The organism is Pseudomonas sp. PA1(2017), assembly GCF_001945375.1.
GTDB lineage: Bacteria > Pseudomonadota > Gammaproteobacteria > Pseudomonadales > Pseudomonadaceae > Aquipseudomonas.
On record NZ_MSXU01000009.1, the window covers coordinates 56,155 to 102,954 of the forward strand.

The following is a 46,800-nucleotide window of genomic DNA, read 5'->3' on the forward strand; positions in this document are numbered from 1 at the left end:
GACGCTGGCAGCCAGGTGCTCACCACGGGCGCTGAACTCCAGGGCATGGCCGCTCAGGCGGCCACTGCCCCCCGAGTTGTGTTCGTCGTGGCTGATCACGCCGACGTCATAGGCCAAGGCCGCGCCGTCGGCTCGGCACGTTTGCCCAGCAACTGCTGCAATTCCTGCAGGCGCTGTTGCTGCTCGTCGAGCAGGCGCTCCTGACGGTCGCGTATCAGATCCTGGGTCAGCGGCGTCTGGCGGTTCGCGGGCAGATCGATGGGGGGCGTTTGAGCAAGTGCAGTGAACGGCACTGCAATGAGCAACAGCGGGAAACACGAGCGCATGAAAATCCGTACCTGGAAAAGTGAATCATCCCTTAGCGGCGATTAAACACTTTGCCATCCGGATCTGTCCCGCCGAGAGACGAGATTCTCATTTCACTATATTGCGATGTATCTACGACCAAGGGACGTGACAAACCGCTCAATTTAGCCGGACTGCCTTTAGCCCAAGATGCCTAAATGTCAAGCACTCAACTCCTTATCCAGCACTTCCTCGATCTCGCTCTTGATCTTGCCGCTCATCACCGACAGCAGCAGGCCGAGGTTGAGTTGCAGCTGCACGCGGTTTTCGCTGACGGCGAGCCAGCCGTCGGCGCCGCTGCGTTTGAATTCCAGGGTGTCGCCCTTCCACTGGTAGCGCACGTCGTACTCGCGGGCCAGGCGTTCGGCGAGCTTTTCAGCCTTGCCACGGGCGGCCTCGATGCCCAGATTGTGGGGGCGGTCGACGGTGATTCTGGCCATCATGGCTCTCCTGACTGAAACGCGGGCGGGGCAATATACAAGATGCGCCCACAGGCCCACTACCACGCGTGCAGCCGGCGCCCGGCTTTTGGGTTTAGAATGCCCCACTCGGCGTTGTGCAAGCGGTTGAACAGGCCGTGAAGCGGCCTGCCGTGCAGTACTCGATGGAAACGCTTATTTACCTCGGTAAACTCGCCTTTTCGCTTGTCTGACTCAGTGGCATGCTGCGATGAGATGAGCCCGGCGCTGTCTCATGATCACGGTCACGCCATGCTGGGCTCCAAGCCCGCACACTGAGCAGACGCCAACGCCTCCCGGACTTCAGGAAAAGGGCCACATGAACGATCCGCGCAAGAACGACAGCAGCGAACCCACCACCCACTTCGGTTTCCAGGACGTTCCGGAAAGCCGCAAGGCGGAAAAGGTCGCCGAGGTGTTCCATTCGGTGGCCGCCAAGTACGACCTGATGAACGACCTGCTCTCCGGCGGCATGCATCGCCTGTGGAAGCGCTTCACCATCGAGCTGTCCGGCGTGCGCAGCGGCAACCGGGTGCTCGACATCGCTGGCGGCACCGGTGACCTGGCCCGCCAGTTCTCGCGCATCGTCGGCGAGACCGGCGAAGTGGTGCTGGCCGACATCAACGCTTCGATGCTCAAGGTTGGCCGCGACCGCCTGCTCGACCGCGGCGTGTCCGGCAACATTTCCTTCGTGCAGGCCGATGCCGAGAAGCTGCCTTTCCCGGACAATCATTTCGACTGTGTGACCATTGCCTTCGGCCTGCGCAACGTCACCCACAAGGACGCGGCCATCGCCTCCATGCTGCGCGTGCTCAAGCCGGGCGGCCGCCTGCTGGTGCTGGAGTTCTCCAAGCCCAAGAGCAGCCTGCTGTCCAAAGTCTACGACACCTATTCGTTCAACTTCATGCCGCTGGTGGGCAAGCTGGTCACCAACGACGCCGACAGCTACCGCTACCTGGCCGAGTCGATCCGCATGCACCCGGACCAGGACACCCTCAAGGCGATGATGCTGGACGCCGGTTTCGACCGCGTGACCTACCACAACATGACCGGCGGCATCGTCGCCCTGCACCGCGGTATCAAGCCCTGATGCTCACCCAGGCCCTGCTGGCGGCCGTCGAGCGCGGCCTCAACCGTGTGCTCGAGCTGGACAGCACCGCTCTGCCTCGCCTGGCCAAGCTCAATGGCCGGGTGATCGCGGTGCAGGCCCAGTCGCCGTCACTGCAGATGTTCATTCTCGCCGACGGCCAGGGGCTGCGCCTGGCCGGGCAATGGGCCGGCGCGGTCGACTGCACCCTGCGTGCCCCCGCCAGCGCCCTGCTGCGCCTGGCCCTGGCCCGGGACAAGCAGGCGGTGCTGCACGAGCCCGAGGTCGAACTCGATGGCGACAGCGGCGCGCTGATGGAGCTGGCCGGTGTGCTGCAGGATCTGGATCTGGACTGGGAGTACGAGCTGTCGCGCTGGCTCGGCCCGCTGCCCACGGCGCTGCTGGCTGGCCACCTGCGCAGCCGCGCCGGCTGGACGCGGGAGAACCTGCACAGCCTGCAACTCAGCCTGGCCGACTACCTCAGCGAAGAATCGCGCACCCTGGTCGGCCGACGCGAGGCCGACGCGCGTTTTGCCGAACTCGATGACCTGAAACTTTCCCTTGACCGTCTCGACGCGCGCATCGAGCGCCTCGCCCAACGCCATAAGCCCATCGCATGAAGCTGCTTGCCGTTCGTCGTCTGTTGCGCATCCTCTACGTGGTCATCCGCTACCGCCTCGATGACCTGCTGTTCGCCCTGCCGCTGCCGTTCTGGCTGCGCGCGCCGCGCTTCCTGCTGCCATGGCGCTGGGTGCCGCGCGGCAAGTCGTCGCGCAGCCGCGGCGAAAGCCTGCGCCTGGCGCTGGAGGAGCTGGGGCCGATCTTCATCAAGTTCGGTCAGTTGCTGTCCACCCGCCGCGATCTGCTGCCGCCGGATATCGCCGACGAACTGGCGCACCTGCAGGACCGCGTACCGCCGTTCGACCCGGCCAAGTCCCTGGCGCTGATCGAAGAGCAGCTCGGCGTGCCGGTGAGCGTGGCCTTCGCCCGTTTCGACACCGCGCCACTGGCCTCGGCCTCGGTGGCCCAGGTGCACGCCGCACAGCTGAAAAGCGGCGAGGAAGTGGTGGTCAAGGTGGTGCGCCCCGGCCTCAAGCCGGTGATCAAAGCCGACATGGCCTGGCTGTTCCTACTCGCCAAAATCGCCGAACGCGCCTCGGCCGAAGCCCGCCGCCTGCACCCGGTGGATGTGGTCAGCGACTACGAGAAGACCATCTACGACGAGCTCGACCTGCTGCGTGAGGCCGCCAACGCCAGCCAGCTGCGGCGCAATTTCGAGGACTCCGGCCTGCTCTACGTGCCGCAGGTGTACTGGGACTGGTGCCGCCCCAAGGTGCTGGTGATGGAGCGCATCTACGGCATTCCGGTCAACGACATGGTAACCCTGGCCGACCAGCGCACCGACATGAAACTGCTGGCCGAGCGCGGCGTGGAGATCTTCTTCACCCAGGTGTTCACCCACAGCTTCTTTCACGCCGACATGCACCCGGGCAACATCTTCGTCAGCACCCGCACGCCGTGGAACCCGCAGTACATCGCCATCGACTGCGGCATCATCGGCAGCCTCACCCCCGAGGACCAGGACTACCTCGCGCGTAACCTGGTGGCCTTCTTCAAACGTGACTACCGCAAAGTGGCGCAACTGCACATCGATTCGGGCTGGGTGCCCCAGGAGACCCAGGTCAACGACTTCGAGGCGGCGATCCGTACCGTCTGCGAGCCGATCTTCGAACGCCCCCTCAAGGACATCTCCTTCGGCCTGCTGCTGATGCGCCTGTTCCAGACCGCACGACGCTTCAACATGGAGATCCAGCCGCAACTGGTGCTGCTGCAGAAGACCCTGCTGAACATCGAGGGTCTGGGCCGCCAGCTGTACCCCGACCTGGACCTGTGGACCACTGCCCAGCCATTCCTGGAGCGCTGGATGCGCGAGCGCGTCAGCCCACGCAACGTCATGCACAACCTGCAGAGCCAGGTCGAGCAATTGCCGCACCTGGCCAACATGACCCGCAGCCTGCTCGAGCGCATGGCCCAGCCCCACGCCAACGACCCGCCACCGCCATGGCGCGAGCGTGATGGTTGGGCGGTGCGGCTGATCGGCGCCGCGCTGATCGGCGGCGGTGTGGTGACGGCCCTCGGCCTGGGCAACCTGAGCGAACCCGCCACGGCCTGGCCGGCCTGGCTGATGGGCGCCAGCGGTCTGTACCTGGTCCTGCGCCGATAGCCAGCCCGCGTCCCGGCTGGCACACTTGGCTTCGATTGAAGATGGAAATGCAATGAACGACTGGCTAGATGCAATCAAGTGGGACGACAACGGCCTGATCCCGGCCATCGCGCAGGACTACCAGACCGGGCGCATCCTGATGATGGCCTGGATGAACCGCGAAGCCCTGGCGTTGACCGCCAGCGAGCAGCGCGCCATTTATTGGTCACGTTCGCGCGGCAAGCTGTGGCGCAAGGGCGAGGAGTCCGGCCATGTGCAGAAACTCCACGAGCTGCGCCTGGACTGCGACGCCGACGTGATCGTGCTGATGGTCGAGCAGTTGGGCGGCATCGCCTGCCACACCGGCCGCGAGAGCTGCTTCTATCGGGTGTTCGAAAACGGTGCCTGGAAAACCGTCGATGCGGTGCTGAAAGATCCGCACACCATCTATTCGCCGGAGCACCGCCATGACTGATACCCTCAAGCGCCTGGCCGAGGTGCTGGAGTCGCGCAAGGGCGCGGCACCGGACAGCTCGTACGTGGCCAGCCTGTACCACAAGGGCCTGAACAAGATTCTGGAGAAGGTCGGCGAAGAATCGGTGGAAACCATTCTTGCCGCCAAGGACGCCGCCAGCAGCGGCGACTGCAGCGACCTGATCTACGAAACCGCCGACCTGTGGTTCCACAGCCTGGTCATGCTGGCCGCGCTGGATCAGCACCCGCAAGCGGTGCTGGACGAACTGGATCGCCGTTTCGGCCTGTCGGGGCACGCGGAAAAAGCCGCGCGCAGCGACAGCGACACTCAATAAAGACGCTGACGAGGACTACGAAACATGGGCATTTTCGACTGGAAACACTGGGTCGTCATTCTGATCGTCGTGGTGCTGGTGTTCGGTACCAAGAAACTCAAGAACCTGGGTTCCGACCTCGGTGAAACCATCAAGGGTTTCCGCAAGGCGATGAACGAGGAAGACGGCAAGCCGGCCGAGCCGCACGCGCAACAGCCGCAGCAACCGCAACAGCCTTACCAGCAACAAGCACCGCTGAGCCAGCCGCACACCGTTGAAGGCCAGGCCAGCAAGGTCGAAGAACCGCTGCGCAAAGACTGAGGCAAAGCATGTTCGGTATCAGTTTCAGCGAGCTGCTGCTGGTCGGGCTGATCGCCCTGCTGGTGCTCGGCCCCGAGCGCCTGCCAGGTGCGGCGCGCACCGCCGGATTGTGGATCGGGCGCATCAAGCGCAGCTTCAACGCGATCAAGTCGGAAGTCGAGCGTGAGATCGGCGCTGACGAAATACGCCGGCAACTGCATAACGAACGCATCCTCGAACTGGAGCGCGAGATGCAGGCGGTCAAGAACGACATCCTGCCGCCGGCGCCCCAGGCCAGCGTGCCGCCGCCTGCCATGCAACCGAGCACCGCTGCCGAGCCCGCTGCGCAAGCGCCGGTGGAGCCCGCTCCAGCGCCTGCAACACCGCCCTCCACGGCGCCCGTCGCCAGCCAGGACAAGACGCCGCAACCATGAGTCGACTGCCCGACAACGACCAGGAAATGCCGCTGGTTTCCCACCTCGCCGAATTGCGCACCCGTCTGCTGCGCTGCGTGGCGGCGATCTTTCTGATCTTCGCCTGCCTGTTCTACTTCGCGCAGAAGATCTACACCCTGGTCTCGGCGCCGCTGCGCCAGTACCTGCCCGAAGGCGCAACGATGATCGCCACCGACGTGGCCTCGCCGTTCCTCACGCCCTTCAAGCTGACCATGATCGTCGCGGTATTCCTGGCCATGCCGGTGATCCTGCACCAGGTCTGGGGCTTCATCGCCCCGGGGCTGTACAAGCACGAAAAGCGCATTGCCATTCCGCTGCTGATCTCCAGCATCATCCTGTTCTACGCCGGCATGGCCTTCGCCTACTTCCTGGTATTCCCGATCATCTTCCACTTCTTCGCCAGCGTGACGCCCGAAGGCGTGTCGATGATGACCGACATCGCCAGCTACCTCGACTTCGTGATGACGCTGTTCTTCGCCTTCGGCGTGGCGTTCGAGATCCCGGTCGCGGTGGTGCTGCTGATCTGGATCGGCATCGTCGACGTCGAATACCTGCGCAAGATCCGCCCTTACGTGATCATCGGCTGCTTCGTGGTCGGCATGATCCTCACCCCGCCGGACATCTTCTCGCAGACCCTGCTCGCCGTCCCGATGTGGCTGCTGTTCGAACTGGGCATCCTGGCCGGCAGCCTGATCCGCACGCGCCGCGGCCAGCCGGATGAGGAAGACGAAAACGCACCGACCGACCAGCCGCCCAGCGTCCAGCCATGAATCTGCTGCTGCTCGAGGACGGTGACTTCATCGCCGCCGACCGGGTGCGCCTGAGCGGTCGCCGCCTCACCCATCTCAATGAAGTACACCGTGCCGAGAACGGCGCCACCTTGCGTGTCGGCCGCCTTGGCGGGCAGATGGGTCGTGGCCAGCTGTTGCAGCTCGATGGGGCGAGCGCGGAACTCCAGGTCGCCTTCGACCAGCCGCCACCGGCCAAATTGCCGATCACCCTGCTGCTCGCCCTGCCGCGCCCGAAGATGCTCAAGCGCGTGCTGCAGAGCGTCAGCTCCATGGGCGTGCCGCGGCTGGTGCTGCTCAACAGCTACCGGGTGGAGAAAAGCTTCTGGCAGACGCCCTTTCTGGAGCCGGAAGCGATTCGCGAGCAGTTGATCCTGGGCCTGGAGCAGGCCCGGGATACCGTACTGCCCGAGGTGATCATCGAGAAGCGCTTCAAGCCCTTCGTCGAGGATCGTCTGCCCCAGCTGGCCGCCGGTACGCTAGGCCTGACCGGGCACCCCGGCGACTACCCGGCCTGCCCCCGCGCCGTCGAGCAAGCGGTAACCCTGGCCATCGGCCCGGAAGGCGGTTGGATTCCCTACGAAGTGGACAAGCTGGCCGAGGCCGGCCTCAAGCCAGTGCAGCTGGGTGAGCGGATCTTGCGGGTGGAAACGGCTGTTACCGCGCTATTGGCCAGGTTGTTCTGAGCGGTGCACGAGGGCGGCTTAGTGGCGGTAGCGGCCGTTATCCGATCCATTGTGGGAGCCGCGACCTCGCGGCGAATCGCTCAGGCACCGCCGAAATAGGCAGTCAGGCTGCAATCGTTTCGCCCCGAGGTCGGGGCTCCCACAGGTTGGTTTGAGTGTCTGCTTCTGCCTTACCAAGGCCATCGCGTAGCAGCAGGACATCCGGTAACGCCTTGCCCTGAGCAACGATTTGGCGCCAGCATGCGGTCTGCCTATGATGAATACCTCGTGCCCTCAAGGAGCTGTCATGCGCCGTCTGCTCACCGGCATCACCGTCATCCTGCTGTTGCTGCTCAACACGCTGATTCTCATCGGGCCGATGATGTTCATCGCCCTCGGCAAGTTCGTGCTGCCCGGCCAGGCGCTGAAGGCGGCCTGTTCGCGCCAGGTGATGCATATCGCCGAAGCCTGGGCCGAGAACTGCAAGCGCATCTTCGCGGCGCTCACGCCGACCCAGTGGGATATCCGCGGCAACGCCGAGCTGCGCCAGGACACGTCCTACCTGGTCATCAGCAACCACCAGTCGTGGGTCGACATTCCCGCGCTGGTGCAGGCCTTCAACCGCAAGACGCCCTACTTCAAATTCTTCCTCAAACAGCAGCTGATCTGGGTGCCCTTTCTCGGCCTGGCGTTCTGGGCGCTGGATTACCCCTTCATGAAGCGCTACAGCAAGGCCAAGCTGGAGAAGTACCCGCAGCTCAAGGGCCAGGACCTGGAAATCACCCGCCGCGCTTGCGAGAAATTCCGGGATCTGCCGGTTACCGTGGTCAATTACCTGGAAGGCACGCGCTTCACGCCCGCCAAGCAGGCCCAGCAGGGCTCGCCCTATCAGCACCTGCTCAAGCCCAAAGCCGGCGGGGTGGCCTTCGTACTCGCGGCCCTGGGCGAGCAGCTCGACGCCATTCTGGATGTCACCATCATTTATGCCGAGGACACCCCGCCCGGTTTCTGGAAGCTGATCAGCGGCCAGGTGCCAAAGGTCATCATGGATATCCGCACCCGGCCGCTGGAGCCGGCGCTGTGGCAGGGTGACTACCAGAACGATGCGGATTTCCGCCTGTACGTACAGGACTGGGTCAGCGGCCTTTGGGAAGAGAAGGATGCGCTGATCACCCAGCTGAAGCAGGAAGCCAAGGGCTGAGCCTGCCCCAGCCAAACGACTTCATCAGTCCGGCAGGATCATATGGCCGGCCTCGTCCAGCGGCGCGAAGGGATTGTGCGCCAGCTCCCAAAGGTGGCCGTCCGGATCGGCGAAGTACCCTGAATAGCCACCCCAGAACACCTTCTCCGGCGCCTTGACCTGCTGCGCTCCCGAGGCGACAGCGAGCGCCATGGCCGCGTCCACGGCCTCGGGGCTTTCCAGATTGTGCGCCAGGGTGATGCCGGAAAAGCCTGCAGGGCCGGCTTCGGGCAAATTGGCGTCCATGGCCAGCTCATCGCGTGAGAACAGCCCCAGGGCAAGGCCCTTGAGCTTGATGAAGACGATCTGCTCCTGGGACGCGGACGAGCGCGTCCAGCCCAGGCGTTCATAGAAGGCGGCGCTGGCCTGTACATCGGCCACGCCCAGGGTGATCAGGGAAATCCGCCGGTCAAAGCTCATGAGGTGCTCCTGCAGGTCGAGCCTGACAGGGTAGCAGCCGTGCTGACCACAGGAATGAAAAAGGAAGGTAAAGAAAAAGCGGAGCCTTGTGGCTCCGCTTTTCTGCTTCAGGCTGCGCTGAAGGTCTTGTGCGGGTCGATGACGAATTTCTTCGGCACGCCGGCATCGAACTCGCCGTAACCGCGCGGAGCGTCGTCCAGGCTGATCACCTGCACGCCAACCACTTCGGCGATGTTGATGCGATCCCACATGATGGCCTGCATCAGGGCGCGGTTGTACTTCATCACCGGGGTCTGCCCGGTATGGAAGCTATGCGACTTGGCCCAGCCAAGGCCGAAGCGGATGCTCAGGCTGCCGATCTTCGCAGCGGCGTCCACCGCGCCCGGATCTTCGGTGACGTAGAGGCCGGGAATGCCGATCTTGCCGGCGACCCGAACCACGCCCATCAACGAGTTGAGCACCGTGGCCGGCGCCTCGTGCTGGGCACCGGCATGGCCATGGCCGCGGGCCTCGAAGCCCACCGCATCGACCGCGCAATCCACTTCCGGCTCACCGAGCAGGTCAGCGATCTGCTCATGCAGCGGGGTGTCCTTGGACAGGTCGGCGATTTCGAAACCCTGGGCCTTGGCGTGCGCCAGGCGCACCGGGTTGACGTCACCGACGATCACCACCGCCGCGCCCAACAGACGCGCCGAGGCCGCTGCAGCCAGGCCGACCGGTCCGGCACCGGCGATGTACACCGTGCTACCCGGGCCAACGCCAGCGGTCACGGCGCCGTGGTAACCGGTCGGCAGGATGTCGGAGAGGCAGGTCAGATCGCGGATCTTCTCCATCGCCTTGTCGCGATTCGGCAGCTTGAGCAGGTTGAAGTCGGCATACGGCACCAGCACGTACTCGGCCTGGCCGCCAGTCCAGTCGCCCATGTCCACGTAACCGTAAGCGCCGCCGGCACGCGCCGGGTTGACGGTCAGGCACACGCCGGTGTGTTGTTCCTTGCAGGAACGGCAGCGGCCGCAGGCGACGTTGAACGGTACCGAGACCAGATCACCGATCTTCAGGTTCTCGACGTCGCTGCCCTTCTCGATCACTTCACCGGTGATCTCGTGACCGAGCACCAGGCCGACCTGGGCGGTGGTACGGCCGCGCACCATGTGCTGGTCGGAGCCGCAGATGTTGGTGGAAACGACCTTCAGAATGACGCCGTGCTCGATCTTGCGACCGCGCGGATCCTGCATCTTCGGATAGTCGATCTTCTGGACTTCGACCTTGCCTGTGCCGAGATAGACGACACCGCGATTACCAGACATATGAATCTCCTTTCTTCTTGTGGATGCAAGGCGCGAGGTCTTGCGATGGAGTATTGAAGCGTCTGTCTCGGCACCCGCCGGTAAGGGCAGGACGGCTACCGAGCTGTCGTGCTGACGGTGAGGGCAGCGCGAATGGTCTAGCCAGACTAGCTAGCGTATGGCGCAGCCGCGGATGCAAAACCGACAGCCGCCGTTCTCTGCGCGGCACCGCCTCAGGTTAGAGGACTACGGTCCGATTGGCGTTGAGAAACACCCGGCGCTCGAGGAAGTAACCGACCGCGCGGGCCAGGGTCAGGCATTCGATATCGCGGCCTTTTGCCACCAGATCCTCGGGGTAATGCGCATGATCGACGCTTTCCACTCCCTGGGTGATGATCGGCCCTTCATCCAGGTCGTTGTTGATGAAGTGCGCTGTGGCGCCGACCAGTTTCACGCCCTTCTGGTACGCCTGGTGATACGGCTTGGCGCCCTTGAAGCCGGGTAGCAGCGAGTGATGGATGTTGATCGCCCGGCCGTCGAGCTTGCGGCACAGGTCGGCGGACAGCACCTGCATGTAGCGGGCAAGCACCACCAGCTCGGCGCCGGTGTCCTCGACCACCTGCATCACCCGGCGCTCCTGGGCGGGCTTGTCGTTGGGGTCGAGCGGAAAGTGGTGGTACGGGATGCCGTGCCAGTCGGCGAGCGGCTTGAGATCCGGGTGGTTGGAGACGATGGCGGTGATGTCCATCGGCAACTGGCCGGTGCGCTGGCGGTAGAGCAGGTCATTGAGGCAGTGATCGGCCTTGGACACCATGATCACCACCTTGGCGCGGTAGCCCGGCGGCGTCAGCTCGGTGCGCATGTCGAACGGCGCAGTGCGCTCGTTGAGGCCGGCGAGGAAGGTCGCCTCGTCGAAATCGGCCTGGGTGCGGAATTCGACACGGATGAAGAAGCGACTGGCCAGGCGATCATCGAAGCTGTGGTGCTCGGTGACGTAGCAGCCCTGCTCGAACAGGTAGCGGGTCACCACATCCACGGTGCCCAGCACGCTGGGGCAGTGGGCGGTGAGAATCCAGGTGTCGGGGGTACGGCTCATGAAAGCGATTCCTTATGGTGATCGCTCCCATGCGCTGACCGGCAGTGCACGATCTGGAGCGTCGTTGGCTGCACCTGTGCGCAGCCTTTGGGAGTGGTGAAGCTAAAGCAGGAGCGACGGTCTGTGGGAACGGGCGGGGACGCCTAGTCCATGCCCGTGACTTTTCGCGGGCATGGACTAGGCGTCCCCGCCCTCCCCACAGTAAATCACCAATGCCCGCCTCTGCTTGAACATACCGCTTAGCGAAACGAAAACTCAGTCACGTAGGGTCGATGACGCTTCACCTACGCGGCCCGCCCCATCCACCGTTGCGATCCCAAGGTGGACGAAAAAAGCGTCGTCCACCCTACGGTTCCAATGTCCTCAAGCCTCCACAGCCAACCCGTACTCGGCGCTGGCATCCTGCAGCCACAGCCAGAAGTAGTCGGAGAAGCTGCGACGAATCAGCAGTTCCCAGGTGTCTTCGCCGGTGTGGCGAATCACCAGCTGGGATTTGGCGAACACCGTGCCCACGGCCTTGCCCACCGGGAAGTTGTTCGGGTGCACGTCGTAGCTGCTGGACTTCATCAGCAGTTCGCGCACCTTCGGCCCGGACAGCTCCAGCAAGGTTTGCCCACCGCTGACGTTGACCACCGAGATGTGCTGGCCGTCGAGGGCCTCGCGCAGCTTGCGCTCGACCTCGAGCTCGCTGCCGCCAGGCACGATCAGCAGCCATTCATCCGGGCCCAGCCATTGCAGCGAGGTATCGCCGCTGGCTACCAGCATCAGGGCGCCCGGCAGCTCCAGGCCCAGGGCCTTGTGCACGCCGCCGGCGAAGTTGGCGTCGTCGGCATCGCCACGCAGCACCAGGTGGCCCAGCAGTTTCTTCTCGCGCAGCGTCACCCCAGCGCCGGTGCGGCCCTTGCCGGCCAGCTCGTGCAAGCCGGCGTGGTGCAGCGGCGATTGCCCGGCGATGTCGGCGGGGCGTTGCTCGTAAACATTGACGTTAGACATTCTGGCGGTCCCCTTTCGGGTCATAGAACACGGGGCTGACGATTTCGGCTTCGATCACGCTGCCATCGACCAGCGGTGCGAACACGCGCTCGCCGATGCGCTTGAGGCCGCCCCTGACCAGGGCCATGGCGAAGGAATGGCCCATCGCGGCGCTCATGTAGCTGGACGTGACGTGACCGACCATGGTCATCGGAATCGACTGCTTGGGATCGAACACCAGCTGGGCGCCTTCCGGCAGCACCTTGTTCGGATCCACCGGCTTGAGGCCGATCAGCTGCTTGCGGTTTTCCTTCAGGCAGTCCTCGCGGTTCATGCCGCGCCAGCCGATCCAGGAGAACGGCTTGGTGCGACCGACGCACCAGCCCATGCCCAGGTCGTCCGGGGTGACCGAACCGTCGGTGTCCTGGCCGACGATGATGAAGCCCTTCTCGGCGCGCAACACGTGCATGGTCTCGGTGCCGTAAGGCGTCAGGCCGTGCTTCTTGCCGGCCTCGGCGATCTGCTCGAGAACGCCCAGAGCGTAATCGGCCTGCACGTTGACTTCGTAGCTCAGCTCACCGGTGAAGGAAATGCGGAACACGCGAGCCGGTACGCCAGCGACCTTGCCTTCCTTCCAGGTCATGAACGGGAAGGCGTCCTTGTCCAGATCGATGTCGGTGACTTCGGCCAAGAGCTTGCGGCTGTTGGGGCCGGACAGGGTCAGGGTCGCCCAGTGGTCGGTGACCGAGGTGAAGTACACCTTCAGCTCCGGCCATTCGGTCTGATGATAGATTTCCAGCCACTCCATCACGCGGGCAGCGCCGCCGGTGGTGGTGGTCATGACGAAATGGTTGTCGGCCAGACAGGCGGTGACGCCGTCGTCGAATACCATTCCGTCTTCCTTGCACATCAGGCCGTAGCGGGCCTTGCCCACGTCCAGCTTGGTCCAGGCGTTGGTGTACACGCGGTTGAGGAATTCGCGGGCATCCGGGCCCTGGATATCGATCTTGCCCAGGGTCGAGGCATCGAGAATGCCCACCGCATTGCGCACGGCCAGGCATTCACGGGCTACGGCGGCATGCATGTCTTCACCGTTCTTCGGGAAGTACCAGGGGCGTTTCCACTGGCCGACGTCCTCGAACTCGGCGCCCTGCTGCAGGTGCCACTTCTGCAGAGCGGTGTAACGTTTGGGCTCGAACAGCTCGCCGCAATGACGGCCGGCGATGGCGCCGAAGGTCACCGGGGTGTAATTCGGGCGGAACATGGTGGTGCCCATTTCACCGATGCCGATGCCCAGCGAACGGGCGGCGATGGCCAGGCCGTTGATGTTGCCCAGCTTGCCCTGGTCGGTGCCGAAACCCAGCGCGGTGTAGCGTTTGACGTGCTCGACCGACTCGAAGCCCTCGCGGGTGGCCAGCTCGATGCCGGCGGCGGTGACGTCGTTCTGCTGGTCGACGAATTGTTTAGGCGCACGCGCGGTGTTCTTGTCGTGCGGCACCTGGAACAGCGCGATGGTGGCTTCCTCGATACGCTTCTCGGCCTTTGGCAGGGTACCGGTAACGGGCTGGAAGCCCACTTCCGCGGCGGCCTTGGCACCGGCTTCGAAACCGTCGGCCAGGCTGTCGCCCATGCCGAACACGCCATTCACGGCACCGGCGCAATGACGCTTCTGGAAGCCCTCACCCGGTACGAAAGCGAGGATGTCTTCACGCCAGACCGGACGGCCACCCAGGTGCGACGCCAGGTGCACGACCGGGCTGTAGCCGCCGGAACTGGTGATCAGGTCGCAATCGAGGGTCTCGCCGGGGCTGGTGACCTTGTGCCTGGCGGCGTCGATGGCGCAGATGCGCGCACCAGTGACGCGCTTGCTGCCGCGCGCTTCGACCACGGCGCTGCCGGTGAGTACCCGCACGCCACGCCGGCGCGCTTCCTCGACCCAGCTGCCGCGCGGGTTGCTGCGCGCGTCGGCCACGGCCACCACCTGGCGACCGGCGTCGAGCCAGTCGAGCACCACGCGGTAGGCGTAATCGTTGTTGGTCGACAGCACCAGTTTCTGGCCGGGCGCCACGCCGTAGCGGCGCACGTAGGTCGACACGGCGTCGGCCAGCATGTTGCCGGGCACGTCGTTGTTGCCATACACCAACGGGCGCTCGTGGGCGCCGGTGGCCAGCACCACGCGACCGGCACGCACCCGGTGCAGGCGCTGACGCGGCTGGCCCATGGGGGCGACTTCAACGAGATGGTCGGTGAGGCGCTGGTGAATGGTCAGGAAGTTGTGGTCGTGGTAGCCGTTGACCGTTGAACGCGGCAGCAGGGTCACTTCCGGCATGGCCTGCAGTTCGGCGATGGCCTTGGCGGCCCACTCGGCAGCGGGCTTGTCGTCGAGCATCTCGCGGGTGGAGAGCAGGCTGCCGCCGAGCTCTTCCTGCTCGTCGGCCAGGATCACCCGCGCACCGCTACGGCCGGCAGCCAGGGCTGCGGCCAGGCCGGCGGGGCCGGAACCGACCACCAGCACGTCGCAGTGCTGGTTCATGTAGTCGTAGATGTCGGGGTCGTTTTCTTTCGGCGAACGACCGAGACCGGCGGCCTTGCGAATGTACTTCTCGTAGGTCAGCCACAGGTTCTGCGGGTACATGAAGGTCTTGTAGTAGAAACCGGGCGGCATCATGCCACCGCCGACCTTGCCGAGGATGCCCATCAGGTCAGTATTGACGCTCGGCCAGCCGTTGGTGCTGGTAGCGCTCAGGTTGGCGTACAGCGCCTGCTGGGTGGCACGCACGTTGGGGATCTGCGCCGCCTCGGTGGAGCCGATCTGCAGCACGGCATTGGGCTCTTCGGCACCGGCAGCGACGATGCCGCGCGGGCGCGAGTACTTGAAGCTGCGGCCGACGACGTCGACGCCATTGGCAAGCAGCGCAGCGGCCAGGGTGTCGCCGGCGTAACCCTGGTAGGTCTGGCCGTTGAAGTTGAAGGTCAGCGGCTGGCTACGGTCGATGCGGCCACCCTGGGAAAGACGATTGACCTGGCTCATGCCGTTACTCCTTGGTCAGCGGCCTTTTTCGCGGCGATGCCAGCCTCAGTCACGCTGGGGCGCTCGCCGATCTTGTAGGTCTCGAGAATCTCGTAGCTCACCGTGTGACGGGTGACGTTGAAGTACTGGCGGCAGCCCGCTGCGTGAATCCACAGCTCGTGGTGGATGCCGCGCGGGTTGTCGCGGAAGAACAGGTACTCGCCCCACTCCGCGTCGGTGCAGGCGTTCGGGTTCAGTGGACGGGCGATGTGCGCCTGGCCACCAGCGTGGAATTCTTCTTCGGAACGCAGTTCGCCACAGTGAGGGCAGAAGATGTGCAACATGCTCGGTACCTCCAGAAAACCATCGTCCCCCTCTCGCCGAGAGAGGGCGCCAATATCAGTGGGCCACGCCGGCTGCGCCGTGCTCGTCGATCAGCGCCCCATTGTGGAAGCGCTCGATGGAGAAGGCCTTGGCCAGCGGATGCATCTCGCCCTTGGCCAGGCTGGCCGCGAACACGTTGCCCGAGCCCGGTGTGGCCTTGAAGCCACCAGTGCCCCAGCCGCAGTTGAAGTAGAGGTTCTTCACCGGCGTCTTGGCGATGATCGGGCAGGCGTCCGGCGTGGTGTCGACGATGCCGCCCCACTGACGGTTCATGCGCACGCGCGAGAGCACCGGGAACATCTCGACGATGGCCTGCAGGGTGTGTTCGATGGTTGGGTAGGAGCCGCGCTGGCCGTAGCCGTTGTAGCCGTCGATGCCGGCGCCGATGACCAGGTCGCCCTTGTCGGACTGGCTGATGTAGCCGTGCACGGCGTTGGACATGATCACCGTGTCGATGATCGGCTTGATCGGCTCGGAAACCAGCGCCTGCAGCGGGTGCGATTCCAGTGGCAGGCGGAAGCCGGCGAGCTTGGCCAGGTGCCCGGAGTTACCGGCCGCGACCACGCCGACGCGCTTGGCGCCGATGAAGCCCTTGCTGGTTTCCACACCGATCACCGCGCCATCCTGCTTGCGGAAGCCGATCACTTCGGTCTGCTGGATCAGGTCGACGCCCAGGGCGTCGGCGGCGCGGGCGAAGCCCCAGGCCACGGCGTCGTGACGGGCCACGCCACCGCGGCGCTGCAGCGAGGCACCGAGGACCGGGTAACGGGTGTTCTTCGAGCAATCGAGGTAGGGAATCATCTCCGCCACCTGCTTGGCATCGACCACTTCGCCATCGATACCGTTAAGGCGGTTGGCGCTGACGCGGCGTTCGATGTCGCGCATGTCCTGCAGGGTGTGGCCGAGGTTGAACACGCCGCGCTGGGAGAACATGACGTTGTAGTTGAGGTCCTGGGACAGGCCCTCCCACAGTTTCATCGCGTGCTCGTAGAGGTGCGCCGACTCGTCCCACAGGTAGTTGGAACGCACGATGGTGGTGTTGCGCGCCGTGTTGCCACCGCCCAGCCAGCCCTTCTCGACCACGGCGACGTTCTTCACGCCGAATTCCTTGGCCAGGTAATAGGCGGTGGCCAGGCCGTGACCGCCACCGCCGACGATGACCACGTCATAAACCGGCTTAGGGGTCGGGTTGCGCCACATGCGCTGCCAGTTTTCATGGTGGCTGAACGAGTGCTTGAACAGGCCGAAGCCGGAATAGCGCTGCATAAGGTACTCCTGAATTCTGCTTGCTGTAGGAGCACACCCGGACCGCAGGACGTATGAAACCCATCGATCGACGATGGGTTCCGGCGTCCTAGGGCATCAAAGCGGCAGCTCCGACGTGAAGACGATGCGTTAGCGATAGACCGGGTAATCGGCGCACAGACCGGCCGCCAGGCCAGCCACCTGGGCCTCGACATCGGCGTCGCCGAGGTGCTCGAGGATGTCGGCGATCCAGCCCGCCAGCTCACGGCACTGAGCTTCCTTGAAGCCGCGGGTGGTGACCGCCGGCGTACCAATGCGCAGGCCCGAGGTCACGAACGGCGACTGCGGGTCGTTGGGCACGGCGTTCTTGTTGACCGTGATGCCGGCGCGGCCCAGGGCGGCGTCAGCATCCTTGCCGGTGATGCCCTGCTTGATCAGCGAGAGCAGGAACAGGTGGTTGTCGGTGCCACCGGAGACCACGTCGAAACCGCGCTCGATGAACACCGCAGCCATGGCCTGGGCGTTCTTGATCACCTGGGCCTGGTAGTCCTTGAAGCCGGGCTCCAGCGCTTCCTTGAAGCACACGGCCTTGGCGGCGATCACGTGCATCAGCGGGCCGCCCTGGGCGCCGGGGAACACCGCGGCGTTGAGCTTCTTCTCGATCTCTTCGTTGGCCTTGGCGAGGATCAGCCCACCACGCGGGCCACGCAGAGTCTTGTGGGTGGTGGTGGTGACCACGTCGGCCAGCGGCACCGGGTTGGGGTACAGGCCGGCGGCGACCAGCCCGGCCACGTGCGCCATGTCCACGAAGAGCAAGGCACCGACCTTGTCGGCGATGGCGCGAAAGCGCGGGAAATCCAGGGTCTTGGAATAGGCCGAAAAGCCGGCGACGATCATCTTCGGCTTGTGCAAGGCGGCCAGGCGCTCGACTTCGTCGTAGTCGATCAGGCCGGTGTCGGTGTCGATGCCGTACTGCACGGCGTTGTACAGCTTGCCAGAGGACGACACCTTGGCGCCGTGGGTCAGGTGGCCGCCATGGGCCAGGCTCATGCCCAGGATGGTGTCGCCGGGCTGCAGCAGCGCCAGATAGACGGCCGAGTTGGCGGAGGAACCGGAGTGCGGCTGCACGTTGGCGAAGTCGGCACCGAACAGCTGCTTGGCGCGCTCGATGGCCAGCGCCTCGACCTTGTCCACGTGCTCGCAACCGCCGTAGTAGCGCTTGCCCGGGTAGCCTTCGGCGTACTTGTTGGTCAGGCCGCTGCCCTGGGCTTCCATCACGCGCTTGCTGGTGTAGTTCTCCGAGGCAATCAGCTCGATGTGATGTTCCTGACGACGCTCCTCGGCCTGCATGGCACTGAGCAGGGCGTCATCGTAGCCTTGAATCTGATCTTGCTTGCTGAACATCACGTTTCTCCCCGGGGCGCCTCGCAGCGCCGCATCTGGCTCGGTTGCTCGATATGAGTCTTGTTGCAGCGATGGTATGACTCGCCCTCGAGAACCAGATGCCTATGTACGCCACGGGAGATTGCGTTTGCGACATGCCTAAGCGTCGCATTTGTGCATGCCCGAACAGGCCGTTGAAAAACTACCTACGTTGCCATTGCTGCGTTAAAAACAGCCTCAAAATGCTCATTTACAGCACGTAAACTGCGCTTTCTCGGCTGTTTTTGTGGGGCTGCCCAGGCCTTGCACTGACTGCCTCGCCTACGTTTTTCAACGGCCTGTTACGCCAGCTCAGAGACTGCGCAGCGCCACCAAGACGAGAAAATGCGCCGGATAGAAGAGGTAAGCCCAGCGCCTGACCGGCGGCACCGGGAATGGCGGCTGGAGGCGCAATAGCAGCAGGCCCAACAATGGCGCAAACAGGCACATGGCAAGCACGCTCCATGCGAAGGGATCACCACGGGCCGCATCGGCATAGAAAGGCGCCCAGTAATTGGCCGCCAGGCAGCCGAGCATAGGCAACAGCCACACGCCACGGGGCCCGCGCAGGGCCAGCAGGAAAGCCGCTGGCAACAACGCACCAAAGACGCCGAACATCAGCCATTCGTGAGCCAATACAGCGGTCGCCAATGCCCCGGCGCCCAGCCAGCGCGCCTGGATGTCGGCCCGCTGCACGGCATTGGCAATCAGCAGCCCGAGCACCAGGGTCGGCATCACGTTGAGCGATTCGGCGGTCGGCACCAGCAGCCGGTATGGCCATTCGGAGATCAGCGAGAACAGCAACAGCCAACCTAGGTAACGGGCGGTCACACCACCAGCGTTGCCCACCGTGGGCCGTGCGACGTTGGCGGCGATGGCCAAGCAGAACAATGGAAAGGCCAGGCGGCCAGGCACATAGAGGAAATACAGCTCGGGCCAGGCATGGCGCAGGTGATCGATCAGCATGGTCAGCAGCGCCAGCCATTTGATCAGATCGAGGGCCGCGTCGCGGCTAGGGGAAGGATGGTGTGGGAAAGAAGAAGGCATGCACGCCCATCACGCTGACGGATAAAGCATCAAGGTAGAGGTTGCCAGCGCCATGGCGCAAACGAAAAGGGCGGCGTAGAGCGTACGCCGCCCTCAAGGCTTACTGCAGCTTTTCGTTGCAGCTGCTCGAGGCCGTGACCAGACGCTTCTGCAGCGCCGCATCCGGCGGAACTTGCTTGCTCATCTCGGCCATTTCCGCCTCGCTGAACTCTTGGCTGACCTTGGTCGCTGCGCAATCACAGAAGGCTGTCAGCTTTTCCTGCGAGTGGCCGGACTGAGCGCCCTTCACGCACTCCTGAACGAAGGTCGACTTGGCCTCCGGCGACCAGGGCTCGGCGGCCACGGCTGGCAGGGCGAAGGCAAGCGGTGCGAACAGTGCGATCAGATGACGGTAGCTCATGGTGGGCTCCTGTAGCTTGGGATCGGCGAGTCCTTGAGTGAACTCTCTGTTTTGTGAGCCCATCGGCGCCCGTGAGTTCACAATTAATGGCACGCCTGAGCATGGCTGGCCAACGGAACAATATGTCGCGCCAGCGAGTTCTATGCACCGGCGCGGCGGGATACAGTACCGGCATACGCCCGCACGGGGCGACGCAGACAAGGACTCCTCAATGCCCGAAAACGCCCAGCAATTCGCCAGCGACAACTACTCTGGCATCTGCCCCGAAGCCTGGCAGGCCATGGCCGAGGCCAACCAGGGCCATCAGCGCGCCTACGGTGACGACGACTGGACGGCCCGCGCCGCAGACCACTTTCGCAGCCTGTTCGAAACCGACTGCGACGTGTTCTTCGCCTTCAACGGCACCGCTGCCAATTCCCTGGCCCTCGCCTCCCTGTGCCAGAGCTACCACAGCGTGATCTGCTCGGAGACCGCCCACGTCGAGACCGACGAGTGCGGCGCGCCGGAGTTCTTTTCCAACGGCTCCAAACTGCTCACCGCGCGCAGCGAGCAGGGCAAGCTTACGCCGGCCTCGATCCGCGAGATCGCCGTCAAACGCAAGGACATCCACTTCCCCAAACCGCGGGTGGTCACCCTGACCCAAGCCACCGAAGTCGGCACCGTCTACCGCCCCGAGGAAATCCAGGCGATCAGCCAGACCTGTGACGAACTGGGCCTGAACCTGCACATGGACGGCGCGCGCTTCTCCAATGCCTGCGCGTTTCTCGGCTGTACGCCGGCCGAATTGACCTGGAAGGCCGGCGTCGACGTGCTGTGCTTCGGCGGCACCAAGAACGGCATGGCGGTCGGTGAAGCGATCCTGTTCTTCAACCGGGGCCTGGCCGAGGACTTCGACTACCGCTGCAAGCAGGCCGGCCAGCTGGCCTCGAAGATGCGCTACCTGTCGGCGCCCTGGGTGGGCATCCTGCAGGACGATGCCTGGCTGCGCTACGCCAACCACGCCAATCACTGCGCCCAGCTGCTCGCCAAGCTGGTGGAAGACGTACCCGGCGTCAGCCTGATGTTCCCGGTCGAAGCCAATGGCGTATTCCTGCAGATGTCCGAACCGGCCATCGCCGCCCTCACCGCGCGCGGCTGGCGCTTCTACACCTTCATCGGTGCCGGCGGCGCGCGCTTCATGTGCTCCTGGGATACCGAGGAAGCACGAGTGCGCCAGCTGGCTGCAGATATCCGCGAAGTCATGGCCGCCTGAGCAAAGCTTTGGGCCGGCATCGCGCCGGCCCTCATCCACAGCCTCCGCAACGCCCCGCCGCATCACTTCCTAACTGTGGATAACCCGTTCTACCCAGCACAAAACCGCTGCTAAATCCCGCATGGGCGAGACATGGCCACGCGCTATGCTTCGCACACCAGTGAGCACTGCTCGACTACATCCCCAGATTCCGTGGAAAGCGCTGTGCATAAACTGTCGCTAGATGGCTACGGCCCAGCATTCACGAGGGCTTCCGGCCATCGTACAAAAAACGTTCTATTTCAATAGGTTGTGAATCAGGTTACGCACAATCGCTGTGCAGGAGCGCTTTCACAAGCTGTGCATATGTGGCCTCAGGCCTTGCTACTAAAGGCCTGTAGAAAGCTGATCACATTTTGACCAGTGCCTTTAGGTGCCAAGTAATCCACAGCACCAGCCAAGTGCGTTTATCTCTTGTGGACATCCATCCCCAGCAACCGGGGACGATAATGGGGATAAGCTGTCGGAAAAGTTCTGAAGGCCTTGCTATCAAAGGGCCACAGCAAATCGAACAAAAAATGATCGGCAGCTTCGCCTTGGCAACTTATCTACACACAGAAACTGTGCGCGCTTCTGTGCATAAGTTGTAGTGAATGGGCTGGAGGCCTCAAGCCGTGCGGCATTGAGAGAGATGAACGTTTTTTGATCAAGCGTCTGCGCCCAGTATTTATGAGGCGGCAGCGCCATGAAACCTGCAGCAGGGTGAATAACCCGCCGTCCATTTTCCCCAGACTCCGTGGATCAAGCTGTGCACAAGCTGTCGCCACCAGGCTGAAAGCCTCGTGAACAGGGGCCTCCAGCCCGAAGATCAAAAAACATACAGGCGATCAAGCCGACGCTCAGGCAGCGCGCCGTGCAGGGCTGCATAACGCTGTGAATAGCGCTGTGGATAAGCTGTTCAAGCCTGCGCTCTTGAACGGATAGCTCGCCGTCTATCCGTTCAAAAGCCGCTGATATAAAGGGTTAGCGAAAGATGTCGCCCGCCTTGCACACAATTACTGTGCGCCGGGCTGTGGACAAACTGTTGGATAGCCGCCACAGCGCCCGTAATCCGGGCGACGCAGCGGCCTGATCACATTTTGATCAGCAGGTCAGTAATCGATGCTCACGTCGTTACGCGGCACGCTGCAGCAGGACAGGATGTAACCCTCGGCCACGTCCTCGTCGGTGATCCCGCCGTTGTGCTCCATGTCCACGTCGCCCGCCGTCTTGAGCACTTTGCAAGTACCGCATATACCCATACCGCAGGCCTTGGGGATATGCAGGCCGAGCTTGGCAGCTGCCGCGTGAACGGTTTCACCGGGGCCGACCTGAATGCTCTTGCCGGTGCTGGTGAAGGCCACCTGGTTGCGTTCTGCGGCCGGAACCTCCGGAGCATCGGCGGCCAGCTCGGCCAGTTCCTTGACCTCCTGGCGCACTTCGGCCGGCACCGGGCCGAAGGCTTCCTCATGATAGCGGCTCATGTCGAAGCCCTTGGCCTCGAGCAGACGCTTGACCGCGCTCATGTAGGGCGTCGGGCCGCAGCAGAAGATTTCCCGCTCCAGATAATCCGGGGCCATCAGCTCCAGCATCGGCTGGTTGAGGTAGCCCCGGTAACCCGACCAGGACTCGCCAAGGCCGTGTTTCTCGCAGATCACGTGCAGGTTGAAGTTGGCGATCCGCGCGGCCATGTGTTCCAGCTCGCGCTGATAGATGATGTCCTTGGGCGAGCGGGCACTGTGCACGAACACCATGTCGACGTTGGCGTTGGTGTCGTAGAACCAGCGCGCCATCGACATCACCGGGGTAATGCCCACCCCGCCGCTGAGGAACAGTACCTTGTCGGCCGGAAAGTCGATGGCATTGAACAGCCCGACCGGGCCGTGCACCGCCAGCTCCTGGCCCTCGGACAGGTTGTCGTGCAACCAGTTGGAAACCTTGCCGCCCGGCACCCGCTTGATGGTGATGGAGAAGCTGTAAGGCACCGACGGCGAGCTGGAGATGGTGTACGAGCGCATCACCGGCTGGCCATCGATCTCCAGCTCCAGGGTGACGAACTGCCCCGGCTTGAAGAAGAACAGCACGGGCTGGTCGGCCATGAAACAGAAGGTGCGGACGTCCCATGTTTCCTGGATGACCTTGACGCAGCGCACCAGGTGGCGGCCGTTGCTCCAGGTCTGGGTAGTGACGGGATAGAGGAAGTCGTTCGACATGTCGGTTCTCTCGCGCACGCAGGCCGCTCACCGGCCCATTCTTTGCCGCGATTGTGCGCAACGCATCTGGGCCTCATTTACCTGCCAGCGACATCGGCATGCTAACGGCGACCTGCCCCGTAGACACTGGCGTACCCAGTCGGGAAATGATTCGGCCATGTCGCCCATGGATAAGGTTCGCGCCGCGCCGGGCTCCACACTCGCCCCCAAGCCGAACAGGATAAGAGCGTCCGCCGCAGCCCCTGAGCAATGCGCCACTCGGCAGGCGATCCGGGCCAGGCGACGCCACCTTGCGTCAACCGCAACAGCCTATTTCATAGCGGCCGCAGCGCGTCCGCCACGAGGAGTTTCCCGATGACCGTCACCTCTAATCTGAGCCTTGGCGACCCGCTGGAACCGGCCCGCGCCGCAGCAGCCGAAATGCTGCAGAACCGCGAGCGCACCTTTTCCCTGCCGCAGCCGTTCTACAACGACGAGCGGGTGTTTCAGCTCGACATGCAGGAGATTTTCCACAAGGAATGGCTGATCGCCGGCATGACCTGCGAGATTCCAGCCAAGGGCAACTACCTGACCCTGCAGATCGGCAACAACCCGATCATCGTCATCCGCGGCGCCGAGGGCGTCGTGCATGCCTTCCACAACGTCTGCCGCCACCGCGGCTCGCGCCTGTGCACCAGCGACAAGGGCAAGGTCGCCAAGCTGGTGTGCCCGTACCACCAGTGGACCTACGAAGTGGATGGCCGCCTGCTGTTCGCCGGCACCGAAATGGGCGCCGACTTCAACCTGGCCGACTATAACCTCAAGCCGGTCAACTGCAAGACCGCCGGCGGTTACATCTTCATCTCCCTGGCCGAGAACCCACCGGCCATCGACGAGTTCCTCGCCACCCTGGCGCACTACATGGAACCGTACGACATGGAGAACGCCAAGGTGGCGGTGCAAACCACCCTGATGGAAAAGGCCAACTGGAAGCTGGTGCTGGAAAACAACCGCGAGTGCTACCACTGCAACGGTTCGCACCCGGAACTGCTCAACACCCTGCTGGAATGGGACGACACCCACGACCCTCGCGCGACCCAGTCGTTCAAGGACCACGTGGCCGAATCCGCCGCCAAGTGGGAAGCCGAGAAGATTCCGTATCTGCACGCCGGCTTCGGCCTGCGTAACCGTATCGTGCGCATGCCGCTGCTCAAGGGCACCGTGTCCATGACCATGGACGGCAAGCAGGGCTGCAAGAAACTGATGGGCCGCATCCAGAACCCGGACCTGGGCTCGATGCGCATCCTGCACCTGCCGCACTCCTGGAACCACGCCATGGGCGACCACCTGATCGTATTCACCGTGTGGCCGATCAGTGCCCAGGAAACCATGGTCACCACCAAATGGCTGGTGCGCAAGGACGCCGTGGAAGGCGAGGATTACGACATCGCCCGCCTGCGCGAAGTCTGGGACGCCACCAACGACCAGGACCGTCGCCTAGCCGAGGAAAACCAGCGCGGCATCAACTCCACCGCCTACCAGCCCGGCCCGTACTCGAAAACCTACGAGTTCGGCGTGGTCAACTTCATCGACTGGTACAGCGAGCGCATGCTCAGCAACCTGGGCGCCGCGCCGGCGCCGTATCTGCGGGATGTGAAGACGCAGTAACCGGACTCACTCGATAGCCCCGCTCGGTTTTACACCAGCGGGGCTTCTTTTTGTCTACCGGTCTTAGCGATCGTCGCACCTCGGACAATAGCTGCGGATGCTCTAGAGGTCCCTCGCCAAGTGGCCTATCAGCACGCTGCCTTGCGCTGTAGCACATAAGTGCTACTCTGCGATGAAATCTCGGGAGACGGCTATGAGCACCACCACCCTGCGCTTGCCAGATGACCTTAAAGCCCGCATTGCCGAAATGGCAGAACGTGCTGGCACGACTCCACATCACTTCATGCTGGAGGCCGTCGCGGAAAAGACCGCGCAGGCAGAGCAGCGCGCGGAATTTGAAGCGATTGCCGAGCACCGCTATGCGCACCTGCTTGAAAGCGGCCAGACTCTGGGCTGGCAAGAAATGCGAGATTATCTGCAAGCCCGCGCCGCCGGCCAATCACTACCCCGACCAGTCGCTCGCGAACGACACGACTGATGGTCGCTCGCATCGAGCTGGCTCCAGAGGTAGTCGACGACTTCGAGCGCATTCTCTACCACCTCGAGCAAAACCAGAGCCAACAGTCACAGACACGCATTGCCGATATTCTGGAAACCATAGGCCTGCTGGAGCACAACCCTTTGATTGGCCGCCCGACCACGAATGGCATGCGAGAACTGGTGATCGGCCAGGGTACCCGAGGATATGTCGCGCTCTATCGCTACCTCGCAGAAATGGACGTGGTCTTTGTACTCGCCATCCGCGGGCAGCGTGAAGCAGGCTTTTCGCAGCCTATCGATAGGTAGCGGCCCGCAGCCAAAGTAACTCCGCAGCTCGCTGAACGCATGCAAGAGGTTCGCTCTGCGAAGCGCCGGCAACCTCATTACCGTATATCGCCACCGCATGGGGCAACGCGCCCACGAAATAGCCAACGCCCTCCGGGTACTGGGAGCCGCCACCTCGTGGCAGTGGGTGCTGGCAGCGACGGAATCGCAGCAAGGCTGCTATGGCAAACCGATAGTCCGTCCGACATGGGTTGAGGGCGGCAGGTCGATTTGCGTCGCGGCCAGCTCCCCTACCCGCACTTCCACCTGCGTATCGAAAGGTACCGATCGCCCTGCTAACGTGTCGATATTCATCAGCATCTGTTCGCTCTCCGCCACCACCGTCTCATCGTCGCAGCGCTCGAGCAGGTGGTGGACATGCAGGCGCTTGCGGTCATGACCGAGCAGTTGGGTGCGCACCTGAACCTCGACGCCAAGCTTCACCTCGGCCAGAAAGTTGAGGTGGCACTCCAGCGTATAGAGCGTGTGCCCAGTACGCGCCCTGCCCGCTTCGTCGAGGCCGATGAGATCCATCAGCCCGTCGGTGGCAAAACTGCAGATCAGCAGGTAATAGGCGTCGCGCAGGTGGCCGTTGTAGTCGACCCAGTCGGCCTGCACCGCGGTTGTGTAGGTAACCGGCAGCATGCTCAGTCCTCGAAGGCGAAGCCGTGGCGGGCCTTGGTTTCGCGGATCGCGCCAAGCACGGCCAGCAGGCAATCGTCACGGTAGCGCTCCAGCTCGGCGAGGCTGCGCTGGCCCTGCTGGACCGATGTGCCGGCGACCACGTCGTCGATCAGCTGGTCGGTCAGCTCGGGCGCCTGCAGGTAGGTCCAGGGCAGTTTCAGCGCCGGGCCGAACTGGGCCATGAAGTGGCGCATGCCGGCGTCGCCGCCCGCCAGGGTGTAGGTCAGGAAGGTACCCATGAACGACCAGCGCAGCCCGGCGCCGAAGCGGATCGCGTCGTCGATCTCGCCGGTGGTCGCCACGCCGTCGTTGACCAGGTGCAGCGCCTCGCGCCACAGCGCTTCGAGCAGGCGGTCGGCGATAAAGCCCGGCACCTCCTTGCGCACGTGCAGCGGGCGCATGCCCAACGCGCTGTAGACGGCGATGGCCGCTTGTAGCGCCTCTGGCGCGGTGCGTTCACCGCCAACCACTTCGACCAGCGGCAGCAGGTACACTGGATTGAACGGGTGACCGACCACGCAGCGCTCCGGGTGCTGCGCCTCGGCGTAGAACTCGCTGGGCAGCAGGCCCGACGTGCTGGAGCCGATGATCACATCGGCCCGCGCCACGGCGCTGATGCACGCGTGCAGCGCGAGCTTGAGGTCGAGCCGCTCGGGTGCGCTCTCCTGGATGAAATCGGCATCACGCACGCAAGCATCCAGGTCGGCGAAAAAGCGCAAGCGCTGCACCGACGCCCCCGGCGCCAGGCCCTGCTTTTCCAGCGCCGGCCAGGCATTGGCGATGCGCGTGCGCAGGGCTGCTTCGGCGCCGGGCGCCGGGTCCCAGGCGTGCACGTCCAGGCCACGGGCCAGGGCGCGGGCGATCCAGCCGGCGCCGATCACGCCAGTGCCCAGGGCGGCGAAAATCTTGATATCGGTAACGAAGGACATGTCAGGCTCCCGTTCGCAGGCTAGCGGCCTTGCAGATTCATCTTCGCCCGGCCCTCGGCTGGGCTGAGCACACGGCCACCGAGGCGCTCGATGATTTCCACCGCCCGCTCCACTAGCGAGCCATTGCTGGCCGGCACGCCCTTGTCCAGCCAGATGTTGTCTTCCAGCCCCACGCGCACGTTGCCGCCCAGCAGCATGGCCTGGGCGAGCATCGGCATCTGCATGCGACCGATACCGAAGCCGGCCCAGGTCAGCCCCGGCGGCAGGTTGTCGACCATCGCCTTCATGGTCGCGGTATCGGCCGGCGCGCCCCAGGGGATGCCCAGGCACAGCTGGATCAGCGGATCCTCCAGCAGGCCCTCCTTGAGCATCTGTTTGGCGAACCACAGGTGGCCGGTGTCGAAGATCTCAAGCTCGGCCTTCACGCCCAGTTCGGTGATGCGCTTGGCGCCCGCGCGCAGCTGCGCCGGGGTGGAAACGTAGATGAAGTCGCCATCGCCGAAATTCAGCGTGCCGCAATCCAGGGTGCAGATTTCCGGTCGCAGCTCCTCGATATGGGCCAGGCGGGTCAGCGGCCCGACCAGATCGGTACCGGCACCGAACGCCAGCGGCTGCTCGCCCTTGCCGATCTCCAGGTCGCCGCCCATTCCGGCAGTGAGGTTGATGATCACGTCGGTATCGCTCTCGCGAATGCGCTCGACCACCTCGCGATACAACGCCACGTCGCGGCTCGGCTTGCCGGTGTGCGGGTCACGCACGTGGCAATGAGCAACGGTGGCACCGGCCTTGGCGGCCTCGATGGCGGCCTCGGCGATCTGCCTCGGTGTAACGGGAATGGCCGGGTGGCGGCCAACGGTGTCGCCGGCGCCGGTGACCGCGCAGGTGATGATGACTTCGTGGTTCACGGTCGTGCTCCTTTATCGAGGACGAACGCCGCCCCCGCGCAGTGCGCGGTGACAGCAAGGGCTTGGGTTATTGGCTGAGTTTCAGGGCCTGGGCGGCCGGCTTGCCGTCGCGGCTGGTCACGCCTTCGAGCCACCCGGCAACCACCTCGGGGTTGGCCGCGATCCACTCGCGCGCCACCTTGTCGGGCGCCTGGCGATCCATGATCGGTTGCATCAGTTCGGCCTCCTGCTCGCTGGTGAAGCGCAGGCTGGTGAGCAGGCGATTGGCGTTGGCGCAGCGCTGTGCGTAGTCCGGCGCAGTCACGGTGGACACAGTCGCGGCGCCGTCGTTGGGGCCGAACACGTCCTCGGTACCGGACAGGTAGGTGATCGGCATCTGCAGGTTCATCGGGTGCGGCTTCCAGCCGAAGAACACCACCGGCTTCTCGTTGCGTACCGCTCGGCCAACGGCAGCGAGCATGCCAGCCTCGCTGGATTCGACCAGCTTGAACTCGCCAAGACCGAACTGATCGCTGTCGATCATCTTCTGGATCGCGGTGTTGGCGCCCGACCCGGCCTCGATGCCATAGATCTTGCCGTCGAGCTGATCCTTGAAGCGGGCGATATCGGCAAGGGTCTTGATGCCCTGCTCGGCCGCATAGGTCGGCACGGCGAGTACCGCCACGGCATCGTCCAGCGACGGCTTGTCGGCCACCTTCACGGCACCAGCATCGAGGAAGGGCTTGATGTTGTCGTCCATGATCGGCTTCCAGTAGCCGAGAAAGGCATCGACCTGGCCCTTCTGGATGCCGGCGAAGATGATCTGCTGCGAGGCCTGGGTCTGGGTGGTTTCATAGCCCAGGCCTTGCAGCAACTGGTTGGCCACGGCGGTGGTGGCGACCACATCGGTCCAGCCGACGGCGCCGAGGCGGACGGTCTTGCAACTGGCCTCTTCGGCGGCCAGCAGGGGCGCACTGAACAGGGTGACGGCGCAGCAGGCTGCGAACGCGGTGAGCGTTTTCATGAGCGGGGCTCCTCAACGGTTTAGTCTGGTTTTTAGTACCGTGTGACCGGAACAGCGGGATTCCGATGGCGCCACCTTACGCAGTTACTAGGTTGGTAATTCGCACCATATCGACATAAAACCAGAACATAACGACTTGATGATCGGGTCACGCTGCCGTTAGATGGAGCTCTACGCAGCGAGTACTCCAATGCCTGATCGCTTCTGCTTTCTACTGTTGCCCGGCTTTTCGATGATGGGCCTGATGTCGGCCATCGAGCCGCTACGGGTCGCCAACCGTTTTCACGCGCCCCATTACCACTGGCGGCTGCTCAGCGCCGACGGACAGGCCGTGCCGGCCAGCAATGGCATGTCGCTCAATGTCGATGGTGCTCTGGATGACGACCTGACCGACACCAGCCTCTTCGTGGTAGCCGGCTTCGAGCCACTGGCGGGTTTCGGGCCGCAGCTGGCCGCCCGCTTGCGGCGTGCCGAACGCGAATGCCGGGTGCTCGGCGCCATCGATACCGGCAGCTTTGTGCTCGCCGAGGCCGGGCTGCTGGATGCCCGGCAGCGATTTACCCTGCACTGGGAAGCGCTGGATGCCTTTCGTGAACGTTATCCACAGCTGCAACCGACCCAGGAGCTGTTCGAGATCGATGGCCGGCGCATCACCAGTGCCGGGGGCACCAGCAGCCTGGACCTGATGCTCGGGCTGATCGGCCGTGACCATGGCGAGCCGCTCTCGATCCGCGTGTCCGAGCAATTCGTGCTGGGCCGCATCCGCACCCGGCTGGATCACCAACGCATGCAGGTCAGCAGCCGCTACGGCATCCACGACAAGAAGCTGGCATTAGTGATCGCCGAAATGGAGCGCTGCACCGAGGAGCCGCGCAGCCCGCAACAACTGGCCGACTCCGTAGGCATCACCACCCGCCAGCTGGAGCGGCTGTTCCGCACGCACCTGGCCACCACGCCAGTCACCTTCTACCTCGCCCTGCGCCTGGACAAGGGCCGCCAACTGCTGCGTCAGAGCGACCTCAGCGTGCTGGAAGTGGCCCTGGCCTGCGGCTTCGACTCGGCCTCCTACTTCGCCCGCCGCTACCGCGCGCGGTTTGCAGTCAGCCCGCGGCAGGATCGGCACGAAACAGCCCCACCCACTCTACGACCGTGAAAAGTCGCAAGCATCCTACGGGCTGCAAAGTGGCGCAAGCGGCCGTTATTCGATCCACTGTAGGAGCCGCGACCTCGCGGCGATTCGCTCAGGCACCGCCGAAATAGGCAGTCAGGCTGCAATCGTTTCGCCCCGAGGTCGGGGCTCCCACAGGTTGGTTTGAGTGGCTGCTCATGCCTTGTAGCTGCATACCGTGGAACAGGCCTGCCCAAAGAGGCTTATCCACCGGCGACTCCGGCTTGACGCTTTCGGCAATCCCCCCGTCGTTTTTGCATCGGGTCGCCCTGGCGTCGAGGCATATGCTGCCCACAAAGCGCCAGCAGCGAATCTGGTGCATTCATTCAAGGGGAGCCGCCTGATGAGCCCAGCCGAATTGCACGCCGACAGCATCGTCATCGACGGTCTGATCATCGCCAAGTGGAACCGTGAACTCTTCGAAGACATGCGCAAGGGCGGCCTGACCGCGGCCAACTGCACCGTGTCGGTATGGGAAGGCTTCCAGGCCACCGTCAACAGCATCGCCGCCAGCAGCAAGCTGATCCGCGAGAACAGCGACCTGGTGATGCCGGTGCGCACCACCGCCGATATCCGCAAGGCCAAGGAGCTGGGCAAGACCGGCATCATCTACGGTTTCCAGAATGCCCATGCATTCGAAGACCAGCTCGGCTACGTCGAGGTGTTCAAGCAGCTCGGCGTGGGCATCGTGCAGATGTGCTACAACACCCAGAACCTGGTTGGCACCGGCTGTTACGAGCGCGACGGCGGGCTGTCCGGCTTCGGTCGCGAGATCGTCGCCGAGATGAACCGGGTGGGCATCATGTGCGACCTGTCCCACGTCGGTTCGAAGACCTCCGAGGAAGTCATCCTCGAATCGAAAAAGCCGGTCACCTATTCGCATTGCCTGCCTTCGGGCCTGAAAGAGCACCCGCGCAACAAGTCCGATGAGGAACTGAAGTTCATCGCCGACCACGGCGGCTTCGTTGGCGTGACCATGTTCGCGCCGTTCCTAGCCAAGGGCATCGACTCGACCATCGACGACTACGCCGAAGCCATCGAGTACGTGATGAACATCGTCGGTGAAGACGCCATCGGCATCGGCACCGACTTCACCCAGGGTCACGGCCAGGACTTCTTCGAGTACCTGACCCACGACAAGGGCTATGCCCGTCGCCTGACCAACTTCGGCAAGATCATCAATCCGCTGGGTATCCGTACCGTCGGCGAATTCCCCAACCTCACCGAAACCCTGCTCAAACGCGGCCACTCCGAAAGCGTGGTGCGCAAGATCATGGGTGAGAACTGGGTAAGGGTACTCGCCGACGTCTGGGGCGAATGATGAATACCTGCGCAGCCTACTGCGCCCACCGATAGCGGCGTCGCGTCCTCGCGACAAGCTCGCCGTACAGTCGTACTGCTCTCGCTTGTCGCTGCGGGTCTCCTTGCTCTCGGCGTGCTCGCTACGGCTCCACAGGCATTCATCCGCACCGTTCAAACATGCAAGACAACGAATTCTGGAGTTAACAACACATGGCCACCCACGCCCCCGAAATGCCCATTCAGGTCGACGACGAAACCGGCGTATGGACCACCGATGCCCTGCCGATGCTGTACGTGCCGCGGCATTTCTTCGTCAACAACCACCGCGGCATCGAGGAAGTGCTCGGCGCCGACAAGTACGCCGAGATTCTCTACAAGGCCGGCTACAAGTCCGCCTGGCACTGGTGCGAGAAGGAAGCCGAGTGCCATGGCCTGCAGGGCGATGCGGTGTTCGAGCACTACATGAAACGCTTGTCGCAGCGCGGCTGGGGCCTGTTCGAGATCCAGAAACTGGACATCGACGCCGGCTACGCTGAAGTGAAACTCAAGCACTCGGCCTTCGTGTACGTGTACGGCAAGGTCGGCCGCAAGGTGGACTACATGTTCACCGGCTGGTTCTCCGGCGCCATCGACCAGATCCTGTCCGCCCAGGGCAGCAGCCTGCGCACCGTCACCGTGCAGGAATATGGCGGCTCGGAAGAAGGCCACGACGATGGCCTGTTCGTCACCCGCCCGCTCTGAATAACAACAGGCGCGCCACTCGCTAGGCGCTCCACCCCGCATTGACCGTGAACGCAGTGCAGCCGTCGAATCGAGGAGAAGGTCATGGCCTTCGAAGCAATGTTCCAGCCGATCCAGATCGGCAAACTGACCATCCGTAACCGCGTACTCAGCACGGCTCACGCCGAGGTGTACGCCACCGACGGCGGCATGACCACCGAGCGTTACGTCAAATACTACGAAGAGAAGGCCAAGGGCGGCATCGGCCTGGCGATCTGCGGCGGCTCCTCGGTCGTGGCCATCGACAGCCCGCAGCAGTGGTGGAGTTCGGTGAACCTGGCCACCGACCGCATCATCCCGCACTTCCAGAATCTCGCCGACGCCATGCACAAGCACGGCGCCAAGATCATGATCCAGATTACCCACATGGGCCGCCGCTCGCGCTGGGACGGCTTCCACTGGCCGACCCTGATGTCGCCGTCCGGCATCCGCGAACCGGTACACCGCGCCACCTGCAAGACCATCGAGGTCGAGGAAATCTGGCGCATCATCGGCAACTACGCCCAGGCTGCGCGCCGCGCCAAGGAAGGCGGCCTGGACGGCGTCGAGCTGTCCGCCGTGCACCAGCACCTGATCGACCAGTTCTGGTCGCCACGCGTGAACAAGCGTACCGACGAATGGGGCGGCACCTTCGAAGGCCGCATGAAGTTCGGCATGGAAGTGCTCAAGGCGGTGCGCGCCGAAGTCGGCGACGATTTCTGCGTGGGAATGCGCATCACCGGTGACGAGTTCCACCCCGACGGCCTGTCCCACGAGGACATGAAGCAGATCGCCGCCTATTACGACGCCACCGGCATGCTCGACTTCATCGGCGTGGTCGGCTCGGGCTGCGACACCCACAACACCCTGGCCAACGTCATCCCCAACATGAGCTTCCCGCCGGAACCGTTCCTGCACCTGGCGGCCGGCATCAAGGAAGTGGTCAAGGTCCCGGTGCTGCACGCGCAGAACATCAAGGACCCGAACCAGGCCACGCGCATCCTCGAAGGCGGCTACGTCGACATGGTCGGCATGACCCGCGCGCACATGGCCGACCCGCATCTGATCGCCAAGATCAAGATGGGCCAGATCGACCAGATCAAGCAATGCGTAGGCGCCAACTACTGCATCGACCGCCAGTACCAGGGCCTGGACGTGCTGTGCATCCAGAACGCCGCGACCAGCCGCGAATACATGGGCGTGCCGCACATCATCGAGAAGACCACCGGCGCCAAGCGCAAGGTGGTGATCGTCGGCGGCGGCCCGGCTGGTATGGAAGCCGCCCGCGTGGCTGCCGAGCGTGGCCACGACGTGACCCTGTTCGAGAAGCAGGACAGCCTCGGCGGGCAGATCAGCATCGCCGCCCGCGCCCCGCAACGCGACCAGATCGCCGGCATCACCCGCTGGTATCAGCTGGAAATCGCCCGCCTCGGCGTCGACCTGCGCCTGGGTACGGCGGCCGATGAAGCGACCATCCTCGACCTGCGCCCGGACATCGTGGTGCTGGCCAACGGCGGCCACGCCTTCCTCGAACAGAACGAACACTGGGGCGCGGCCGAAGGCCTGGTGGTCAGCGCCTGGGACATCCTCAGCGGCAAGGTCGAACCCGGCAAGAACGTGCTGGTGTACGACACCATCTGCGAATTCACCGGCATGTCGGCGGCCGACTACCTGGCCGAGAAAGGCAGCCAGGTGGAGATCGTCACCGACGACATCAAGCCCGGTGTGGCCATGGGCGGCACCACCTTCCCGACCTACTACCGCAGCATGTACCCCAAGGAAGTGGTCATGACCGGCGACATGATGCTGGAAAAGGTCTACGCCGAGGGCGACAAGAAAGTCGCGGTGCTGGAGAACGAATACACCGGCGCCCGGGAAGAGCGGGTGGTCGACCAGATCGTCATCGAGAACGGCGTGCGCCCGGACGAGGGCCTGTACTACGGGCTCAAGGACGGCTCGCGCAACAAGGGCCAGATCGACGTCGAGGCGCTGTTTGCGATCAAGCCGCAGCCGTGCCTGTCCGAGGTGGGCGACGGCTACCTGCTGTTCCGTATCGGCGACTGCGTGGCCCAACGCAACGTGCACGCGGCGATCTACGACGCCCTGCGCCTGTGCAAAGACTTCTGATCTAAACGACGCCCTTGTGGGAGCGGGCGGGGACGCCTAGTCCATGCCCGCGATTGATTTGCGCCAAGGCTGCGCCCGGTTGCGGGCCGGCCCGCTCCCACCACATCTCGTCCGGTGAGGACAGACCGATGCTGAACACCCTTCTACCCATTCTGCTCTTCGCCGCCCTGGCCCTCGCGGTCATCGGCGCGGCCAGGCGCTTCTTCATGTGGCGCCGCGGCCGCCCGGCCAAGGTCGACTGGATCGGCGGCCTGCTGAAGATGCCGCGGCGCTATCTGGTGGACCTGCACCACGTGGTCGAGCGCGACAAGTACATGTCCAAGACCCACGTGGCCACCGCCGGCGGCTTCGTGCTGGCGGCCGTGCTGGCCATCGTCGTGCACGGTTTCGGCCTGCACAACCGCATCCTCGGCTTCGCCCTGCTGGCTGCCACGGTGCTGATGTTCACCGGTGCCCTGTTCGTCGCCAAGCGCCGCCTGGCCCCACCCTCGCGCCTCTCGAAAGGCCCGTGGATGCGCCTGCCGAAAAGCCTGCTGATGTTCGCTGGCAGCTTCTTCATCGCCACCCTGCCGGTGGCCGGGATTCTGCCCGCTGGCTTTTCATGGCAGAGCAGCGGCGGCTGGGTACTGGCGGCGATCCTCGCCGTTGGCGTGGCCTGGGGCGTTTCCGAGCTGTTCTTCGGCATGACCTGGGGCGGGCCGATGAAGCACGCCTTCGCAGGCGCTCTGCACCTGGCCTGGCACCGCCGCAGCGAACGCTTCGGTGGTGGGCGCTCCACCGGCCTGAAGGCGCTCGATCTGAACGACCCGAAAGCCCCGCTGGGTGTGGAAAAACCCACCGACTTCACCTGGAACCAGTTGCTCGGTTTCGACGCCTGCGTGCAGTGCGGCAAGTGCGAAGCCATGTGTCCCGCCTTCGCCGCCGGCCAGCCGCTCAACCCCAAGAAGCTGATTCAGGACATGGTCATCGGCCTGGCCGGTGGCAGCGACGCCAAATTCGCGGGCTCGCCCTACCCAGGAAAGCCGCTTGGTGAACACAGTGGCGGCCCGCACCAGCCGATCGTCTCCCTGCAGGGCAAGGCCCTGGTCGATGCCGACACGCTATGGTCGTGCACCACTTGCCGTGCCTGCGTCGAGGAGTGTCCGATGATGATCGAACACGTCGATGCCATCGTCGACATGCGTCGTCATCTGACTCTGGAAAAGGGCTCGACCCCGAACAAGGGCGCCGAGGTGCTGGAAAACCTCATCGCCACCGACAACCCCGGCGGCTTCGCACCGGGCGGCCGGCTGAACTGGGCGGCGGACCTGAACCTGCCGTTGATGGCCGACAAGGGCAGCGCCGAGGTGCTGTTCTGGGTTGGCGACGGCGCCTTCGACATGCGTAACCAGCGCACCCTGCGCGCCTTCGTGAAGATCCTCAAGGCATCCGGCGTCGACTTCGCCGTGCTCGGCCTGGAAGAGCGCGACAGCGGCGACGTCGCCCGCCGACTCGGCGACGAAGCGACCTTTCAGCAGTTAGCCAAGCGCAACATCACCACCCTGAACCAGTACCGCTTCAAGACCATCGTCTCCTGCGACCCGCACAGTTTCCATGTGCTGAAGAACGAATACGGCGCCCTGGGCGGCAATTACCAGGTCATGCACCACAGCACCTTCATTGAAACCCTGCTGCAGCGCGGCAGCCTCAACCTGGGCCAACACAAGGGCGGATCGGTCACCTACCACGACCCGTGCTATCTGGGCCGCTACAACGGTGAGTACGAGGCGCCGCGGGCGGTGCTCAAGGCCATCGGCATCGAAGTCAAGGAGATGCAACGCTCGGGCTTTCGCTCGCGCTGCTGCGGTGGTGGCGGCGGCGCGCCGATCACCGACATCCCCGGCAAGCAACGGATTCCCGACATGCGCATGGAAGACATCAAGGAAACCGGCGCCGAGCTGGTCGCCGTCGGCTGCCCACAGTGCACCGTGATGCTCGAAGGCGTGGTCGAACCGCGCCCGCAGATCAAGGATATTGCCGAGCTGGTGGCAGAGGTGTTGATCGAAAGCGAAGTGCCGCAGAAGAAATCCGTCGCGCAACCCACTGCCGTGGAGGTGGCCTGAATGAGTGACATCATCCGCCGTGACCCGCGTGCCGAGCGTATCGCCCGCAACCGCCTGCATCCGCTGCACGCTGCCCTGCAACCCCAGCAGATCCAATGGATGGGCCCCAACGGCATCGTCCGCAAGAACCCGCACGCCGCAGCGGCCGGCTTTATTGGCCCGGCCGGCATCAAGCGCATCGACCGCAGTGGCGCCCAACAGGGCGGCAGCGGCAAGCGCCAGACCGGCAGCGCCCAGGTACAGCTGCCGCTGCATGTGGTCGAGCAGCCGGCCCTCATCATCGCCGTGGTACCGGACATGGTCGGTGGCCGCCTGAGCAGCCACGACAAGGATCTGCTCGGCCTCGCCCATCAACTGGCCGGCAAGGATGGCGCCGTGCTGGCCGTGGTTTTCGGCGAGCACAAGGAATCCGCTTTCGACAACGCGGGGGTCGACCGCCTGCTGCAACTCGAAGGCGACGAATACAGCGGCTACTCGCCCGAGCAGCGCGTGTTGGCGCTGCGCGCCGTGGAGAACCAGTTCGGCCCGCGCCACTGGCTTCTGCCGGATAGCCGAGCGGGCGGCGGTGAACTGGGCCGCCGCCTGGCTTCCGGCCTGGGCGAGCGCCCGGCCACCCGCGTCTGGCAGGTCAAGGATGGGCAGAGCACCGGTCGTGCCGGCGCAGGCCGCGAAGATATCGCGCGGGCAGCGCCGCGGCTGATCCTGGCCGCCGCCGAGTGCGCCGAGCCGGTCAGCGAAACCCGCCATGAAGCACGCCAGGTCGAGCTGTCGGCGCAGGTTCCGCGCAATCTGCCACGCATCGAAGACCTGGGCTCGGTCGCCGTCGACCCGGCGCAGATTCCCATGGCCGAATCCGAATTCATCCTTTCCGGCGGTAACGGCGTGAAGGACTGGGATCTGTTCCACCGCGCCGCCGTCGCCTTGGGCGCCACCGAAGGCGCCTCACGGGTGGCGGTGGACGACGGCCACATGCCGCGGGCCCGTCAGGTCGGTGCCACCGGCACCTGGGTTACCGCGCGGGTCTACGTGGCGGTGGGCATTTCCGGGGCGATCCAGCACCTGCAGGGCATTGGCGCCTGCGACAAGGTGGTGGCCATCAACCTGGATCCGGGATGCGACATGATCAAGCGCGCCGACATGGCGGTGATCGGCGACTCGGCGGCGATCCTCCAGGCCTTGATCGAGCGCGTGGAAGCACACCGCAACGGAGCCAAACGCGATGCCGCATGACTCTCTCGGTCGCTTCTGGTGGGAGCGGGCCATGCCCGCGAAATCGCACACACAACGGGAGATCCGGCATGGCTGATCTGAACGTCGTCACCCTGGTCTCCATCGGTTCGCACCCCGCCTCGGGCCGCCCGCGGCGCGCCGAACAGGACGCTCGCGCCGTCGAGCTGGGCCTGCGCCTGGCCGGTGAAAAACTCAACGTCGTGCATGCCGGCGACCCGCAGGAAGACACCCTGCGCGCCTACCTCGGCATGGGCTTGCCGGGTCTTACCGTACTCGAGCAGAGCCGCGAGGCCGACGCCCTGCCAGCCCTGGCCGAACACCTGCAACTGGCCAAGGCGCAGCTGGTGCTGACCGGCAGCCAGTCAGAAACTGGCGAAGGCTCGGGCATGCTGCCCTACCTGCTGGCCGAGCGCCTGGGCTGGCCGCTGGTCGTCGGCCTGGCAGAAGTGGAAAGCATCGAAGGCGGCAGCGCCCAGGTGCTGCAGGCCCTGCCCCGCGGGCAACGGCGGCGGCTGAAGGTGCGGCTGCCCTTCGTCGCCAGTGTCGATGGCGCCGCACCGGCAGCCCGGCAGAGCGCATTCGGCCCGGCACGGCGCGGCACTTTGGAGCGTGAAGCGGTGGAGCTGGTCGACGACCCGCTGTATGCCGACGCGCAATGGCAACCGGCCCGGCCGCGCCCCAAGCGCTTGAAAGTGATCAAGGCAAAGACCGGTGCCGAGCGCATGAAGGCGGCGACCGCGAAAGCGGCGGGCGGTGGTGGTCAGGTAATCACCGGCGTCTCGCCACAGGAAGGCGCAGAGGCTATCTTCAAGCTACTGCTGGATGAGGGCGTGCTGCGCTGACGGTACGCCGATTACGAACTTGCCGCGAGGACGCCCACGATGATGCATACCGAACTGATCGACCAGGAAGATCTGCGCGAACGCCTGGTCGCCCTTGGCTTCAGCGTTCCCAGCGGCGCCACCGCCGAGCAGGCCTGCGAATACGCAGTGACCGGCTTGTGCCCGGAGCGCGCCCTCGCCCTGCGCCACATGGTCGAAGACATCCTCGCTGGCAGCGCGACCGTGCTACCGACCGTGCGCGAAGCCATTTCCCGCACATTGCTGCCGGCGCTGGTGCCGCGCAACTGAACGACCCGACCGCGCCGCACGCTTGATCGCTCGGGCGTGGGCATTCGACTCACGAATACTGTGCGCAGACCTGTGGATAAACTGTTGGATAACCGCGCAACGCTACCATTCACGGGCCGCTTGGCCGGCTGGCCAATTTTCGCTCGACGGCGGCATCACGCCTGCCACGAAAGGCCCGATACAACGCGCTTTCAGCCTTGGATCAATGATTGGCCTGGCGGCATCATGCCCGCTGATGTTTTGCGCACAAATACTCTGTGCATAACTGTGGATAATCTGTGAAAGACGGCGCAGACGCCACGGCTCTCGGGCGTCTGCGGGAATTGAACATTTTTTGTGCGATGCGAAAAATCAGATGATCCGCACGCTGGCGAACGTCGACTCGCCCTGGGCACGGCTCAGCGCCGCCATGGCCGATGACGACTCGTGCAGCAGTTCATCGTGTACCGGCACCAGTGCCACGACGTTGGAGCTGCTGCCGGCACGCTCGTCACGCGGTGGAATGCCGAAGTACTCGCGGTAGCACTTGGAGAAGTGCGGCGTGGACACGAAGCCGCAGACCGAGGCTACCTCGATGATCGACATGGACGTCTGCTTGAGCAACTGGCGAGCACGGATCAGGCGCAGCTTCAGGTAGTAGCGCGACGGCGAGCAGTGCAGGTATTTCTGGAAGAGGCGCTCCAGCTGGCGACGCGATACGTCCACATAGAGCGCCAGCTGGTCGAGATCGATCGGCTCCTCCAGGTTGGCTTCCATCAGCGCGACGATTTCCTGCAGCTTCGGCTGGTTGGTACCGAGCATGTGCTTGAGCGGCACACGCTGGTGATCCTGCTCGTTGCGAATGCGCTCATAGATGAACATTTCGGAAATCGCCGCCGCCAGCTCGCGGCCATGCTCGCGGCCGATCAGGTGCAGCATCATGTCCATCGGCGCAGTGCCGCCGGACGAGGTGTTGCGGTTACGGTCGATGGAGAACAACCGCGTGGTGATGGCCGCGCGTGGAAAGGCCTCCTGCATGGCGGCGAGAAATTCCCAGTGCACGCTGCAATCGTAGCCGTCGAGCAGGCCGGCCTTGGCCAACGCCCAGCTGCCGGTGCATACCGCGCCCATTTGCCGACCCTGACGAGCCTGGGCCTGCAGCCATTGCACATGATCGCGGGTGACGCTGCGCTGAATATCCACACCACCGCAGACGATCACGGCGCTCAGTGCCGGGGCGTTGGCCGTGCTGGCATCAGGGGTGATCTTCAAACCGTCGCTGGCGCATACCGGCTGGCCGTCGAGGGTCAGGGTGTGCCAGCGATACAGTTCCTTGCCGGAGAGCTGGTTGGCCATGCGCAGGGGTTCCACCGCCGAGGCCAGGGAGATCAGGGTGAAGTTGTCCAGCAGCAGAAAACCGATGGACTGGGGAACGCGACTCTGGAGCTGCGCTCCCTGATTGAACTGGGACATCAATGAACCCTCACGCTAACCAGGTTATGAGCCTTCATGGCGAGGCTCTGTTTTCTTGTAATTACGCCCGACTGGCAGTCAAGCAGATGACCTATGTAACGCAAAGGCCATGCCGACATTGAACGCCCGTTCAAACAAGAGCTGGCAGTAACTGAGAAGGCCGGTTGTCGGGCCTTGAAGGCACCCTGAAGCGGCAACGGGAAAAGGGCGCAATGTGCCATGCCACAAGGGCTTGAGCATTTTGGTAGCAGTAGCTGGCGTAACGGTGTTTCCGCACAGTCTGCAGGGGTAACCGAGCAGCACGACAAGAATATGACTGACCGGTCACGCAGGCGACATATCGGCCAGAAGCACCCATGCACCAAAAGCTGGCGAAAGCCCGCTGCGCTGAGCAAAAAATGCTCACTGCCGTGGGGCATCGACGCTTTTCTATCGGCTGGCCGATCGCTCCACGGTTGCAGTCGCTGGCGAGTGCGATGAGTGCCGGAAAAGCACCGGCGGTTAGATGAAAACCACCGCCAACTATTCGCCCTCCGACGGTGGAAGACGCCATCGAACGGCTCGAAAACGACCGCAACTGATACGCTTTTTGCTCACTACCAACAGCTTTACATACGTTTTTTTGAAATTAGCTGTAGCCCGCATGGCCCCTGGCCTTCACTTGTGCTGAGGGCTGAAAACCGCGCCATGCGCGGCCTCCAGCCTTGGGCAAGTACAGAAAGAATCTGTTATGGTTTTTTTAGGCGAGGGCTTCGTGTCGTCGCCCAACACGTCAGGGTCGTAATTCGATAATTGCCACGACCGCAAGACTATATCGTTGAGTCAGCCGATTTCGTCGCTGCCGCTCTTGACCAGAGGGGCAGACTGGGGCCCACCGCCCCGGACCGAAGAACAGATAAGTGCTGGCTACCGCAACAGGGCGCCAGCCCAACAAGAAATTTCGGATGTACGCGCATCTCGGATGAGATGTGAATACCCAAAGGATTGGGCTTCGTAACACTGCCAGAGGGTTTGGAAAGCAGTTTGCAGCACGGCCACGCATTACATCATTCGTCACGTTCACCTATTGCGCTCGCCTCGGCGACCGCTCTGGGACGCGCTCGAGTGCCTGCAGAACGCCTTGTGACAGAACGCTGTCCAAACCCAGGAACCGTGTATATACCCACAAGCAAGAACAGTCTGCATCGCATGACGGGTGCCCGGTGGGCGCTCGGCAAGCTGCGTGTGACTGCTCTGATGTCTACTGAAGGGGAAACATCCCATGCAGTCTGGAAAAATCGTCGTCGAAAACCTCTACAAGGTGTTCGGCGACAAGCCGCAAGAAGCCATCGACCTGCTCAAGCAAGGATGGAGCAAGGACAAGATCCTCGCTGAAAAAGGCGCCGTGATCGGTGTCAGTGACGTGTCGTTCAGCGTCGAAGAGGGCGAGATCTTCGTCCTGATGGGCCTCTCGGGCTCGGGTAAATCCACCCTGATCCGCCTCATCAACCGGCTGGTCGAACCCACCGCCGGCAATGTCTACATCGACGGCCAGAACGTCGCCAAACTTCCCAAGGACCAGCTCATCGACCTGCGTCGTCGCGACATGAGCATGGTCTTCCAGTCCTTCGCCCTGATGCCCTCGCGCACCGTGCTCGAAAACGCCGCCTTCGGTCTCGAAGTCGCCGGCAAGGGCCGCAAAGAGCGTGAAGAACGCGCCATGCAGGTGCTCAAGCAAGTCGGCCTGGACACCTTCGCCAGCAAATTCCCCCACGAGCTGTCCGGCGGCATGCAGCAACGGGTCGGCCTGGCCCGCGCGCTCTCCGTGGACCCGTCGATGATCATCATGGACGAAGCCTTCTCGGCCCTCGACCCGCTCAAGCGCCGCGAGATGCAGGACATCCTGCTGGAGCTGCAGAAGACCCATCGCCGCACCATCATCTTCGTATCCCACGATATCGAAGAGGCCATGCGCATCGGCAACCGTATCGGCATCATGGAGGGCGGCAAGCTCGTCCAGGTCGGTACACCGCAAGAACTTATCGACAATCCTGCCAACGAATACGTACGCAACTTCTTCGATACGGTCGACACCAGCCGCTATCTAACCGCTGGTCAGCTGAAGGCCAACAGTGTTCCGGTCTACGTGCACAACGGCAAGGCACCCGATGCGCAGACCGTATGCCGTGAACTGCAGGCGCAGGACAAGCACTACGCCTTCATCGTCGACGAAGACAACAAGTTCCGCGGCTCCATCAGCCTGGAGAAGATCGCATTGCTGGTCGAAGGCGGCGACTCCCCGGCACTCGATGGTGACGTGCTGAAAGCCATCAGCCCGGTTCCCGAAGACCTGCCTCTGGATCAGGTGATCAACCGCCTGGTGGACAACGAAGGTCCGATCCCGGTGGTCGACCAGGATGGCCATTACAGCGGCGCCATCAGCAAGGGCCGCCTCCTGACCCGCCTGCAGGGAGAATGACATGAGCGAGAAACTGGATCTGGGTAGCTGGGTCAACGACGCGGTCCAGCACATGCTGGACAACTACAGCGGCGTGTTCGACAGCATGGGCAGCGTGGTCAGCGGCTTCTCCGAAGCGATCGAGAACGTGCTGATGCTGCCACCGGCGTGGCTGCTGATCGCCATCTTCGTGGCCCTGGGCCTGTGGCGCATCGGCTTTCGCTTCGCGGTGTTCACCACCGTGGCCTTCGTGCTGATCGTGATGACCGGCTTCTGGGAGCAGACCGTGGTGACCCTCGGCCTGACCTTCTCGGCGACCCTGATCAGCCTGCTGATCGGCATTCCGCTGGGCATCTGGGCAGCCAAGAGCGAGCGCGTGTCGACCATCATCCGGCCGATTCTGGACTTCATGCAGACCATGCCGGCGTTCGTCTACCTGATTCCGGCGGCCATGCTGTTCGGCCTCGGCCGCGTGCCCGGCATCATCGCCACGGTGATCTTCGCCATGCCGCCGGCCGTGCGCCTGACCAGCCTGGGCATCCGCCAGGTCAACAAGGAAATCGTCGAGGCCGGCCAGTCGTTCGGCTGCAACAGCCGCCAGCTGCTGTTCAAGGTGCAGTTGCCCAATGCCATGCCGTCGATCATGGCGGGCGTCAACCAGACCATCATGATGGCCCTGTCGATGGTGATCATCGCCTCGATGGTCGGTGCCGGCGGCCTGGGTAACGACGTGCTGGCGAGTATCCAGCGTCTGGACATCGGCCTGGGCTTCGAAAGCGGTATGGCCGTGGTGCTGCTGGCGATCATTCTCGACCGCATCACCGAAAGCTTCGGTACACCGCAGACCGCCGCAAACCGCGCGGGTTGGCTGAGCTGGTTGAGTGCGCGACTGCAGCGCCAGTAAAAGGCCATACTCAGCTTCCTCTCAATCACACAAGGATTCGCGGATGAACATATTCCACAAGGCAGCGGGTGTCGGTTTGTTGTCCTGCGCCCTGGTGCAGGGCGCCTGGGCGCAGGAGCCGGCGAGCTGCAAACAGGTACGCTTCGCCGAAATCGGCTGGGCCGATATCGCAGCCACCACTGGCGTGGCCATGACCCTGACCGAAGGTCTCGGCTACACGCCGCGCAAGACCATGGCCTCGGTGCCGATCGCCTTCACCGGCGTGAAGAACAAGCAGATCGACGTGTTCCTCGGCTACTGGGCTCCCTCCATGGACTCGGTGATCGAACCGTTCACCAAGGACAACAGCGTCAAGGTGCTGGCCAAGCCGAATCTGGAAGGCGCCAAGTACACCCTGGCGGTGCCGACCTACGCGGCCGAAGCGGGCCTGAAGAGCTTCCAGGACATCGCCAAGTTCAAGGATCAGCTGGGCGGCAAGATCTACGGCATCGAGCCGGGTAACGACGGCAACCTGCTGATCGACGGCATGATCAAGGAAAACAAGTTCGACCTGGGCGACTTCAAGATGGTCGAGTCCAGCGAAGCCGGCATGCTGGTGCAGGTGCAGCGCGCGATCCGCAAGAAGGAGCCGGTGGTGTTCCTCGGCTGGGCGCCGCACCCGATGAATACCCAGTACGACATGACCTACCTGTCCGGTGGCGATGACGTGTTCGGCCCGGACTACGGCGCGGCCAAGGTCTACACCGTGGTGCCCACCGACTACGAGGAGCGTTGCGCCAACGTCGGCAAACTGCTGAACAACCTGCAGTTCAACGTCGAGATGGAAAGCCAGCTGATGGAGAAAGTCCTCGAGAAGCAGGACCCTGCCGACGTCGCCAAGCAATGGATCAAGGCCAACCCGCAGGTGCTCGATGCCTGGCTGCAAGGCGTGACCACCTTCGACGGCCAGGATGGTGCGGCCGCCGTGAAGAAATTCGTCGGGCTCTGAGCCCGCACTCACCGCGACCCGCCTGCACCTGGGCGGGTCAGGTACAGCAGGCGAGGCGGCACGCATCGCCTGTCAGCCGGGGGCCCAGGCCCTCTGCGCCGGTGCCAACAGGGCTATGCCCTGCTCTGCACAGCTGGTGCCGCAAGGCCCGCGATCAGAACGAGCCAGTAAACCACCTGAACTGCCACTCACTGACGGAGCAAGACCTATGCACAACTTCAAACGCCTCTGCCTGCAGAGCCTCGGTGCTGCTGCCCTGGCCCTGGGCATGTCCGGTGCCATGGCCGCCGACAAGCCGGCCCTCAAGATCGGCTACGTGAACGGCTGGGACGACAGCGTCGCAGTCACCCATGTCGCCGGTGAAATCCTCAAGACCAAGCTCGGTTACGACGTGACCCTGCAACCGGTCGAGCCGGCCATCATGTGGCAGGGCATCGCCCGTGGCGACCTTGACGCCACCCTCTCCGCCTGGCTGCCCGCCACCCACGGCGAGTACTACGAGAAACTCAAGGACAAGGTGACCGTGCTGGGCACCAACTACGACGGCGCCAAGATCGGCCTGATCGTTCCCGAATACGTTGAAGCCAAGACCATCGCCGACCTGGAGAAATACGCCAAGGACTTCGATGGCAAGATCACCGGTATCGACGCCGGCGCCGGTGTGATGCGCCGTACCGAAGACGCGATCAAGGAATACGACCTCAAGAGCATCAAGCTGATGCCGAGTTCCGGCCCGGCCATGACCACCGCCCTGACCCGCGCCGAGAAAGCCCAGAAGCCGATCGTGGTGACCGGCTGGATCCCGCACTGGATGTTCGCGCAATGGAAGCTGCGTTTCCTGGAAGACCCGAAGAACGTCTTCGGTGAAGCCGAGCACGTCGACACCGTGGCCAACCCGGGCCTGGAAGCCAAGGCACCGGAAGCGGCGGCCTTCCTGAAGAAGATTTCCTGGAGTGCCGAGGAAGTCGGTTCGGTAATGCTGTCCATCCGCGACGGCGTGAAGCCGGATGAAGCGGCCAAGCAGTGGATCGCCAAGAACCCGGATCGCGTGGCCGAGTGGCTGAAGTGATCTGAGCGTTCGCTAGCGCGACGTCCCGCAAATGCCAGTCAGCCACCTGACTGGCATTTTTCGTTCAATGCCCCTCGTGACTGCCTGCCCGATCAAGTTTGGCTTCCCTACCGTCATATATTTTTGTATATAGCGGTAGCGAAAGTGGCCGCCATCTGCGGCCCTCACCCAGGAGCCATTCATGCACAGCCGCCTCGTTCGTCCGCTTCTTCTGCTTTGCGCCAGCTTCGCCCTGGCCGGCAACGTCCTCGCCGACCAGGTTCAGGTCGCGGTCGCCGCCAACTTCACCGCCCCCATGCAGGCCATCGCCAGCGCCTTCGAGAAGGACACCGGACACAGCGTGCAGGCGTCCTACGGCGCCACCGGGCAGTTCTACGCGCAGATCAGCAACGGCGCACCGTTCGAAGTGTTCCTCTCTGCCGATGACAGCACGCCCGCCAAACTCGAGCAGGAAGGCCAGAGCGTAAAAGGCTCGCGCTTCACCTACGCGATCGGCACGCTGGTGCTGTGGTCGCCGAAGCAAGGCTTCGTCGACGATCAGGGCGCGGTGCTGAAGAAGGGCGAGTTCAAGCACCTGTCCATCGCCAACCCGAAAGCGGCACCCTATGGCCTCGCCGCCACCCAGACCCTCGACAAGCTGGGCCTGAGCGACGCGCTCAAGGGCAAGATCGTCGAGGGCCAGAACATCACTCAGGCGCTGCAGTTCGTCTCTACCGGCAACGCCGAGCTGGGCTTCGTCGCCCTTTCCCAGGTCTACAAGGACGGGACGATCACCAGCGGCTCGGCCTGGGTAGTGCCGGAGACGATGTACGAGCCGATCCGCCAGGACGCGCTGATCCTCAAGAAGGGCGAAGCCAACCCGGCCGCCAAGGCGCTGGTCGAGTACCTGAAAGGGCCGAAAGCCGCCGAAATCATCAAGGCCTACGGTTACCAGCTCTAGAGAGCATGTCGGAACCCTTTGCGGGTCGATGCCGCAAGGGGCTGCTAGGTGGCGGTAGCGGCCGTTATCCGATCCATTGTGGGAGCCGCGACCTCGCGGCGAATCGCTCAGGCACCGCCGAAATAG

At 63.8% G+C, this 46,800-nt stretch carries 45 protein-coding genes; 27 read left to right on the forward strand and 18 right to left on the reverse strand.

Annotated features, from left to right (window positions below):
* Window positions 1-95: 95 nt before the first annotated feature.
* Together BVH01_RS24285 and BVH01_RS07320 are read right to left on the reverse strand one after the other, a co-directional pair.
* On the reverse strand, window positions 96-326 hold the full coding sequence (locus BVH01_RS24285) for a hypothetical protein (protein WP_139317793.1): 231 nt from the start codon (window positions 324-326) through the stop codon (window positions 96-98).
* Window positions 327-506: 180 nt separating this feature from the next.
* A complete protein-coding gene (locus tag BVH01_RS07320; RefSeq protein WP_075929718.1) occupies window positions 507-785 on the reverse strand; it encodes a polyhydroxyalkanoic acid system family protein in 279 nt (92 codons plus the stop codon).
* A 337-nt stretch (window positions 786-1,122) separates the two neighbouring features.
* Between BVH01_RS07320 and ubiE the strand changes: the two genes are divergently transcribed.
* The 10 genes from ubiE (at window position 1,123) to BVH01_RS07370 (ending at window position 8,290) form a co-directional block, all read left to right on the forward strand.
* Window positions 1,123-1,893, forward strand: coding sequence for a bifunctional demethylmenaquinone methyltransferase/2-methoxy-6-polyprenyl-1,4-benzoquinol methylase UbiE (ubiE, locus tag BVH01_RS07325; RefSeq protein ID WP_027908587.1), 771 nt, complete (start codon window positions 1,123-1,125; stop codon window positions 1,891-1,893).
* The gene (locus tag BVH01_RS07330) at window positions 1,893-2,510 is read left to right on the forward strand and encodes an SCP2 domain-containing protein (RefSeq protein ID WP_075929719.1); all 618 of its coding nucleotides are present in this window, start codon (window positions 1,893-1,895) and stop codon (window positions 2,508-2,510) included. The genes ubiE and BVH01_RS07330 overlap by 1 nt, the downstream gene beginning before the upstream one ends.
* Complete coding sequence (gene ubiB / locus BVH01_RS07335; protein WP_075929720.1) at window positions 2,507-4,114, forward strand: ubiquinone biosynthesis regulatory protein kinase UbiB; 1,608 nt, start codon at window positions 2,507-2,509, stop codon at window positions 4,112-4,114. Before BVH01_RS07330 ends, ubiB begins: the two co-directional genes overlap by 4 nt.
* Before the next feature lie 52 nt (window positions 4,115-4,166).
* Entirely contained in the window at window positions 4,167-4,568 is a 402-nt protein-coding gene (gene hisI, locus BVH01_RS07340) for a phosphoribosyl-AMP cyclohydrolase (RefSeq protein ID WP_013793288.1), read from the forward strand.
* Window positions 4,561-4,902, forward strand: a complete 342-nt coding sequence (locus tag BVH01_RS07345) for a phosphoribosyl-ATP diphosphatase (RefSeq protein ID WP_075929721.1) — start codon at window positions 4,561-4,563, stop codon at window positions 4,900-4,902. Before hisI ends, BVH01_RS07345 begins: the two co-directional genes overlap by 8 nt.
* A 24-nt stretch (window positions 4,903-4,926) precedes the next feature.
* Window positions 4,927-5,202 (forward strand): twin-arginine translocase TatA/TatE family subunit, encoded by a 276-nt coding sequence (locus BVH01_RS07350; RefSeq protein ID WP_075929722.1) that lies wholly within the window; start codon window positions 4,927-4,929, stop codon window positions 5,200-5,202.
* Between the two features lie 8 nt (window positions 5,203-5,210).
* Window positions 5,211-5,615: a Sec-independent protein translocase protein TatB gene (gene tatB, locus BVH01_RS07355; protein WP_075929723.1), complete on the forward strand. Its 405-nt coding sequence runs from the start codon at window positions 5,211-5,213 to the stop codon at window positions 5,613-5,615.
* A complete protein-coding gene (tatC, locus tag BVH01_RS07360) occupies window positions 5,612-6,406 on the forward strand; it encodes a twin-arginine translocase subunit TatC (protein ID WP_075929724.1) in 795 nt (264 codons plus the stop codon). The genes tatB and tatC overlap by 4 nt, the downstream gene beginning before the upstream one ends.
* On the forward strand, window positions 6,403-7,110 hold the full coding sequence (locus tag BVH01_RS07365) for a 16S rRNA (uracil(1498)-N(3))-methyltransferase (protein WP_075929725.1): 708 nt from the start codon (window positions 6,403-6,405) through the stop codon (window positions 7,108-7,110). The genes tatC and BVH01_RS07365 overlap by 4 nt, the downstream gene beginning before the upstream one ends.
* Before the next feature lie 286 nt (window positions 7,111-7,396).
* Window positions 7,397-8,290, forward strand: coding sequence for an acyltransferase (locus BVH01_RS07370; RefSeq protein ID WP_075929726.1), 894 nt, complete (start codon window positions 7,397-7,399; stop codon window positions 8,288-8,290).
* A 24-nt stretch (window positions 8,291-8,314) separates the two neighbouring features.
* Here BVH01_RS07370 and BVH01_RS07375 read toward each other — a convergent pair whose 3' ends face one another.
* The 10 genes from BVH01_RS07375 to BVH01_RS07420 form a co-directional block, all read right to left on the reverse strand.
* Window positions 8,315-8,749 carry a VOC family protein gene (locus BVH01_RS07375; protein ID WP_075929727.1) on the reverse strand — a complete coding sequence of 145 codons (435 nt, stop codon included), beginning with the start codon at window positions 8,747-8,749 and terminating at the stop codon, window positions 8,315-8,317.
* Window positions 8,750-8,856: 107 nt separating this feature from the next.
* Window positions 8,857-10,056 carry a formaldehyde dehydrogenase, glutathione-independent gene (gene fdhA, locus BVH01_RS07380; protein WP_075929728.1) on the reverse strand — a complete coding sequence of 400 codons (1,200 nt, stop codon included), beginning with the start codon at window positions 10,054-10,056 and terminating at the stop codon, window positions 8,857-8,859.
* A gap of 217 nt (window positions 10,057-10,273) precedes the next feature.
* Window positions 10,274-11,131 carry a formyltetrahydrofolate deformylase gene (gene purU / locus BVH01_RS07385; protein WP_075929729.1) on the reverse strand — a complete coding sequence of 286 codons (858 nt, stop codon included), beginning with the start codon at window positions 11,129-11,131 and terminating at the stop codon, window positions 10,274-10,276.
* Between the two features lie 363 nt (window positions 11,132-11,494).
* Window positions 11,495-12,124: a sarcosine oxidase subunit gamma gene (locus tag BVH01_RS07390; RefSeq protein WP_075929730.1), complete on the reverse strand. Its 630-nt coding sequence runs from the start codon at window positions 12,122-12,124 to the stop codon at window positions 11,495-11,497.
* Window positions 12,117-15,134 (reverse strand): sarcosine oxidase subunit alpha, encoded by a 3,018-nt coding sequence (locus BVH01_RS07395; RefSeq protein ID WP_075929731.1) that lies wholly within the window; start codon window positions 15,132-15,134, stop codon window positions 12,117-12,119. The genes BVH01_RS07390 and BVH01_RS07395 overlap by 8 nt, the downstream gene beginning before the upstream one ends.
* The gene (locus BVH01_RS07400) at window positions 15,131-15,457 is read right to left on the reverse strand and encodes a sarcosine oxidase subunit delta (RefSeq protein WP_075929732.1); all 327 of its coding nucleotides are present in this window, start codon (window positions 15,455-15,457) and stop codon (window positions 15,131-15,133) included. Before BVH01_RS07400 ends, BVH01_RS07395 begins: the two co-directional genes overlap by 4 nt.
* Before the next feature lie 55 nt (window positions 15,458-15,512).
* Window positions 15,513-16,763 (reverse strand): sarcosine oxidase subunit beta family protein, encoded by a 1,251-nt coding sequence (locus BVH01_RS07405; RefSeq protein WP_013793302.1) that lies wholly within the window; start codon window positions 16,761-16,763, stop codon window positions 15,513-15,515.
* 129 nt (window positions 16,764-16,892) lie between these two features.
* The gene (glyA, locus tag BVH01_RS07410; RefSeq protein ID WP_075929733.1) at window positions 16,893-18,146 is read right to left on the reverse strand and encodes a serine hydroxymethyltransferase; all 1,254 of its coding nucleotides are present in this window, start codon (window positions 18,144-18,146) and stop codon (window positions 16,893-16,895) included.
* A gap of 330 nt (window positions 18,147-18,476) precedes the next feature.
* A complete protein-coding gene (locus BVH01_RS07415) occupies window positions 18,477-19,211 on the reverse strand; it encodes a TraX family protein (protein WP_075929734.1) in 735 nt (244 codons plus the stop codon).
* Window positions 19,212-19,311: 100 nt separating this feature from the next.
* On the reverse strand, window positions 19,312-19,611 hold the full coding sequence (locus BVH01_RS07420; protein WP_075929735.1) for a hypothetical protein: 300 nt from the start codon (window positions 19,609-19,611) through the stop codon (window positions 19,312-19,314).
* Between the two features lie 211 nt (window positions 19,612-19,822).
* On the opposite strand from BVH01_RS07420, the gene BVH01_RS07425 reads away from it, so the two are divergent.
* On the forward strand, window positions 19,823-20,863 hold the full coding sequence (locus tag BVH01_RS07425; RefSeq protein WP_075929736.1) for a low specificity L-threonine aldolase: 1,041 nt from the start codon (window positions 19,823-19,825) through the stop codon (window positions 20,861-20,863).
* A gap of 1,130 nt (window positions 20,864-21,993) precedes the next feature.
* Here the strand turns inward: BVH01_RS07425 and gbcB are convergent.
* Window positions 21,994-23,094, reverse strand: a complete 1,101-nt coding sequence (gene gbcB, locus BVH01_RS07430) for a glycine-betaine demethylase subunit GbcB (RefSeq protein WP_075929737.1) — start codon at window positions 23,092-23,094, stop codon at window positions 21,994-21,996.
* Window positions 23,095-23,448: 354 nt separating this feature from the next.
* Between gbcB and gbcA the strand changes: the two genes are divergently transcribed.
* The 3 genes from gbcA to BVH01_RS07445 all read left to right on the forward strand — a co-directional run bounded on the left by gbcA (window position 23,449) and on the right by BVH01_RS07445 (window position 25,527).
* Complete coding sequence (gbcA, locus tag BVH01_RS07435) at window positions 23,449-24,741, forward strand: glycine-betaine demethylase subunit GbcA (RefSeq protein WP_075929738.1); 1,293 nt, start codon at window positions 23,449-23,451, stop codon at window positions 24,739-24,741.
* 193 nt (window positions 24,742-24,934) lie between these two features.
* Window positions 24,935-25,219, forward strand: coding sequence for a ribbon-helix-helix protein, CopG family (locus BVH01_RS07440; protein WP_075929739.1), 285 nt, complete (start codon window positions 24,935-24,937; stop codon window positions 25,217-25,219).
* On the forward strand, window positions 25,219-25,527 hold the full coding sequence (locus BVH01_RS07445) for a type II toxin-antitoxin system RelE/ParE family toxin (protein ID WP_075929740.1): 309 nt from the start codon (window positions 25,219-25,221) through the stop codon (window positions 25,525-25,527). The genes BVH01_RS07440 and BVH01_RS07445 overlap by 1 nt, the downstream gene beginning before the upstream one ends.
* 198 nt (window positions 25,528-25,725) lie before the next feature.
* On the opposite strand, the gene BVH01_RS07450 is transcribed toward BVH01_RS07445, so the two are convergent.
* The 4 genes from BVH01_RS07450 to choX all read right to left on the reverse strand — a co-directional run bounded on the left by BVH01_RS07450 (window position 25,726) and on the right by choX (window position 29,066).
* Window positions 25,726-26,190: a thioesterase family protein gene (locus BVH01_RS07450; RefSeq protein WP_075929741.1), complete on the reverse strand. Its 465-nt coding sequence runs from the start codon at window positions 26,188-26,190 to the stop codon at window positions 25,726-25,728.
* Between the two features lie 2 nt (window positions 26,191-26,192).
* Window positions 26,193-27,158, reverse strand: coding sequence for an L-carnitine dehydrogenase (locus BVH01_RS07455; RefSeq protein WP_075929742.1), 966 nt, complete (start codon window positions 27,156-27,158; stop codon window positions 26,193-26,195).
* Between the two features lie 20 nt (window positions 27,159-27,178).
* A complete protein-coding gene (locus tag BVH01_RS07460) occupies window positions 27,179-28,063 on the reverse strand; it encodes a 3-keto-5-aminohexanoate cleavage protein (RefSeq protein ID WP_075929743.1) in 885 nt (294 codons plus the stop codon).
* Between the two features lie 67 nt (window positions 28,064-28,130).
* Window positions 28,131-29,066 carry a choline ABC transporter substrate-binding protein gene (gene choX, locus BVH01_RS07465; protein WP_075929744.1) on the reverse strand — a complete coding sequence of 312 codons (936 nt, stop codon included), beginning with the start codon at window positions 29,064-29,066 and terminating at the stop codon, window positions 28,131-28,133.
* Between the two features lie 190 nt (window positions 29,067-29,256).
* On the opposite strand from choX, the gene BVH01_RS07470 reads away from it, so the two are divergent.
* The 8 genes from BVH01_RS07470 to BVH01_RS07505 all read left to right on the forward strand — a co-directional run bounded on the left by BVH01_RS07470 (window position 29,257) and on the right by BVH01_RS07505 (window position 38,884).
* Window positions 29,257-30,219 carry a GlxA family transcriptional regulator gene (locus tag BVH01_RS07470; protein ID WP_075929745.1) on the forward strand — a complete coding sequence of 321 codons (963 nt, stop codon included), beginning with the start codon at window positions 29,257-29,259 and terminating at the stop codon, window positions 30,217-30,219.
* A 358-nt stretch (window positions 30,220-30,577) separates the two neighbouring features.
* On the forward strand, window positions 30,578-31,555 hold the full coding sequence (locus BVH01_RS07475) for a dipeptidase (RefSeq protein ID WP_075929746.1): 978 nt from the start codon (window positions 30,578-30,580) through the stop codon (window positions 31,553-31,555).
* Between the two features lie 191 nt (window positions 31,556-31,746).
* The gene (locus BVH01_RS07480; protein WP_075929747.1) at window positions 31,747-32,277 is read left to right on the forward strand and encodes a DUF5943 domain-containing protein; all 531 of its coding nucleotides are present in this window, start codon (window positions 31,747-31,749) and stop codon (window positions 32,275-32,277) included.
* A gap of 84 nt (window positions 32,278-32,361) precedes the next feature.
* Entirely contained in the window at window positions 32,362-34,422 is a 2,061-nt protein-coding gene (dgcA, locus tag BVH01_RS07485; protein WP_075929748.1) for a dimethylglycine demethylation protein DgcA, read from the forward strand.
* Between the two features lie 128 nt (window positions 34,423-34,550).
* Window positions 34,551-36,524, forward strand: coding sequence for a dimethylglycine demethylation protein DgcB (gene dgcB, locus BVH01_RS07490; protein WP_075929749.1), 1,974 nt, complete (start codon window positions 34,551-34,553; stop codon window positions 36,522-36,524).
* Entirely contained in the window at window positions 36,525-37,754 is a 1,230-nt protein-coding gene (locus BVH01_RS07495) for an electron transfer flavoprotein subunit alpha/FixB family protein (RefSeq protein ID WP_075929750.1), read from the forward strand.
* A gap of 68 nt (window positions 37,755-37,822) precedes the next feature.
* Window positions 37,823-38,596, forward strand: a complete 774-nt coding sequence (locus BVH01_RS07500) for an electron transfer flavoprotein subunit beta (RefSeq protein WP_075929751.1) — start codon at window positions 37,823-37,825, stop codon at window positions 38,594-38,596.
* A 39-nt stretch (window positions 38,597-38,635) separates the two neighbouring features.
* Window positions 38,636-38,884, forward strand: coding sequence for a hypothetical protein (locus BVH01_RS07505; RefSeq protein ID WP_075929752.1), 249 nt, complete (start codon window positions 38,636-38,638; stop codon window positions 38,882-38,884).
* Between the two features lie 351 nt (window positions 38,885-39,235).
* Here BVH01_RS07505 and BVH01_RS07510 read toward each other — a convergent pair whose 3' ends face one another.
* Window positions 39,236-40,336, reverse strand: a complete 1,101-nt coding sequence (locus tag BVH01_RS07510; RefSeq protein ID WP_075929753.1) for a GlxA family transcriptional regulator — start codon at window positions 40,334-40,336, stop codon at window positions 39,236-39,238.
* Between the two features lie 1,261 nt (window positions 40,337-41,597).
* Between BVH01_RS07510 and BVH01_RS07515 the strand changes: the two genes are divergently transcribed.
* From BVH01_RS07515 to modA, 5 genes are all read left to right on the forward strand, one after another.
* The gene (locus BVH01_RS07515) at window positions 41,598-42,794 is read left to right on the forward strand and encodes a glycine betaine/L-proline ABC transporter ATP-binding protein (protein WP_075929754.1); all 1,197 of its coding nucleotides are present in this window, start codon (window positions 41,598-41,600) and stop codon (window positions 42,792-42,794) included.
* A gap of 1 nt (window position 42,795) precedes the next feature.
* Window positions 42,796-43,677 (forward strand): proline/glycine betaine ABC transporter permease, encoded by an 882-nt coding sequence (locus BVH01_RS07520; RefSeq protein ID WP_075929755.1) that lies wholly within the window; start codon window positions 42,796-42,798, stop codon window positions 43,675-43,677.
* 43 nt (window positions 43,678-43,720) lie between these two features.
* A complete protein-coding gene (locus tag BVH01_RS07525; RefSeq protein ID WP_075929756.1) occupies window positions 43,721-44,665 on the forward strand; it encodes a choline ABC transporter substrate-binding protein in 945 nt (314 codons plus the stop codon).
* Window positions 44,666-44,873: 208 nt separating this feature from the next.
* Window positions 44,874-45,734 carry a glycine betaine ABC transporter substrate-binding protein gene (locus tag BVH01_RS07530; RefSeq protein WP_075929757.1) on the forward strand — a complete coding sequence of 287 codons (861 nt, stop codon included), beginning with the start codon at window positions 44,874-44,876 and terminating at the stop codon, window positions 45,732-45,734.
* Between the two features lie 181 nt (window positions 45,735-45,915).
* Window positions 45,916-46,674, forward strand: coding sequence for a molybdate ABC transporter substrate-binding protein (modA, locus tag BVH01_RS07535; RefSeq protein WP_075929758.1), 759 nt, complete (start codon window positions 45,916-45,918; stop codon window positions 46,672-46,674).
* Window positions 46,675-46,800 lie beyond the last annotated feature (126 nt).

Bases quoted from the DNA above. Each gene is read 5' to 3' on its own strand.
- BVH01_RS24285 (WP_139317793.1), bottom strand. From the start codon at position 326: ATGCGCTCGTGTTTCCCGCTGTTGCTCATTGCAGTGCCGTTCACTGCA.
- BVH01_RS07320 (WP_075929718.1), bottom strand. From the start codon at position 785: ATGGCCAGAATCACCGTCGACCGCCCCCACAATCTGGGCATCGAGGCC.
- ubiE (WP_027908587.1), top strand. From the start codon at position 1,123: ATGAACGATCCGCGCAAGAACGACAGCAGCGAACCCACCACCCACTTC.
- BVH01_RS07330 (WP_075929719.1), top strand. From the start codon at position 1,893: ATGCTCACCCAGGCCCTGCTGGCGGCCGTCGAGCGCGGCCTCAACCGT.
- ubiB (WP_075929720.1), top strand. From the start codon at position 2,507: ATGAAGCTGCTTGCCGTTCGTCGTCTGTTGCGCATCCTCTACGTGGTC.
- hisI (WP_013793288.1), top strand. From the start codon at position 4,167: ATGAACGACTGGCTAGATGCAATCAAGTGGGACGACAACGGCCTGATC.
- BVH01_RS07345 (WP_075929721.1), top strand. From the start codon at position 4,561: ATGACTGATACCCTCAAGCGCCTGGCCGAGGTGCTGGAGTCGCGCAAG.
- BVH01_RS07350 (WP_075929722.1), top strand. From the start codon at position 4,927: ATGGGCATTTTCGACTGGAAACACTGGGTCGTCATTCTGATCGTCGTG.
- tatB (WP_075929723.1), top strand. From the start codon at position 5,211: ATGTTCGGTATCAGTTTCAGCGAGCTGCTGCTGGTCGGGCTGATCGCC.
- tatC (WP_075929724.1), top strand. From the start codon at position 5,612: ATGAGTCGACTGCCCGACAACGACCAGGAAATGCCGCTGGTTTCCCAC.
- BVH01_RS07365 (WP_075929725.1), top strand. From the start codon at position 6,403: ATGAATCTGCTGCTGCTCGAGGACGGTGACTTCATCGCCGCCGACCGG.
- BVH01_RS07370 (WP_075929726.1), top strand. From the start codon at position 7,397: ATGCGCCGTCTGCTCACCGGCATCACCGTCATCCTGCTGTTGCTGCTC.
- BVH01_RS07375 (WP_075929727.1), bottom strand. From the start codon at position 8,749: ATGAGCTTTGACCGGCGGATTTCCCTGATCACCCTGGGCGTGGCCGAT.
- fdhA (WP_075929728.1), bottom strand. From the start codon at position 10,056: ATGTCTGGTAATCGCGGTGTCGTCTATCTCGGCACAGGCAAGGTCGAA.
- purU (WP_075929729.1), bottom strand. From the start codon at position 11,131: ATGAGCCGTACCCCCGACACCTGGATTCTCACCGCCCACTGCCCCAGC.
- BVH01_RS07390 (WP_075929730.1), bottom strand. From the start codon at position 12,124: ATGTCTAACGTCAATGTTTACGAGCAACGCCCCGCCGACATCGCCGGG.
- BVH01_RS07395 (WP_075929731.1), bottom strand. From the start codon at position 15,134: ATGAGCCAGGTCAATCGTCTTTCCCAGGGTGGCCGCATCGACCGTAGC.
- BVH01_RS07400 (WP_075929732.1), bottom strand. From the start codon at position 15,457: ATGTTGCACATCTTCTGCCCTCACTGTGGCGAACTGCGTTCCGAAGAA.
- BVH01_RS07405 (WP_013793302.1), bottom strand. From the start codon at position 16,763: ATGCAGCGCTATTCCGGCTTCGGCCTGTTCAAGCACTCGTTCAGCCAC.
- glyA (WP_075929733.1), bottom strand. From the start codon at position 18,146: ATGTTCAGCAAGCAAGATCAGATTCAAGGCTACGATGACGCCCTGCTC.
- BVH01_RS07415 (WP_075929734.1), bottom strand. From the start codon at position 19,211: ATGCCTTCTTCTTTCCCACACCATCCTTCCCCTAGCCGCGACGCGGCC.
- BVH01_RS07420 (WP_075929735.1), bottom strand. From the start codon at position 19,611: ATGAGCTACCGTCATCTGATCGCACTGTTCGCACCGCTTGCCTTCGCC.
- BVH01_RS07425 (WP_075929736.1), top strand. From the start codon at position 19,823: ATGCCCGAAAACGCCCAGCAATTCGCCAGCGACAACTACTCTGGCATC.
- gbcB (WP_075929737.1), bottom strand. From the start codon at position 23,094: ATGTCGAACGACTTCCTCTATCCCGTCACTACCCAGACCTGGAGCAAC.
- gbcA (WP_075929738.1), top strand. From the start codon at position 23,449: ATGACCGTCACCTCTAATCTGAGCCTTGGCGACCCGCTGGAACCGGCC.
- BVH01_RS07440 (WP_075929739.1), top strand. From the start codon at position 24,935: ATGAGCACCACCACCCTGCGCTTGCCAGATGACCTTAAAGCCCGCATT.
- BVH01_RS07445 (WP_075929740.1), top strand. From the start codon at position 25,219: ATGGTCGCTCGCATCGAGCTGGCTCCAGAGGTAGTCGACGACTTCGAG.
- BVH01_RS07450 (WP_075929741.1), bottom strand. From the start codon at position 26,190: ATGCTGCCGGTTACCTACACAACCGCGGTGCAGGCCGACTGGGTCGAC.
- BVH01_RS07455 (WP_075929742.1), bottom strand. From the start codon at position 27,158: ATGTCCTTCGTTACCGATATCAAGATTTTCGCCGCCCTGGGCACTGGC.
- choX (WP_075929744.1), bottom strand. From the start codon at position 29,066: ATGAAAACGCTCACCGCGTTCGCAGCCTGCTGCGCCGTCACCCTGTTC.
- BVH01_RS07470 (WP_075929745.1), top strand. From the start codon at position 29,257: ATGCCTGATCGCTTCTGCTTTCTACTGTTGCCCGGCTTTTCGATGATG.
- BVH01_RS07475 (WP_075929746.1), top strand. From the start codon at position 30,578: ATGAGCCCAGCCGAATTGCACGCCGACAGCATCGTCATCGACGGTCTG.
- BVH01_RS07480 (WP_075929747.1), top strand. From the start codon at position 31,747: ATGGCCACCCACGCCCCCGAAATGCCCATTCAGGTCGACGACGAAACC.
- dgcA (WP_075929748.1), top strand. From the start codon at position 32,362: ATGGCCTTCGAAGCAATGTTCCAGCCGATCCAGATCGGCAAACTGACC.
- dgcB (WP_075929749.1), top strand. From the start codon at position 34,551: ATGCTGAACACCCTTCTACCCATTCTGCTCTTCGCCGCCCTGGCCCTC.
- BVH01_RS07495 (WP_075929750.1), top strand. From the start codon at position 36,525: ATGAGTGACATCATCCGCCGTGACCCGCGTGCCGAGCGTATCGCCCGC.
- BVH01_RS07500 (WP_075929751.1), top strand. From the start codon at position 37,823: ATGGCTGATCTGAACGTCGTCACCCTGGTCTCCATCGGTTCGCACCCC.
- BVH01_RS07505 (WP_075929752.1), top strand. From the start codon at position 38,636: ATGATGCATACCGAACTGATCGACCAGGAAGATCTGCGCGAACGCCTG.
- BVH01_RS07510 (WP_075929753.1), bottom strand. From the start codon at position 40,336: ATGTCCCAGTTCAATCAGGGAGCGCAGCTCCAGAGTCGCGTTCCCCAG.
- BVH01_RS07515 (WP_075929754.1), top strand. From the start codon at position 41,598: ATGCAGTCTGGAAAAATCGTCGTCGAAAACCTCTACAAGGTGTTCGGC.
- BVH01_RS07520 (WP_075929755.1), top strand. From the start codon at position 42,796: ATGAGCGAGAAACTGGATCTGGGTAGCTGGGTCAACGACGCGGTCCAG.
- BVH01_RS07525 (WP_075929756.1), top strand. From the start codon at position 43,721: ATGAACATATTCCACAAGGCAGCGGGTGTCGGTTTGTTGTCCTGCGCC.
- BVH01_RS07530 (WP_075929757.1), top strand. From the start codon at position 44,874: ATGCACAACTTCAAACGCCTCTGCCTGCAGAGCCTCGGTGCTGCTGCC.
- modA (WP_075929758.1), top strand. From the start codon at position 45,916: ATGCACAGCCGCCTCGTTCGTCCGCTTCTTCTGCTTTGCGCCAGCTTC.